Genomic DNA, 57,671 nt, shown 5'->3' with positions numbered 1-57,671 from the left:
GATTTTTTTATGCGCTTGCACGGCCCTACTAAAGCAACGACCCTTGGCATGGCAGGGGTATTGATTGCGGCTATGGTTTTTTTTAGCAGCACACAGGATGGGGTGAGTGTTAAAGAGTTATTGATCACCATCTTTTTATTAATAACGGCACCTATCAGCGGTTATATGCTAATAAAATCAGCAATACACCATAAGTTAAAAGCCAAAGACGGCACTAAAGGACTTGATAACGTTGAAGATGATTAAGTGATTGTGTTCATTTTTTTTACGAAACCCGCTGAGTTTATCTGAGTGGGTTTTTTGCTCACTATTGTTTAATACCCGTACTGAATAATACAACGCTATTAACTATGATAAATAATAAAAAACTGATGCTCGCTAGCTTACTTATTTTGTTGCCGCTAATTGACAGCCTATTTGTACCAACTGCCTTTGGCTTGCAATACCATAGTGAAAAGGCGATGTACTTATTAAGCGCCTATTTTATACCGGTAAAGTTAATTCTAGTGATAGCTGGGGGCTTAATACTGGCAAGCTTTGCTAAGTCACAAATAGAGTTTTCTGAGCCAGTCAAATGGTATGACAAATTGTATTCATTGATTCTATTTGGGTTAGCTTTAATTCAGTTTGCACTATTTTTAATTATTTGCACTTGGTATGTAGTTGTAGGCACGCAGGCGGGTGATTATCTACAACAAGGTCATATTAGTGTATACACATCAGATGTAGGCACTCTTGGTGAGGCTACACATTACTTTTCATACCAATGTACAGATCAAAATGGTTTCTATACTTTAACGCCTATTGTGACATTAGATTGGCTGGGGCATTTTAGCTTTAAGGTTAAAGAAAACACGCTAGTGATTAAGCATAATGATTATGCAGGTAAAGGTGAGCAAATAAAGCAGCTGGACTTAACAGAATATAGTTGTAAATAGACAAAGTACCAACATCCTTGTGAGTACTTTCTGATTTACGGTTTAGCTTTTATCGGTATCTAGCATGTCATCGTGTTTTGCCATGTCCCATGGAAGTTCTCCGGGGCTGTTATCTAAAAAGTGTAAGTAGTTTTCAAACTGATCGAGTATATCCTTAACAATATCATCTTCATTAAAGCCATAAATATCATAAGATAAACCTCCACGGCGTAAAAATACCTCGGCACGATAATAAAGCTCAGGGTCATTCTCAGTGTTTTTTAACTCAGCGTAAGCGAAGCTTGGTGTTGCGTGCTCTGTCAGCCTAATATCATACACAAAGTCTACATGCTCATGCCTTAACACGGTTAGAAAAGCACGGCCCATGACATCGTCGAATTCTACAACGGCTTGCCATTGACGCGTTTTTAACTCGGCTTGTACAGATTCCATCGCGTTTATAACGACTTGGCTGATAAAAGTATGCACGTCGTTCTTGTTAGGATAACTTACCATCGCAGCTAATCGTCGCTTCCAATGTGAAAGGTTTGGGTTTTTGTTGGTCAATGTATGTACTTGTAAGCTGGAATCTCTATGTCCTTCAATGCGTAGGGCGCGCCAAAGACCAACAGTTGCAAGTAACATGATCACAGCAAAGGGTAATGCACTGGCTATTGTCATTGTTTGTAGCGCACTTAAACCACCTGCAAGCAATAGCACGGATGCAACGGTGCCCTCTAATACTGCCCAAAAAACGCGTTGCCAAGCTGGCGTGTCGAGGCTCCCACCTGATGCAAGTGAATCAATCACCAATGATCCTGAATCGGATGAAGTAACAAAAAATGTAATAATCAAAATAACAGTCAGCAACGAGATAAAGAATGACCAAGGTAGGGCTTCAAATAGTTGAAATAGCGCGACAGCGTGATTCGCTTGTACATCAGCAATTAAGGTGTCAAATCCTTCATTCATAATAAGATTCAATGCTGTATCGCCAAACACAGAGAACCATAAAAAGGTAAAAATAGTTGGTACTAACATAACACCAACGACAAACTGTCTAATGGTGCGGCCACGGCTAATTTTAGCAATGAACATGCCTACAAAAGGTGCCCAGGCAATCGTCCAGCCAAATATAAATAATGTCCAATTGCCTATCCAGTCGCTGCGGCTATAGGCTTGTAAGTTAAATGTACGTTCAACAATACCGCTTAAGTAACTGCCGGTATTTTGCAAAAATGATTCTAAAATATGGATACTTGAACCGACAAAAAAGACAAAAGTCATTAACGTGATTGCTAACACCATGTTTAAAATCGAGAGGCGCTTTACGCCTTTATCCATACCTGCGACAACTGAAACTGTTGCAGCTGTAGTTATCAACGCGATAGCAATAATTTGGACCGTAGTATTAACAGGAATAGTGGGCCATAAATAATGTAACCCTGCATTAATTTGAGTGACCGACAAACCTAATGTGGTTGCTATGCCAAATAGAGTGCCTAAAATTGCAAACACATCCACCGTATGGCCAATAGGGCCGTGAATTTTGTCACCAATAAGTGGGTATAAAGCGGAACGAATAGATAGTGGTAGGCCATGGCGAAAAGCAAAGTAAGCAAGCACTAAACCGACAATGCCATATATAGCCCAGATATGAAAACCCCAATGAAAAAAGGCAATTTGCATTGCTTGTTTAGCTGCATCCACAGTCTCTGCTGCGCCACTTGGCGGGGATGCATAGTGTAAAACAGGTTCAGCAACACCAAAATAAAGTAATGCAACACCATAGCCCGCAGAGAACAGCATCGCAAACCACTCGGCAAAACTGTACTGGGGTTGTGCATGATCAGGGCCTAGTTTTATGTTGCCCCAACTTGATGCGGCAACAGAGACAATAAACACTAAAAATATAGCGACAGATAACATATAAAACCAACCAAAGGTTTCAGTTATCCAAGATAAAGTAACGCTGAATGCTTCTCCAGCCAGTTCAGGGTTACTAATAGTACCGAGTACTAAGCACAAAATGATTAACACTGCAGGTAAAAATACAGGCAGCAAAATAGTTGAGCGTAAGGTTTTTTTCGTCATATATTAATCCTTAATATTGAGAGCTAACTTTAAAGCATGCCTATTTACCTTATTACATCTGCTAAGTACTGGCTAATTTTATAGCTTGTTATCTTTACCCAAAATAGATAAAACGATAAGGCTTAGCCTTTTAACAATCCATAAATAACAGTACTCTATATAAATATTGATGCCTAAATGCTCAACATTAACTGGATTTAATAGCTATGAAAAAATTAATTAATCAATATGGTGAAGCCAAATTTGGGATGTTTGAACAAGGGATTGAGCAAATTAATTATCTGAATTTTGATTTGCGCAGTAGCATGGGCAAGCGAAAAAGCCTGCTTGCGAAAAAACTAAAGTTTAACCAGTTTCAATTTATAAGTTTTACTTGTGAAACACTTATTGTTGGTTTGGCGATTGTTGATTTAAAAATTGCCAGTAACTGCTTTATCTATCTATATCATCCAAACACTGGTGAATTTGAGGAGTTTAGCTTTACCAATTTATTTGCTATAGGTACTTACATTGATACTAAGCCAAACTCAGGCAAGGCGCATTTTCATAAAGGCGCGAATAGTGTCACGATCATTAATGAATCAGGTTTACGAAAAGTCACAGTCTATTTAAAAGCGGGTCTAAAAATTGAAGCTGTTATTGATGAGTCAGTACAATACAATCCGCTTGCAGTTTGTGTAAGGGCTGGCTTTACAGGCTTTCACTTTACCCAGAAAATTGCAGCACTTCCTTGCTCAGGCTCTATCGAATGGCGAGGCAAGCATATCAACCTTGAGCAAGTAAAAGCGCTAGCAAGTGTTGATTGGAGCGCAGGCTTTATGCGCCGAGAAACATTTTGGAACTGGGGGAGCTTAGCTTGCACCTTAGCCGATGGCAGACGTTTAGGTTTAAACCTTGCTGCTGGAGTGGTGGAAACAGGTTTTACTGAAAACGCGCTGTGGCTTGATGGCACTTTAATAAAAATCGATATGGTCGATTTTAAATTTAAACGTTATAGCGATAAAAGTGATTACAGACAATGGCAGTTGCGCTCAAATGACGGCATTATAAACCTCACCTTTGAGCCGGTAGGTAAACGCCAAGATAAAACTAATTTACTTATCATCGCCAGCAACTTCACTCAACACTTTGGCCGTTTTTATGGACAAATCACGCTCGAAAATGAAGTTATTACACTCAACGGAGAGTGGGGCTTTACCGAAGATCATTATGCTAAATGGTAAAGTGAGTATTTTTAGCCGTCAGCCGTCAGTTAAGTGATCTGACTGAGAAAAGTAAACATTTGGTTTTAAGTTATTAATTAGTATTGAGTGAAAATAAAATAGCTGGGAGTGATATCCTCAAACCCAGCTATTAACTCAAATCAGCTGATCGCTGACGACTGAAAGCTTACAGCTCTTAATCGTCTATCGATCTCAATAATGCGTTAATACCCACTTTTTTGCGGGTTTGTTGGTCTACTTTTTTCACGATGATTGCAGCGTATAAGCTGTGAGTGCCATCTTTTGATGGTAATGCACCAGGTACAACAACAGCACCTGCTGGAACACGGCCATAGTGAATTTCGCCGGTTTCACGGTCGTAGATACGCGTGCTTTGGCTGATGTAAACGCCCATTGAGATCACTGCACCTTCTTCAACAACCACACCTTCTACAATTTCAGAACGAGCGCCAATAAAACAGTTATCTTCGATAATAGTTGGATTAGCTTGTAATGGCTCTAAAACTCCACCTATGCCCACGCCACCCGATAGGTGAACGTTCTTACCTATTTGTGCGCATGAGCCTACAGTGGCCCATGTATCAACCATGGTACCGTCATCAACATAAGCACCAATGTTTACGTATGATGGCATTAGTACCACGTTTTTACCGACAAAGCTGCCTTTACGAGCGACAGCGTTTGGTACTACGCGCATACCACCTTGCTGAAATTGATCGGCCGTGTAATCACTGAATTTAAGCGGTACTTTATCGTAGAACTGGTTCACACCATCGTTCATCGGTTCGTTATCACGGATCCGAAATGACAGTAATACCGCTTTTTTCAACCATTGATGAACGACCCACTCACCACTGATTTTCTCAGCAACTCGTGCAGCACCGCTATCTAGTAATTCGAGCGCGTCAATAATAGCTTGCTTTACGTCGCTTGATACTGTGCTTGGGCTAATACTATCGCGGTTATCCCAGGCGTTTTCAATCATGGTTTTTAAATCTGACATAAGGTCCTCTTATTCGGTTTCTGCGTTGAGTTTTTTACGCAATGCTTGATGAATTTTTGCTTGCTCTTCGTCAGTAAGTGCTTGGTACTCGTTATTCGATACCACGAAGAAATCTTCTGCACGTTCACCTACGGTAGTGATACGTGCAGCATGTATATGTAATAAATGAGCTTGAAAAACTTCAGCTATTTTGGTCAATAAACCAGGAATATCTACTGCTTGAATTTCTATTAAACTGCGGTCTTTACGTGGGTGAGGACGTAAAATGATTTTAGGTTTAATATTAAAGTCTTTAAAGCGCTGCGAGCGATTCTTTTTAAAGCGTATTTTTTTACGTGGATCTGCTAATGCTTGATCAAGTCCGCGTTTTATCGATTGTGCGCGACCACTCGCAATTGGATCGCCATTAACTTCTAACACAACAAAGCTGAACAGCACATAACCGTCACGGGTTGTGAGTACTTGAGCATGTTGTACTTGTGCTTTTTTCGAGCCAATTACATTCACTAAACGCGCAAAAATAGCACCTGAATAGGGGCTATAAACAAACACTTGTGTGCCACCATGCATGGCTTTATTAGACACAATAACGCTAGGTTGAGTGAGATCTGACTTAATTAAATGTTCGCTGTGCCATGAGATTTGTTGCTCACTAAAGGCAGTGAAATAATTGGCTTTAAAACGGCTCCATATTAAATCGATTTTATCTTCAGTGAACCCGTGATTTAGTAATCGCTGTTTTGCTTGGCGCTTCTTATCACGAATTTGATCGCGTTGATCCATTGGGTTTTCAAGCCCTAAGCGCAGCGCTCGTTGAGTATGTAAATACAGCTCACGCAGTAAAGTGTTTTTCCAGTCATTCCATAAGTTATCATTGGTGGCGCGTATATCGGCAACGGTTAAACAGTATAAGTAATCAAGTTGGCGCTCAGTTTTGACCTTTGAAGCAAACTCTTTGATCACATCAGGGTCATTAATATCTTTACGTTGTGCCGTTACCGACATAAGTAGGTGATTAGCCACTAACCATGAGATAAGCTTGCCATCAGAATTTGTGAATCGATGTAGTTTAGCAAAAGCGATAGCATCCACAGAGCCAAGTTCAGAGTGATCGCCTCCACGGCCTTTGGCAATATCATGAAATATACCCGCTAAGTAGAGTAACTCAGGCTTGTCCATGCGAGTGACTATTTCACAGCATAATCGAAACTCAGAAGCGTTAGATTTATCAAAGTACTGATAAATATTATTAATTAGTTTATGGGTATGTTCATCAACCGTATACGCATGAAACAAGTCAAATTGCATTTGACCGAAAATATTACGCCACTGTGGCAAATAAGCTGCGAGCATGCCGTGTTTGTGCATTAGAGTAAATGCGCGCCCCATGCCGTTGGGATGCTTTATTATTCGTAAAAACGCTTCGCGACACGCTGCGTAATCTTGTAAGTCACCTAACAAGCGTCTACGAACTTGGCGAATGGTACGAATCGTACTTGGGTAAATATGTGTTATCGCAGGGTTATCAGCAATATGCTCAAACAGCACAAAGAGTTGGTCACGACGGAAAAATACCGAAGGATTCTTAACCCTAATTTGATGGCCAACGCGTTCAAAACTGCGGTCTAACTCAATAACGGGTTGCTCACTCGTTTCAGGCAAAATACTTTGCTCGAAATAAGATAACAACATTTGGTTAAGTTCACGAACTCGGCTCATTATTCTGAACAAGCGTTTCATCATTCGCTCAACAGAGGCCTTACCATCACTACCAAAACCGAGAATTTCTGCCGCCAGAGGTTGATGATCAAACAGTAAGCGGTTTTCTGAGCGTCCTGCAGCTAGGTGCAAGGCGAAGCGAATATTCCATAAGTTCTCTAAACACTCAGAAAGCTCTTGGTATTCTTCATGGGTTAAATAGCCATGACTAATTAGTTCTTGTAGGGTTTCTGCTCTAAAGTGCTTTTTAGCAACCCATATAATGGTTTGTAAGTCTCGCAGTCCACCAGGGTTTTCTTTAATGTTTGGTTCTAAGTTGTAGGCAGTACCATGACATTTCTTATGACGTAAATTTTGTTCTTGTACTTTTGCCAAAAAGAAGTCATCTGAGCGCCAAATAGGGGTGTCGAGAATATGATTTTTCAGTTTTTCATATTCGATGTGATTGCCAAATAATAAACGGCTTTCGAGTAAGCTGGTGGCAAACGTAACGTCTTCACGTTTTTGCTCAATCGCTTGATCTATGGTACGAACACTGTGACCTATTTCTAAACTCAGGTCCCATAGCATAGTGACAAACTGGCCTATTTTTTCACAAATAGCGTCACTAGGTTGCTCTGTAACCAGTAACAAAAAGTCGATGTCTGAGTAAGGGTGTAATTCACCACGGCCATAGCCGCCTACTGCAATAAGTGCTAAATCAGGCTCATGAGCTAAGTCATAAACATGAAAAAGTTTGATCAGTAAGCGGTCTATAAATTCAGCGCGGGCATTAATCAAATTACCAACGGGTTGTTTTGAAAACTCGTTTTGCAACCATTTATAAAAGTAAGCAGAACAGTCGCGGTAATCGGTTAGTTGCTCAGCATCGCTAAGCAACTTTTTTACTTTATTGGGTAATGCCACGTGGGCTGGCTCCTAATGTTCGATGATCCTGTCTATCGTATCATCTGATCGGAGCGTTAAAATTTCAACACCATTTTCAGTTACTAGTAGCGTGTGTTCCCACTGCGCTGACAAAGAACGGTCTTTTGTGACCACGGTCCAGTCATCTTTTAGTAATTTACATTGGCGTTTACCGGCATTGACCATAGGTTCAATTGTTAGGCACATGCCCGCTTTTAAAGCTTCTCCAGTGCCTGCACGGCCATAGTGCATGATTTGAGGTTCTTCGTGAAACTCAGCGCCAATACCGTGGCCACAATATTCACGAACGATAGAATAATTAAATCCTTCGGCATATTTTTGAATTGCTTCACCGATATCACCTAGGCGAACGCCTGGTTTTACCATTTTTATCGCCAAGTACAGACTTTCTTGGGTAATTTGTGCAAGACGTTTACCTTGAATGTTAGGTGTACCAACATGGAACATTTTTGAGGTGTCGCCATGGTAGCCATCTTTAATAACAGTGATATCGATATTGACACTGTCGCCGTCTTTTAATGGCTTATCATTTGGAATACCATGACAAATAACATGGTTTACAGACGTACATATCGATTTTGGAAAGCCATGGTAATTAAGTGGAGCAGGGATCGCTTTTTGTACATCGACAATATAATTATGACAAATTGTATTTAGTTCATCAGTGGTCACACCTGGCACTACATGTGGCTCAATCATTTCTAGCACTTCTGCCGCTAAGCGCCCAGCTACACGCATTTTCTCTATTTCTTCAGGGGTCTTGATCACAGCACTCATAGAGGCTCCATAGTCGAGTTTTAACACATTTATCGTCGCACAAATTTTGCACGCGACGTTGAATATTTGTTTTTTATATGGTATAAAGCGCGCCGTCTTTTTACAAATAAATTCTTAAATGATTTTTTGTATTTAAGGCAAACACAATTTTATTTTAACACACACACGTATCGTCACATACACTTGGGTGCATTTGAAGTTAATAAAACTTCGGTGTTGGTGCTATGGGATATGTGGAGGCCTAACCCTAAACTACATAGAGGATTTACAAAATGGCAAACGTTTCAATGCGCGATATGCTTCAAGCTGGTGTTCACTTTGGTCACCAAGCACGTTACTGGAACCCTAAGATGAAGCCTTTCATCTTCGGCGCTCGTAACCGTGTTCATATCATCAACCTTGAGCAAACTGTACCAATGTTTAACGACGCACTTAAATTTTTATCTGGTGCTGCAGCAAACAAAGGTAAAGTACTTTTCGTTGGTACAAAACGCGCAGCAAGCGAAGCAGTTAAAGACGCAGCTATCGCAAGCGATCAGTTTTACGTTAACCACCGTTGGTTAGGTGGTATGTTGACTAACTGGAAAACAGTTCGTCAATCAATCAAGCGTCTTAAAGACCTTGAAATCCAAAGCCAAGACGGTACTTTCGAGAAGTTAACTAAGAAAGAAACGTTAATGCTTAACCGTGAAATGGAAAAGCTTGAAAAGAGCCTTGGTGGTATCAAAAACATGGGCGGTCTTCCAGACGCGCTTTTCGTTATCGATGCTGACCACGAGCACATTGCAATCCGTGAAGCTAACAATCTAGGTATTCCAGTTGTTGCAATCGTTGATACTAACTCTAACCCAGACGGTGTTGATTACATCGTACCTGGTAACGATGATGCTATCCGTGCAATCAACCTTTACACTACCTCTGTTGCTGCTGCAATCACTGAAGGTCGTGAAAACAACATCGTTGCTCAAGCTGAGAAAGACGATTTCGTTGAAGCTGAGTAATTAGCTGTCATCAAGTCTTCATCTAAATTTAGATGAAGACTTGCTATTCTTGTAGAGCGGGTAACCCGCTTATCTAACCTGAATTCAGATTTGAGGATTTACTAATGGCTGTAACTACTGCCCTAGTTAAAGAATTACGCGAGCGTACTGGCGCTGGCATGATGGATTGTAAAAAAGCGTTAACTGAAACTGATGGCGACATCGAGTTAGCGATTGAAAACATGCGTAAGAGCGGTGCTGCAAAGGCTGCTAAAAAAGCAGGTAACATCGCTGCTGAAGGTACTATCATCATCAAGCAAAACGCGGGTGTTGCAGTACTTGTAGAAGTTAACTGTCAAACTGACTTCGTAGCTAAAGACGAAAGCTTCCTAGCATTTGCTAACAAAGTTGCTGACGCTGCTATCGCTGACACGACAACTATCGAAGACTTACAAGCTAAGTTCGAAGAAGATCGTGTTGAGCTTGTGACTAAGATTGGTGAAAACATCAATGTACGTCGTCTTCAGTACATCACTGGTGAGCAACTAGTTGAGTACCGTCACGGTGAGCGTATTGGTGTTGTTGTTGCGGGTGTTGCTGATGAAGAAACACTTAAGCACGTTGCTATGCACGTTGCTGCTTCAAACCCAGATTACCTAACGCCTGATGATGTACCTGCTGATGTTGTAGAAAAAGAAAAGCAAGTACAAATCGATATCGCGATGAACGAAGGCAAGCCTGCTGAAATCGCTGAGAAAATGGTTGTTGGTCGTATGAAGAAGTTCACTGGTGAGGTTTCTCTTACTGGTCAAGCGTTCATCATGGAACCGAAAAAATCTGTTGGCGAAATTCTTAAAGAGAAAAACGCGACAGTTACTAGCTTCGTACGTATGGAAGTTGGTGCAGGTATCGAGAAGAAAGAAGAAGATTTTGCTGCTGAAGTAGCTGCGCAAATTGCTGCTGCAAAAGGTGAGTAAGATTAACTATTTGTGATGCAAAAGGAAAATACATGAAATTAAAGTACTATTTGCTTTTGCGTCACGCATAGAAATTCTTTAAAATAACCGCGCTTTTATGTTTATCATAAGCGCGGTTATTTTTTATCCATAATTTAATAAAAGTTGGCCCCAATACTATGACTATCAATCGTAAACCTATTTTTAGACGTGTTCTTCTCAAATTAAGTGGTGAAGCCTTAATGGGAGACGAAGGCTTTGGCATCGATCCAAAAGTACTTGATCGCATGGCGCAAGAAATCAAAGAGCTAGTAGAACTCGACGTAGAAGTGGGTTTAGTTATCGGTGGTGGTAACTTCTTACGTGGTGGTTCACTTGCCGAAGCTGGAATGAATCGCGTAGTAGGCGATCACATGGGCATGCTTGCAACAGTGATGAATGGTCTTGCAATGCGTGATGCGCTTCATCGTGCATTTGTTAATTGTCGTTTGATGTCAGCAATCCCATTAAATGGTGTGTGTGATGCATACAATTGGGCTGAAGCAATTAGTTTATTAAAAACTGGCCGTGTTGTTATTTTTGCCGCGGGTACAGGTAACCCATTTTTTACTACTGATTCAGCAGCGTGTTTACGTGGTATTGAAATCGAAGCAGACACAGTGATAAAAGCAACTAAAGTAGATGGTGTATTTAGTGATGATCCGGTAAAAAATCCAGATGCAACACTTTACCGTCACTTAAGCTACAATGAAATCATTGATAAAGAATTAAAAGTAATGGATCTCGCTGCATTTACACTAGCACGTGATCATAATATGCCACTGAGCGTATTTAATATGAATAAATCAGGCGCGTTGAAGCGTGTTATTATGGGCGAAGAAGAAGGTACTCTTATCTCTTCACAAGCCTCAGATGAAGTAACTAACTAGATTAGGATTGAACCGTGATTAACGATATTCAAAAAGATGCTGCAGAACGTATGCAGAAAAGTGTAACGGCACTTGGCAGTCAATTATCTAAAATTCGTACAGGTCGTGCTCATCCGGCACTTTTAGATGGTATTATGGTGTCTTATTACGGTGCACCAACGCCGTTAAACCAAGTAGCCAACGTTACAATTGAAGACTCACGTACACTTGCACTAAGTGTATTTGATAAGTCTCTTGCACAAGCGGTAGAAAAAGCAATTATGGCATCTGATCTGGGCTTGAATCCTATGTCAGCGGGTGCAGTTATTCGTGTACCACTACCTCCACTAACTGAAGAACGTCGTAAAGATTTAATTAAAATCGTACGTGGTGAAGTAGAAAGTGGCCGTGTTGCAGTACGTAATATTCGTCGTGATGCTAATGGTGATGTAAAAAGCTTATTGAAAGATAAAGATATTTCAGAAGATGAAGCGCACCAAGCTGAAGATGCTATCCAAAAGCTAACAGATAAGTTCATCAAAGAGATGGATACTCAATTAACAGCGAAAGAAGCTGAGTTGATGGAAATCTAGGCAACTAAATTTATTAGTTTTGAAACGCCGTCTAGGGTATACTAGGCGGCGTTTTTTTATGGAATACTCGATATTTATGGTTCTTAACGCTGACAAAATTTCACAGCAATGTTTACCCAAGCATGTCGCTATAATCATGGACGGCAATGGGCGCTGGGCGCAGGCTAAAAACAGACCGCGTGTTTATGGACACAAAAAAGGTGTGGATGCCGTGCGTCAGTCTGTCCAATTTTGTACTAAATTGGGTGTAGAGTCGCTGACGTTATTCGCTTTCAGTAGTGAAAATTGGCAACGCCCAGAAGATGAAGTTAGTACGTTAATGGAATTATTTTTATTTGTCCTAAGCAAGGAAGTGAAAAAGCTTCATAAAAATAATGTAAAGTTAACGATTATTGGCGACTTATCTCGTTTCTCTGACACTCTTCGCAGCAAAGTGGATGCAGCGCATGCACTGACTGCAGATAACACAGGGCTTAAATTAAACGTGGCTGCAAATTATGGCGGCCGTTGGGATGTTGCTAATGCAGCTAAACAGTTAGGGAAACAGGTTGCTGCTGGACAATTAGATCCTAACGATATTACTGAGCAACTTATGGCTTCGCAAATGAGCATGCACGATCAGGCTGAACCTGATTTGCTGATCCGCACTGGTGGTGATTTGCGCATAAGTAACTTTTTATTATGGCAAGCAGCTTATGCTGAGCTTTATTTTACAGATACGCTTTGGCCAGACTTCAATGAAGCTGCTTTTGCTGACGCTATCGCCTGCTACGTTGCCAGAGAGCGACGATTCGGTTGTACCGGCGAACAAATAAAACAATTACTCGCCGAAACCTAATTAAAAGGGTAACACTTTGCTAAAACAACGAATTTTAACTTCTTTAGTGCTAGCGCCTTTGGCGCTGTTATTAGTTTTTTATACACCACTGACTTTATTTAGTTACATCGCTGGTGCCATTGTTTTATTAGGCGCGTGGGAATGGTCTGCATTTATGGGGCTTTGTAATAAAGTCAAACGAGTGGCATTTGTCGTTTTTATAGGTATATTTTTAGCCTTGCTGAATTGGCATTGGCCAATAGAATCACTCTGGGTTGATGGTCAGTTAGTGGGAGATGCAAACTATATATTTACTTTGTCATTCTCATGGTGGATTGTCGCAACTTACCTAGTATGGCGTTATCCCGCTATGGCTAAAGCATGGAATGATGGTTTAGTGATGCGTGCAATTGCCGGTATATTAACTTTAGTACCATTGTGGCTTGCATTGAATACACTACGAAGCGCTAACTACTTAGAGTCCACGCACTTTGGCTCAATGTTAATCCTTGTCGTATTGGGAATTGTGTGGAGTGCTGATATTGGCGCTTACTTTACCGGAAAGAATTTTGGTAAACATAAATTAATGCCTAAGGTCAGCCCCAATAAAACAATTGAAGGGCTCGCAGGTGGTGTTGTTGCAGCGGTCATCTTTGTTTTGGCGTTTTGCCATTTTACTGACGTAGATATGGCCGTATGGCCAATTTACGCTGTGATGACTATTTTTATCGCTTTGTTTTCAGCGATTGGTGACTTATTAGAAAGCATGTTTAAACGCGAAGCTGGCTTAAAAGACAGTGGTTCATGCTTGCCAGGTCACGGTGGTATTTTAGACAGACTTGATAGTTTAACCGCCGCCGCACCTATTTTTGTTTTATGTTATGCGTGGACACTTAGTTTATGAGTTGTAGACAGCAACTAGTTATACTGGGTGCAACAGGCTCGATTGGCATTAGTACATTAGATGTCATTGCCCGTAATCAAAGTCAGTTCGAAGTATTTGCCCTTACAGCAGGTGCTAATGCTAAATTAATGGCTCAGCTATGCGTTACGCATCAGCCTAAATTTGCTGTTATGGCAACAACTGAAGCAGCAGAGCAATTAATTCAGCACTTAGCCGGTACAGATTGTAAAACGATTGTCCGCAGTGGCTCTGATGCAATGAGTGAGATGAGTGCTCACCCAGATGTTGATGCCGTGATGTCTGCCATTGTCGGCGCCGCGGGTTTAATACCCACTTTAAGTGCGGTGACTGCAGGTAAAAAAGTACTCCTTGCAAACAAAGAATCTTTAGTGATGTCAGGGCAGTTATTTATTGATCAAGTACAACAGCATAAGGCTACGTTACTGCCAATAGACAGTGAGCATAACGCAATTTTTCAATGCCTACCTAGTGCATTACAGGGCTCGCAAGGTAATGCTAAAATAGCGCAGCATGGCGTGAGTAAAATTTTACTTACAGGTTCTGGTGGCCCATTTCTTACTCGTGATATAGACACCTTGGCTGCTGTGACGGTCGCTGAAGCGGTTGCCCACCCAAATTGGTCTATGGGACAAAAGATTTCTGTTGATTCAGCCACCATGATGAACAAAGGTTTAGAGTTTATTGAGGCCAAATGGTTATTTAATTGTTCAGCACAAGATATTGACGTGGTGATTCACCCACAAAGTATTATACATTCAATGGTACAGTACCAAGATGGCTCTGTACTGGCGCAAATGGGTAATCCTGATATGCGCACCCCAATTGCACACGCACTTGCATATCCGCAGCGTATTGACGCAGGAGTTAAACCATTAGACTTCTCACAAATTGCCGACTTTACGTTTACCAAACCTGATTTTACTCGATACCCTAATTTAGCCTTGGCAATAGCAGCGTGCGAAGCCGGGCAAGGCGCAACAACCACTGTTAATGCGGCTAACGAAATTGCAGTTGCTGCTTTTCTAAATGGTGATATCGCTTTTACAGATATATACCGCGTTAATGCACAAACACTTGAGGCAACAACCGATGTAAATGTGCATACGCTCGATGAAATCTTAGCGTGTGATCAATTAGCACGCGAACAAGCTACACAACAAATACGCAAGGTACAACGCTAATATGTTCGATTTTTTCTGGAATCTAGGTTCGTTCATTCTGGCATTAGGTATTTTAGTTACCGTGCATGAATATGGTCACTTTTGGGTGGCGAGAAAAGCGGGCGTAAAAGTACTGCGTTTTTCTATTGGCTTTGGTAAACCATTGTTAAAGTGGCACGACAAACAAGGCACTGAGTATGTAATCGCAGCAATCCCACTTGGCGGCTATGTTAAAATGCTTGACGAGCGAGTTGATGAAGTACCTGAATCTGAGCGTCACCTTTCATTTAATGCCAAGTCAGTTCAGGCGCGTATTGCTATCGTTGCTGCCGGGCCTATGGCAAATTTTACTTTTGCTATTTTTGCTTTAGCCGTTATGTACATGGTCGGCGTGCAGTCAATCAAGCCGGTAGTTGGTAGCGTTAATGAAGGCAGCCGAGCAGAACTGGCGGGTATTACTGCAAAGCAGCAAATTATCAAAATTGGTGATGACGAAATAGCAACCTGGCAAGATGCGACATTTTCATTTATGGCAAGCTTAGGGGATAGTAATGTTGCTGTAACAGTGCGCGATGAACAATATCAAGAACAAGTAAAAACCATAAATATTGATGGCTGGAAGTTAGACCAACAAGACGTGCCACCTCTAGCGTCATTGGGTATTGTGCCGTTTAGACCTAATGCAACTTTAGAGGTAGCAGCAATTACTGCAAACTCGGCAGCTGCTGAAGCAGATTTAAGAGTTGGCGATACAATTATTATGGTAGGTGATGAAACAATAAGCAGTTGGCAGCAATTAGTTAATCTTATTCAGCAATCAGCTAACAAATCATTACAATTTAGTGTAAAAAGACAAGATAGTATAAAGCAGTTGGTCGTTACGCCTAAAGCGCGTAATGGCGCAGACGGACAGCAACAAGGCTTTTTAGGTGTCGCACCTGTTGTTGAGCAGTGGCCAGCGGGGTATATAGAGACTAGACATTATGGTCCACTCGATAGTATTGTGCTGGGCATAACAGAAACATGGCGTTTAATTAGTTTAAGTTTTGACATGATCGGTAACTTAATTACAGGTCAAGTGTCAGTGAAAAATTTAAGTGGTCCAGTTGGTATTGCCGTTGGGGCTGGAACTAGCGTAAGCTATGGTTTTGTTGCCTTTTTAAGCTTTTTAGCATTAATTAGTGTTAACTTGGGTGTATTTAACTTATTACCCTTACCAGTGCTTGATGGTGGTCACTTAATGTATTACATAGTTGAACTTTTCCGTAAAAAGCCGGTCTCTGAAAAGACACAAGAATTTGGTTTTAAAGTGGGAGCCTTGCTACTCATTTTTCTAACATGTTTCGCTTTGTTCAATGATGTATCCCGTTTATAGAAAATAGCGACGGTCTCGAATTAGAACACGATTGTAAAACACCGTATGTTGGTGTTGAGCGGTAATACAGTTGTAAAGGATAAAGATAATAAAATGGCTATAAAAAAACATTTGGCAGTAACAAGTTTATTAGGGGCAAGTTTTGCAGCCCTTGGCCAAGACTCCTTTATTGTTGACGATTTAAAAGTTGAAGGTTTACAGCGTGTGGCACTCGGTGCTGCGTTAACGCATATCCCTATCAATGTCGGTGACAGTGTAGATGACTATACAATTTCAAAAACAATTAAGTCATTGTATGGCTCAGGTCACTTCGACAATATAAAAGCCTTGCGTGATGGCAATAATGTTATTTTTAGAGTAACTGAACGCCCGACTATCAGCGCAATAGAGTTTGATGGCAATAAAGATATTAAAGACGAGCAATTAAATCAGTCTTTAGAGCAACAAGATATTCGCCAAGGTGAGCCACTTGATAAAACCGTGGTTGATAATATTGAAAAAGGCTTAATTGAGTTCTTTCATAGTATTGGTAAGTACAACGCTAAAATAGATATCAGTATTATTAAATTACCGCGTAACCGAGTAAAACTTAAACTTGAATTTGACGAGGGCGACGCAGCTTCAATTCGTCAAATTAATCTAGTCGGTAATGAGTTGTTCTCGGATGAAGAGTTATTAGCACTGGCCGAATCACAACAAGATTTACCTTGGTGGCAGTTTATGGGGAGCGATCGTTACCAAAAGCAAACCATCGAAGGCGATCTCGAAAACATTCGTAGCTATTACCTCGACCGTGGTTACTTACGCTTTAATATTGACTCAACTCAGGTTTCAGTTAGCCCTGAGCGTGAATCAGTGTACGTAACGGCTAATATCAGTGAAGGTGTCAAATATAAAGTTAAAGGCTTTGACTTTATAGGGGACTTACTTGGCCGTGAAGAACTTATAAAAAGTGTTATCCCACTTCGAGCCGGTGAGCTTTATAATGGCTCAGTGGTTACATCCTCAGAAGAGTTTATTAAAAGTTATTTAGCTCGCTTTGGCTATGCAAATGCTGAAGTACGCACTATCCCTGAAATTGATGATGAAAATAAAGAAGTACAATTAACCTTATCAGTTAATCCAGGCAAGCGAGTTTACGTTCGTCGCATCATTGTTGGTGGTAACCAAAATACGGCTGATGAAGTACTGCGCCGTGAAATGACACAGCTAGAAGGTGCTTGGCTTTCTAATCAGAACTTAGAGCGTTCAAAGCTACAAATTCAGCGTTTGCCTTACATGGAAAGTGTTGATTTTAATGTTGTGCCTGTACCAGGAGTTGATGATCAGGTTGATGTTGATTTTACGGTAAAAGAGCAATCAGCGGGTAGCTTCAATGCAGGTCTTGCGTATGGTTCTTATCTGGGTCTGCAATTTAATATTGGAGTTACTGAGTCGAACTTCTTAGGCACGGGTAATCAAATTGGTTTTAATATCAATACTTCACGTGGTTCAGAGCGTGTAAGTCTATCATATACTGACCCGTACTTTACGCCAGATGGTGTATCGCAAGGTAGTAGCATATTTTATAGCAACTATGACGCCAGTAAATTTAGCTTGATTGACTATAAATCAAAAAGTTATGGTATCGGGACGAACATTGGTTTCCCTATTGATGCTGTAAACCGAGTTAACTTTGGTGTTCGTTGGATTCAAGAAGAATTGTCAGAGATTGCTGAATACGAACAAACCCGCGTATTGCGTGAAACATTCTTAGACCCTGAAAACCCAGATGCCGGTTTTGACTTTACTAAGTACGAGCTCAGTGTGGGTTGGTCACGTGTAACGGTAAACCGAGGTTTATTCCCAACTGCGGGTTCACGTCAAACACTTAATTTAACAGGTACAACGCCAAACTCGGATTTAACGTACTTTAAGCTAAATTATGACTCACGTTTTTACTGGCCAATCAGTGACAATCATCGTTGGGTATTCTCAACCCGTGCCGCATTAGGTTACGGTAACGGTTATGGTACTACTAACGGCTACGACCAAACATTGCCGTTCCAAGAGTATTTCCGTATCACTGAAATGGAACTACGTGGTTTTGATAGAAATACCATACTACCACGTGCTATTTCACGTACACCGCAATTAATTCCTGGTACACCGTCCAAAGATGGTACGCCAACAGGTAATATAGGCGGCGCATCAGAGTTTGATGTACTTACACCACAAGGGCGTATTGGTGGTAATGCCAAAGCCGTTGCGGGTATGGAACTTATTGTTCCAACTCCATTCTTAGATGAAGAGAATACAAGCTCTGTGCGTACCAGCTTCTTTGTTGATGCTGCTAACGTATGGGATACAGAATTTAACGTTGACCGTTATCAAAGTTTAGGACCGGATGAACGCGCAAAACTAGAGGATTATTCAGATCCGCTACGCTTTAGGGTTTCGACTGGTTTATCATTACAGTGGATCTCTCCGATGGGTCCAATGCTGATTAGTTTTGCGTATCCATTGCAACAAGAAGAAGATGACGATACGAAGACCATCAGTTTTAATATTAGTAACACTTTCTAAAGGAGTTTTTTGTGAAAAAATCATTTAAATTATCAGCAATTGCCATTTCAGCGACACTTATGATGGGTACATCAGTGAGTGCATTTGCTCACAAAGTAGGTATTGTAGATATGCAAGAAATCTACAAGCAAATTCCTCAAATGGCTAAAGTAGAACAAACTTTGCAATCTGAATTCGCTGAACGTCGTCAAGAGTTAGAAAAGCTACAAGGTGACATCCGTTTTGAAGCTGAGAAGTTCAAGCGTGAAGCTACCACGATGAGCCAAGCACAAAAAGATGCGCTACGTGAAAAAGTTGAAGGCATGCAAAAAAGTCTTGCAGAGAAAGGCCGTCCTTTAGAGCAAGAAATAAAAGCACGTCAAAACCAAGAGCTAGCAAAAGTACAAAAGCTAATTATTGATGCAATTCAAGATGTTGCTAAAGACGGTAAATTTGACGAAGTTAAAGTGAAAGACACAACAGTTTACTTTAACCCGAAAACTGTTTCTGACTTATCAGAGAAAGTTGTTGAAAAAGTAAGTAAGCAATAGAATACAAAGATGCAAAATTATACGCTTTCGCAGATTGCGGAACTTTTAGGCGCCGAGCTTGATGGTGACGGCGCTTTAGAAATATCAAAAATTGCTACTCTCGCAAATGCCCGCTCAGGGCATATTGCATTTTTAGCGAATAAGAAATATCGCTCGCAACTAGATGAAACAAACGCCAGTGCTGTTATTTTATCTGCCGCCGATGCTAAGTATTATCAAGGTAATAAGCTCATTGCAGCGAATCCTTACAATAGCTATGCACAACTTGCGCAAATAATGGATACTACCCCAGCCTCTGCAGCACCAGGGGTCCACCCCAGTGCAGTTGTTCACCCAGATGCGGATATCGCTAAAACAGCCTCTATTGGGGCTAATGCTGTGATTGAAGCGGGCGCGGTCATTGCAGATAAAGTGCAAGTGGGTGCCAATTGTTTTATTGGCCAAAATGCGAAAGTAGGGCGCAATACGAAGTTGTGGTCAAACGTATCTGTGTATCATAATGTTGAAATAGGTGAAAATTGTTTATTTCAATCAAGTGCAATCATTGGTAGTGACGGTTTTGGTTACGCAAATGATAAAGGTCAATGGATTAAAATACCGCAATTAGGCGCTGTAATCATCGGTGATAAAGTAGAAATTGGTGCGGGTGTTACAATCGACCGAGGTGCAATAGACGATACAATTATTAACAGTAACGTTATTATCGATGATCAAGTCCACATTGCTCATAACGTAGAAATTGGTTCAGGTACAGCCATTGCTGGGTGTACAGTGATCGCAGGTAGTACTACAATCGGTAAAAATTGTCAGATTGCGGGACTTGTTGGCATAAATGGTCACATTGATATATGTGATGGTGTTATACTTACAGGTATGAGCATGATCACCAAAGCAATAACACAACCTGGTATTTACTCATCAGGTATGCCGCACTCTACCAATAAAGAGTGGCGTCGTAATATTGCTCATTTACGTAATTTGCCAGAGATGAAAGGCCGCCTTAAAGCGCTAGAGACTCTGACTAAGTCATTAAACGTTGATAATTTATAAGGATGCTATTTTGGCAAACGAATTAAATAGCCTAGACATACAAGAAATTTTAAGCTTACTTCCGCATCGTTACCCAATGTTGTTGGTTGATCGTGTATTAGATTACACGCCGGGCGAGTCACTTCATGCAATTAAAAATGTGACTTTTAATGAACCGATTTTTACCGGTCATTTCCCTGATCAGCCTATTTTTCCGGGCGTACTTATTTTAGAAGCGATGGCACAAGCGACAGGCTTACTTGGTTTCAAAACAGTCGAAAACCGCAGCGAGAATGAACTATACTTATTTGCAGCCATAGATAACGCTCGCTTTAAGCATCCTGTTGTCCCTGGTGATACTATGCATTTACATGTAGAGTTTTTAAAAGAGCGCCGCAATATATGGAAATTTGCAGCAGAAGCGAAAGTTGATGGTAAGGTAGTGTGTACTGCTGAAATCATGTGTGCGAGAAGAGAGCTTTAATTGTGATCCATCCTACAGCGATAATCGAATCAGGTGCAAAACTAGGCGATAACGTCTCCGTTGGTCCTTACAGCTATATTGGTAACGATGTAGTTATTGGTGATAACTGTATTATTGAATCTCATGTTGTTGTGAAGGGGCCTTCTACTATTGGCTCTGGCAATCATATTTTTCAATTTGCGTCAGTTGGCGAAGCCTGCCAAGACAAAAAATACAACAATGAACCTACCACACTGATTATTGGCGATAATAATGTCATCCGTGAGTGCGCGACCATTCATCGCGGTACTATTCAAGATCAAGGTGTTACTAAGATTGGTAGCAACAACTTGTTTATGGCGTACACTCATGTTGCCCATGATGCGGTGATTGGTGACAACGTTATTTTTGCTAATAATGCCTCTGTTGCTGGCCATGTACATATTGGTGACTGGGTTATCCTTGCAGGTAACTCAGGCATCCATCAGTTTTGCAAAGTAGGGGCGCATGCATTTGTTGGTATGTACTCAGGCGTAAACAAAGATGTGCCACCGTTTGTAACAACGATAGGCACGCCGGCGGGCCCTGTTGCGATTAATACCGAAGGCATGAAGCGCCGTGGTTTTGAAAGTGATGAAGTCATGGCGACACGCCGAGCTTATAAAACACTTTACCGTAAGAGTTTAGGTGTTGATGAAGCAATTGCAGCACTGAGTGAAGATGCTGCTAAATATCCTGCAGTACAGCTTATGGTTGATTTTGTAAAGAGTTCAGAGCGCGGGATTATTCGATAATCTTACTGTTTTTTAAAAGCCACCGCTTAGCAATAATCGGTGGCTTTTTTGTATTTGTTTTTTAGCGATAATTCAGCCTTAGATCATTTAGTGTAAGTATACTAGGAACAACTTATCGTTGAGGGATAGCTTATTTTGTTCAGAGTGATCACAGCTAGTATTTTCATCAGTGTATTGCTTGGTTGCAGTAACGTACCATCATCGGGGTTAAGTGAGCAGGGTAAGGCAAGCTTTTATGCTGATATATACCAAGGTCGCCCTACAGCGAGTGGTGAGTTATTCAATCAACATGTAATCAGTGCCGCTCATAAAAACTGGCCTTTTGGTACTGCGGTGAAAGTAACAAACTTAGCCAATAATAAAACGGTTATTGTTAAAATTAACGACCGCGGCCCTTTCGTACGTGGGCGAGTGATTGATTTATCAAAACGCGCGTTTAGCCAAATAGCAACCCTAAACGATGGACTGATTGATGTCCGTATAGAAGTATTGAAATAGCAAGCACAGTAAACTAAAAACGGGTTACTAACGATATATAATCTGGTTCAGTTTTTAGTAATGACTGGTGAGAATTCACGGCTCTGACCTCACCATTTTCAAGCCATATTACTTGGTCCATGGTGCTCAAAAGTTGCGGATCATGGGTAATGGTAATAATAGTTTTGTCCGCCATGACATTCATAACAGTATCTATTACGGCATGTTTAGTTTGGTTATCTAAGCTTTCGGTTGGTTCATCAAGAACAACAATTGCGCTGTTTCGAAGTAATGCTTGTGCAATGGCTATTCGTCGTGCTTGGCCTTGCGAAACTGTACGTCCAGCTGTGCCTAAACGTGTTTTTAAACCATCAGGTAATTGTGCTAGCCATGACCCCAATTGAGCTTGTTCACAGGCTCGTATTAGTGCTTCATCGCTCGCTGTTGGCATTGCATACCTTAAATTCTGTGCTAATGTTCCATCAAATATATGGTGCTGCTGTGCAACGATAGTAAGTAGTTCATACCGATTATCAGTTGATAGCTGGTTAATATTGATTGAGCCTTGCTCACTAAGTAGCTCTATTTGACCATGTTGTACCGGCCACAAACCACTTAGTAGGTTTATTAACGTACTTTTACCGCTGCCACTTGGGCCAACTAAGGCAATCTTTTGTTTTGCTTTAATGGTTATATTTACTTTACTTAACGCTGAATTTTGGGTGTTATAGCAGTAATCAATATCGGTAAAATTAATACCGAGAGGTAGGTTTTTTACATCTACTGTCGGTTTATCAACGTCATCACTCAGTTTATCTTCAAGTTCAAAAATACGTGCGGCAGCACTGAGGGCGCTAGGTAATTGGATAAACGCATTAGGTAAGTTTAATACGGTTTCAAAGCTAGCTAATACAAATAGACTCATCATTGCCAGCTCTACGTTTGCTATCTCAGCACTGCTTACTAGCGGCACTAATATAATAATACTGCCCAGCATAGTCAGTTGGGTGATTAATAATGTAAAACCATCGCTATTGGCCAGTGCCCCGTGGCGCTTTTGAATATGTTGATTATAGAGCTCACTGGCTTTATTACATTGATTACGTTGTTGAGCTGATGCTTGATATAGTGCAAGTTCACGTGCACCTTTTAAAGAGTCAGATAATTGTGCTCGCAATAACGCTGATTGCACGCGTTCTTGTGCTGCTGTTTTATTAAACTTATGCCCTAAAAATGCAGGAACAACAACGCCGACAATCATTAAAGAGCTAAAGCATAAGAGTGCCACATTAGGGTTATAGGCACTCATAAACAACATGACAACCGGAATACTGATTAATGCAACGATAATTGGCAATAACACATTTAAGTAAAATGTATCCAACGCATCTACATCATCTTGCATTCGACTTACTAAATCAGCACTGCGGCTCATGGCTAAGTCTACATTATTGAGCTTACTTAACGTTGCAAATACACTCACGCGTATTTCACTCAATAACAAAAATGTCGCATTATGAGTAATTAATCGCTCGCCATAACGCGATGCGGTTCTAACAATAGCTAAAAACCGAATTACGCCTGCTGGAGTAAAGTAATTCATATGCACAGATGCAATGCCTGCTGCGGCCATAGCGGCTAAAAACCAGCCAGATATTGCCAGTAAGCCCACATTTGCAAGTACCGTTAGGGTTGATAAAAACGCGCCGAGTAGAAGCATTCCAGCGTGAGGCTTACATAACTTTAGTAAGCGAATAAAATTAGTCATGTTGCGCACCTGCATGGGCTAATTGCCACAGCTTTCCATGTTGCTGATAAAGTTGCTGGTAATTACCTTGTTCAATTATTTTTCCTTGTTCTAAAACATAAATGTTATCTGCATTTGTTATAGTGTTTAAGCGGTGCGCAATAACCAACACCAAATGATCTTTAGCGTAGTCAACAATTGCCGAGTTGATCAGTTTTTCAGTTTGGCTGTCAAGATGCGCACTGGGTTCGTCTAGCATGAGGATAGGCGCGTTTTTTAAAAAGGCGCGTGCTAGCGCGATGCGTTGCTTTTGCCCACCAGATAGTCCTTCACCGTGTTCACCCAAAAGTGTATCAAACCCTTGAGGTAGCGTTTGTATAAATTCAAGCGCACCGGCTTTGATGGCGGCTTGTTCTAATTGTGCTTGGGTAGCATCGGCTTTACCAAGGCGTAAGTTTTCTGCAACACTCATGTAAAACAGTGTAGGCTGTTGGGGGATCCAAGCTATATGTTGTTGCCAGCTCTGGCTGTCCAATTTACATAGGGGAGTATCATTAATGATTATTTGGCTATTAGCTTGCTGATGAAAACCCAATAGACAGTCAAATAATGTACTTTTACCCGCGCCGCTGTCGCCTATAAAAGCCACTAACCCTTTGACAGGGAAAGCTAGGTTTATATTACTTAAGCCTTCTTTGCTTTGCGGGTAATAAAAGCTGAGTTGTTTTGTACTTATACTTTGTATAGGTAATGATAGCTTTGTTTGTTGCGCTGGCGGTAATTCTTCATCGGCATTAATAATATCAATCATATCAGCGGCAGCGCTAATGCCCTCTAAGCGAGCATGATAATGAGTGCCCATTTGGCGAAGAGGTAAGTAAAATTCAGGGGCCAGTAGTAACACAACAAAGCCTGTCGCAAAGTCTAGGGTGCCAAAAAACAATCGAAAGCCGATGATCACCGCGACTAATGCGACACTTATGGTGGCAAAAAACTCTAAGGCGAATGCGGATAAAAACGCGATTTTTAACACACTCATGGTCGAAGTACGAAAATCATCAGAAATTTTAGCTATATTGGCAAGCTCACGACGCGTAGCATTAAAGAGCTTTAATTGGGTTAAGCCGTTTAATCTATCAAAAAAGTAATTACCTAATACAGATAGCTGTTGCCAACGTTGTTGATTGATCTCTTCAGCCTTATGGCCAACTAAAATCATGAAAAAAGGGATCAGTGGGGCAGTAAATAAAAAGATAAGCCCGGCTTTGTAATCAGTAGGAAATATAATAACTAAAATAGCTAAGGGTATTAATGCACTGTAAGCGACGCTGGGTAAGTAATTAGCATAATATTGATGTAGAGCCTCAACACCATTGTGTAAGGTATTTAACGTAGCACCGTGCCCTTTCTGCTCGCTATAAATCGGCCCAAGCCGATTGAGTTTAGCAAGCAAGGTTTTTCGCATCGTATTTTTTATTTTCTGTGCGGCAAAATGGCTAATACGCTCGCTGAGCGCTAAAAACACAGCACGTAGTAAAATTAATCCGGCCAAAGGCCATAGTAGGTACGTAATATCATCTAGTTGTTTATCGGCAAACATGACTAAATGGACTGCATTGGCGATTAAGTAGCACGAGGCTATCATTAGCAGCGCGTTTAATGTACCAAGTAATATGCTTACTTTTAACAGGCGAGAACCGCTGTGACTATATTGCTTTAAAAAAGCGCGCAGCTTAATTTGCTGCGCGCGATCAGGACGGGGTTTAGTTGTCATTTTGGCGTTTTAGTCTTTCATGCAACTCAAGCTCATCCTCTGCAATGCTATCTTTGTGTTGCTGAAACTCATACCACATAACATTAATAACGCCTAAAGTGCAAGCTAGTAGAACGCCTAGTATCCATGCGAAATACCACATAATTTATCTCCTTAGTAGCTACCATGAGTGTTATTTTCAATTTCATCTTTAGTGACTTTACGCCACATTTTCACATAACACCAAGTTGTGTAAATTAATATAATTGGCACAAGAATTATTGCCACAATGAACATGACATTAAGCGTCAGATGACTTGATACCGCATCCCACATAGTCAAACTAATATTGGGGTTATTACTTGATGGCATAACAAATGGGAACATAGCAGTCCCCGCAGTCATAATAACGCCAACTAACATCAAGCTAGTAGAAGCCAAACCTAAAGCGGGCTTATTTATTACTGAGAAAATAATAGCCATAGTTGCCATAACAAGTGCCAGTGCTGGGAATGCCATTGTTAAAGGCATTTTCGTGTAATTATCAAGCCATGCACCTGAACTTGTCGTGACTACTTTAGCTAATGGGTTGGCATAACTTTGGGTATCACTCATTGATACAACTTGATAACCATCCATATTTGCAACCCAGAAGCCAGCAGCGGCAAATAACACAATAAATAATATTAGTGCGTAACGGCCAAATTGGGCAGAGCGCTGTGCAACTTCAGCATCTGTTCTAAGTTGTAGCCACATACCAGCATGTCCCACAAGCATGGCGACACTTATTACACCTGCTACAAGAGCAAACGGATTGAGTAAGCCAAAGAACGAGCCTTGGTATGTTATACGCATAAAGTTATCAATATTAAAAGGTACACCTTGTAGTACATTACCAAAGGCAACACCAAATATTAATGCCGGAACTATGCTACCTACTAAGAGTGCCCAATCCCAATTATTACGCCACTTTGCAGACTCAAGTTTAGAGCGATAATCAAATGCGAGTGGACGTAAGAACAGTGCAAACAATACCAGCATCATCGCAAAGTAAAAGCCAGAGAATGCCGCAGCGTATACCATCGGCCAAGCAGCAAACAAAGCCCCCCCTGCGGTGATAAACCATACCTGATTACCATCCCAGTGTGCACCAATGGTATTGATCACAGTACGGCGTTCTATATCTGTTTTACCAACTAGGCGTAATAAAATTGCTACCCCCATGTCCATACCATCTGTGATAGCAAAGCCAATGAGCAACACACCAATTAACAGCCACCAAATGAACTTTAAGGTTTCGTAATCAAAAATCATGATTGTGCTCCTTGATTTAATTGTTTATCGGTTTTCTCAAGTTCAAAGTAGTATTTACCTGTATGCAGAGAACTGGGACCTTGCTTAACAAATTTTAGCATCAACCAGCCCTCTATAACGGCTAGAATAATGTAGAAAATAACAAAGCCAGTAATGCTTAATAATAAGTCATTGACGGTCAGTGACGAGGTCGCTAAGAATGTAGGCAGTACCTCTGAGATTGCCCAAGGCTGACGGCCATATTCGGCAACAATCCAACCGAACTCAATGGCTACCCATGGCAGTGGAATACTCCATAATGCTGCTTTGAGTAGCCAACGTTTTTGTTCAATAACGCGATGAGCGTTGTAGTAAAATGACAGGGCGAATACAACTAGCATTATCACGCCGCAACCAACCATGATCCTGAACGACCAAAACATAGGCCCAACCCGTGGGAAAGAATCTTTAACCGCTTGTTGAATTTGCTCTTCGGTTGCATCAACCACATTAGGGGTATAACGCTTTAATAATAAGCCATAACCAAGGTCATCTTTTAGAGTATCAAACTTTGCAATATTGGCGGGAGTATCCTCGCCGTTTCTAAGCTTCTCAAGGTACTTATACGCAATCATGCCATTTCGAATACGTACTTCGTGTTTTTTCTCCAGATCACTAATACCAGTTACTTGCTCATCAAGCGAGCGTGTTGCTATTAAGCCTAATGCGTAAGGAATTTTAACCGCAGCATGAGTAACTTGCTCATCTGAGTCAGGAATACCGATAGCGGTAAATGCAGCCGGAGCTTCTTCGGTGTGCCACTCTGCTTCAATGGTAGCGAGTTTAACTTTTTGTACTTCGCCTACTTCGTAGCCTGATTCATCGCCGAGTAAAATAACACATAATATGGAGGCTAAGCCAAAGCCTGATGCAACAGAAAATGAGCGTTTTGCAAAGGCTAAATCACGACCTTTTAAGATGTACCAGCTACTAATACCCAACACAAACATGGATGCAGCTACATAACCTGCAGAAACGGTATGAATAAACTTAACTTGTGCCACAGGGTTGAAAACGAGTTCAGCAAAACTAGTCATTTCCATTCGCATAGTTTGATAGTTAAATTCAGCGCCCACAGGGTTTTGCATCCACCCATTTGCTATCAGTATCCACAGTGCAGATAAGTTAGTACCAATGGCCATCAGGAATGTTGCACCTAAATGCTGGCGTTTGCTTAAGCGCTGCCAACCTAAAAAGAACATACCAACAAAGGTTGATTCTAAAAAGAAAGCCATTAAGCCTTCAATCGCCAAAGGAGCACCAAACACATCACCGACATAGTGAGAGTAATAAGACCAGTTGGTACCAAATTCAAATTCCATCGTTAAACCTGTGGCAACACCTACGGCAAAATTAATGCCGAAAAGCTTACCCCAGAACTTAGTCATATCGCGGTATATCTCGCGGCCTGTCATTACATAGACAGATTCCATGATCACCAAAATCCAAGTCATGCCGAGGGTTAACGGTACGAAAAGAAAGTGAAACAGGGCGGTGATTGCAAATTGCAATCGCGATAGATCCACAAAGGCTTCATCTATCATTATTAAGCTCCTTAAATTTGACGGTTAGCTACAGCATGTTTCAGAAATTACTGAAAGTTCGTTAATGTTAATCTTATATTAAGTTTAGTCAACTAAAAAATAGTATAAATAACACTAAGGTTCGTGCCTTTTTATTTATATTAGATAATCCTAATGTAATACTAGTAATAAAAGCAAAAGTATTCAATCGTTTATTTTTTTTTATAGTTTTCTCCACTTTTGTACCTAATATTTATCGAAGGCTGAGCAGAACCGACGTGGATGGTATTTTTATAATTAAATTATTTATTAACTCGATGACATTTATCCTATTGGCAAAACACGTTAAACTGACAGAAATAAATGCAACGCTAATTGCGAACAAAATAATCAATGAATAATCAAACTAAACCGTTACGTATCGCCATTGTGGTAGGTGAGTTATCAGGTGATATATTAGGTGAAGGCTTAATTAAAGCGCTGAAAAAACGTTATCCTGATGCCATATTCGAAGGCATCGCAGGGCCTAAAATGCAAGCTCAGGGCTGTAGTAGCCTTTTTGATATGGAAGAGCTGGCTGTAATGGGGCTGGTTGAAGTGTTAGGTCGTTTACCTCGATTATTAAAAATCCGCAAACAGTTGGTGCAACATTTAATTGATAACCCGCCCGATGTTTACATTGGCATAGATGCGCCTGACTTTAACTTACGTATCGAAAAGCCCTTAAAAGATGCGGGTATCAAAACAATTCAATATGTAAGCCCCTCCGTTTGGGCGTGGCGTGAAAAACGTATTCATAAAATCAGTGCCGCGACGAACTTAGTATTGGCCTTGTTACCGTTTGAAAAAGCCTTTTACGATAAACATAATGTACCTTGCACATTTGTTGGCCATACACTTGCTGATGACATTGCTCTTGAACATGACGACAGTGCGGCACGTTCACAGCTTGGCTTAAACCACGATGATAAAGTATTAGCGCTGTTACCGGGAAGTCGTGGCTCGGAGGTTGGGCTATTAAGTGAGACTTACATAAAAACAGCCGCTGGCTTACAAGCGAAAAACCCAGATTTAAAAATTGTTGTGCCCCTTGTTAATGACAAGCGTAAAGCACAATTTAGTGAAATTTTAGCAGCCACAGCACCCAATTTAAAAATACAACTGTTGGATGGCCAATCTGACATTGCCATGCAAGCGGCCGATGCTATTTTAATAGCATCAGGTACTGCCACCTTAGAAGGTATGCTGTACAAAAAGCCGATGGTTGTAGGCTACAAGATAAAAGCAATGAGCTACTGGATTTTCAAAAGTCTATTTACCTTTAATATTAAATATTTTTCATTACCTAATTTATTAGCCGATGAAGAGTTAGTCCCAGAGTTTATGCAAAAAGATTGTAACGTTGATAATCTAACAAATGCACTTGAACCCATGCTCAATAGCGATAACAGCGAGTTAAAGGCCCGATTTTTAGCAATTCATCAGCAAATACGTTTAAATGCCAGTGAGCAAGCAGCGGCAGCAGTAGCGGAGTTATTAAATGCAAATTGAACGACCAAACCTAACTTTTATTGCCGGTGTTGATGAAGTCGGCCGTGGGCCGCTTGTTGGTGACGTGGTTACTGCTGCGGTCATACTTGATTCAGCAAACCCGATTGCAGGTCTTGCAGATTCAAAAAAATTAACAGATAAAAAACGTCAAGCACTGGCTATCGAAATCAAAGAAAAAGCACTTTGTTGGTCAATTGGCCGATGTAGTCCAACAGAAATTGATGAGCTAAATATTCTACACGCTACTATGCTAGCCATGACTCGAGCGGTAGAGGGATTAACGACTACACCAGAATTTGTTTTTGTTGACGGAAATCGACTGCCTGCTTTAACAATGCCAGCACAAGCAGTCGTAAAAGGTGATAGCTTAGTAGCTGAAATTTCAGCAGCCTCTATTTTAGCGAAAGTTGCTCGTGACGATGAAATGATTGAATTAGATAAACGTTATCCGCAATATGGTTTTGCAGGGCATAAAGGTTACCCGACAAAAGCGCATTTTGCTGCACTTGAGCAATACGGCGCAATTGATGAACACCGCAAAAGCTTTAAACCAGTGCAACGTGTACTGGCTATGCAGGAGCAGTAATGGCAGCTCCTGATTTTGTACATTTACGAGTTCACTCTGATTTTTCGATGGTCGATGGTTTGGCTAAAACCAAGCCGATTGTTGCCAAAGCACAAGAGCTACAATTACCTGCGTTAGCAATTACCGATCAAATGAACTTGTGTGGTTTAGTGCGTTTTTACGATACAGCCCACAACGCCGGAATAAAACCAATCGTTGGGGCTGACTTTTGGTTACACAGTCCAGAGTTTCCCGAAGGGCCGTGTCGACTTGTTATTTTAGCCAAAGATAATACCGGCTATAAAAACCTAACACTGCTTATTTCAAAAGCATACCAGCGTGGGCATCTATTTCACCGCCCTGTAATAGACCGAGACTGGCTGGTGGAGCATAAAGAGGGCCTTATTTTGCTCTCTGGTGCAAAAGATGGTGATTTAGGTAAGGCACTCTTAAAAGGCAACGCGGGTATTATTGAATCAGTGGTCAGCTTTTATAAACAGCATTTTAGCGACCATTACTATATTGAGCTTATTCGCAGTTCACGTGCCCAAGAAGAAGAGTATTTACATTTAGCGGTTGAATTGGCAAGCGTGGAGCAGTTGCCCGTGGTTGCCACCAACGAAGTGGTGTTTTTAAAACCAGAAAACTTTGAAGCGCATGAAATTCGCGTTGCCATTTTTGACGGCTATACGCTTGATGACAAACGTCGGCCTAAACGCTTTTCACAAGAGCAGTACTTAAAAACGCCAGAGCAAATGGCTGAGTTGTTTAGCGATATCCCTGAAGCACTACAAAACAGCGTCGAAATAGCCAAGCGCTGTAATGTAACGGTACAGCTTGGTACTTACTTTTTGCCAGATTACCCCACAGGCTCGTTAAAAATTGAAGACTTCTTAGTTAAAGTCTCAGAAGATGGCCTTGAAGAGCGGTTGCAGTTTTTATTCCCTGATGAAAATGAGCGAAAAGAAAAACGCGTAGAATATGATGAGCGACTAAAAATAGAGCTCGACGTAATTAACCAAATGGGTTTCCCTGGTTACTTCTTGATCGTAATGGAGTTCATCCAATGGAGTAAAGATAACAATATTCCAGTAGGGCCAGGGCGTGGTTCTGGTGCGGGTTCCTTGGTGGCTTATGCACTTAAGATCACCGATCTTGATCCGCTTGAGTTTGACTTACTTTTCGAACGTTTCTTGAACCCTGAACGTATCTCAATGCCGGATTTCGACGTCGATTTCTGTATGGATAGGCGTGATGAAGTAATCGACCACGTATCAGCGCTGTATGGGCGGGACGCGGTATCGCAAATCATCACCTTTGGTACCATGGCAGCAAAAGCGGTTATTCGTGATGTTGGTCGTGTGCTTGGCCACCCTTATGGTTTTGTTGACCGTATTTCAAAATTGATACCTGGCGATCCGGGGATGACCTTAGCAAAAGCTTTTGACGTTGAGCCGCGCTTGCAAGAGGCTTACGATGGCGACTCAGAGGTTAAAGACTTAATTGATATGTGCCGCATCCTTGAGGGGTGTACACGTAATGCCGGTAAGCATGCGGGTGGTGTTGTTATATCACCCACCACCATCACTGACTTTGCAGCCCTTTATTGTGATGATGAAGGTAAATTCCCCGTTACTCAGTTTGACAAAAATGACGTTGAAACCGCGGGCTTGGTTAAATTTGACTTCTTGGGTCTTCGCACGCTGACAATCTTGCAGTGGGCAATTGATATGACCAACGAGCGCCTTGAGCGTGAAGGCAAAAAGCCGGTTGATATCAACGCAATTCCACTGGATGATAAAAAGAGTATAGAGCTATTATTACGCGCCGAAACAACCGCGGTATTCCAGCTCGAATCGCGGGGTATGAAAGATCTGATCAGGCGTCTTAAACCTGACTGCTTTGAAGATATGATAGCCTTGGTGGCCTTGTTTAGACCAGGCCCACTGCAATCGGGCATGGTAGATAACTTTATCGACCGTAAATTGGGCCGAGAAGACATCTCTTACCCAGATGCACAATATCAGCACGAAAGCTTACAGCCTATTCTTGAGCCTACTTACGGCATTATCTTGTATCAAGAACAGGTAATGCAAATTGCACAGGTCTTAGCGGGTTACACGCTAGGTGGCGCGGATATGCTGCGTCGTGCAATGGGTAAGAAAAAGCCAGAAGAAATGGCAAAACAACGTTCAACCTTTGAAGATGGGGCAAGAAATAACGGCATTGACGGCGAACTTGCAATTAAAATCTTCGACTTGGTAGAGAAGTTTGCGGGTTATGGTTTTAATAAATCTCACTCAGCAGCCTATGCGCTAGTATCATACCAAACCTTGTGGATGAAAACGCACTATCCGGCTGAGTTTATGGCTGCGGTAATGTCGGCAGATATGGATAACACCGATAAAATCGTAATTTTGGTGGATGAATGTGAAAACATGAAACTCACCTTATTACCGCCGGATGTAAACGCGGGTGAGTTTAAATTTGCTGTAAATCAGCAAGGCGAAATTGTTTACGGTATCGGCGCTATTAAAGGGGTTGGTGAAGCGCCTGTTGAAGCAATTTTAGAAGCGCGCAGTGAAGGCGGCCCGTTTAAAGATTTATTCGATTTTTGCGCCCGAGTGGACTTAAAGCGTTTAAATAAACGTGTCACGGAGAAACTTATTTACGCCGGTGCACTTGATCAACTTGGCCCAGATAAAACCCAACCAGGACGTGCCACGCTGCTAGCGAGCCTTAAAGATGCGATGCGCGCTGCTGATCAACACAATAAAGCAGAATCTCTTGGTCAAACTGATTTGTTTGGTTTACTTGCCACAGAGCCTGATGAAGTTGAACAAGCCTTTATAAAAGCTACACCATTAACAGATAACCAGTGGTTAGACGGTGAAAAAGAAACTCTAGGTCTTTATTTAACCGGTCACCCGATAAATCAATACCGTAGAGAGCTTAAACATTACACCACAGGCCGTTTAGTCGATTTACAGCCAACTAATCGTGATGTGCAATCAACCGCTGCAGGCCTTGTTATTGCAGCACGCACACTAATAAATAAGAAGGGAAATCGATGGGGGCTTATAACTTTAGATGACAAGAGTGCCCGTATTGATGTACGCTTATTCCCAGAACAGTTTGAAATGTACCAAGATATGCTGCAAATCAACAATATCTTGGTAATATCTGGACAGGTCAGCTTTGATAACTTCTCTGGTGGCATTACAATGACCGCCAGAGACATATGCACCATAGCGCAAGCGCGAGAAAAACGCATAAAAGCGATCAAAATGACGCTAAATATGGTGCAAATCGAGGCTAACTTCTTCGATAATTTACAAAAAGTACTCGAACCTTATAAGTTTGGTACATGTCCGATTAGGGTTTTCTATCAACGTCCAGATGCGTTGGCTGAGTTAACCTTAGGTACAGAATGGTGTGTTACGCCTAGTGATGACTTAATTCATAAGCTTTCACTAATGGCTGCACAAGATGTAGAACTAGAATTTAACTAATTAGGTAGTTTAGAGCATGAGCCTCAATTATCTTGATTTTGAGCTTCCAATCGCAGAATTAGAAGCAAAAATTGAAGAGTTACAAAATATAAGCCGCGCTGGCGAATTAGACCTTGAGTTAGAAGAGGAAGTCAGCCGATTAAAAGAAAAAAGCGCCCAACAAAAAGAGGAAATATTCTCTAAATTAGGTGCTTGGCAGGTTTCTCAGTTAGCCCGTCATCCGTTGCGTCCTTATACTCGAGATTATATCGAGCGCATTTTTACGGAGTTTGACGAGTTAGCGGGTGATCGTACTTTTGCAAATGATCCGGCTATTTTAGGTGGTGTAGCACGTTTTGAAGGTCAACCAGTAATGGTGATCGGTCAACAAAAAGGACGTGATACAGCTGAAAAAATTAAACGCAACTTTGGTATGCCAAAGCCAGAAGGTTACCGTAAAGCATTACGCTTAATGGAAATGGCTGAACGTTTTAAAATGCCAATTATGACTTTCATCGATACACCAGGTGCATACCCAGGTGTTGGTGCAGAAGAGCGTGGTCAATCTGAAGCTATCGCACGTAACTTAAAAGTAATGGCAGCACTCAAAGTGCCAACTATTTGTACAGTTATTGGTGAAGGTGGTTCAGGTGGTGCACTGGCAATTGGTGTTGGCGATCGCGTTAACATGTTGCAATACAGCACTTACTCAGTAATTTCGCCAGAAGGGTGCGCATCGATCCTTTGGAAAAGCGCTGATAAAGCACCGCTTGCTGCAGAAGCTATGGGTGTTACCGCTGCCCGCGTTAAAGAGCTTGATTTGATCAACAACCTAGTCGAAGAGCCTTTAGGTGGTGCACATCGTAACTACGATGCAATGGCACGTAACCTTAAAAATCAGCTTAAACGTGACCTTGCAGACTTACAAGCGCTGTCGCTTGATGAAATGCTTGATCAACGTTACAAACGATTAATGTCATTCGGTTATTGCTAAAAAATAGCTCGAATGCAGAAAAAAGCCGCTTTAGCGGCTTTTTTGTTTTAAAATGTTTGTAAGCTAGGAGCTATTCATTAATTATTTTGCGGTTTAATTCATGCACTCAACACCCTTGTACCAACAAGTAAAAAGCACCATTGTCCCGTTTGTCGATGATAATCAAACGTCATTTACAATCGCGCTCTCAGGTGGGGTGGATTCTGTGGTGTTATTGCATGTGATGAATGAAATGAAACGTGAAATACCAGCGCTACAACTGAGTGCGGTTTACGTTAATCATGGCTTGAGTAACTATGCTGATGACTGGCAAAGGTTTTGTGCTGATTTATGCCGACAATTAAATGTCGCATTTACGGCTGCGCCAGTATCCATCGAGCAACGTTCACGCACGAGTTTAGAAGAGCAAGCCCGTGATGCACGCTATTTAGCATTAGATGAGTATAGCGCTAATGGCAGTGTTATTTTATTGGGCCAGCATTTGAATGATCAGCTTGAGACTTTTTTACTACGCCTTAAACGCGGCTCAGGTTTGAAAGGCTTAGCATCTATGCGGCAAACCCGCAGACTTAGCAGTGGCCGTGTTTGCTTTAGACCGCTATTAAATGTTACACGCTGCGCAATAGAGTCATTCGCGAAAGTGTTTTCGCTTGCGCATATTACCGATGATTCCAACACAGATGAACGCTTTGATCGTAATTTTATCCGGCAAAAAGTGGTGCCAGTTTTATCGGATAAATTTACCGGTTTTGAAAAAAGCGCCTCACGTAGCATTAGTTTACTGCAGCAACAGCAAGATTTACTGCATGAATATAGCTTGCAAGATTTAGCTAAATGCCAAAATGAAACTCAAGGCTTAAGCTGCGGCGAGCTTGCAATGTACAGTGCTGCACGCCAAGCAAATGTATTACGTTGTTGGCTTGAGCAGTTTACTGCCTTAATGCCATCGCAAAAGCAAACTGAGCAAATCTTAGAGCAAGGGATTAATGCACAGGTTGACGCACAATTAAAAATACAATTAAAAGACGGAGACATCTGTCGTCATCAAAGTTTTTTGTATTTTGTAAAACACCAAACGCAAGAGCCTCTGGTTGTAACTGAGCGCTCTGATAATACTTTTATTCTAAATAACGGCGCTCATATTAGCGTAGTGCAAGGGAAGGGGGTTAGGCTTCCTCAAGCCGATGAGCATGTAACAGTGAGATTTGATTACCCTCAGGAAAAAATAAAACCTTTGAATAAACCCGGCCGTAATACCTTAAAGCACTGGTTTAAAGATGCAAAAGTAGCCCCTTGGTTACGAGCCAGTGTGCCACTTATTTTTTATAACGACGAATTAGTTCAAGTCGTCGGTTACTTCATCAGTGCAAATCATGTTAGCGATGAAGGAATTTTTTGGGAGTACCATACATGAACCAGCAGCCTCATGTCGGCTTATCACTTGTTAATAAAGCACCGCTTGGCTTGTTAGTAACAACATTGATTGCAATAGCAGCAGGTTTTTTATTTGAAATCGACTTACTAACTTTACTCTATGCGTTTATAGGTGGTCTAGCCTGTGGAATTATTTTAATCGCTTATTGGCTGGGTAAAGGGGGAGTTTATTTTATTGCTGGGGTGAGCGTGCCGTTATTATTGGTGGTCATGATGCCACTTGCCACTATGGCAGCGTTACTTTATTTAGTGAGTGGGTTCTTTTTTGGTTTTTGCTTAGCGTTACTAGGTTATAAGCTAATAAGTAAAGGTTAAGCGCCTTGGGGGCTAGGCGCTATCTATTTTGTTAATACGCTCTGGCGCAGTTTCTACCCGCGGCTTTAGCTTTGTATAAGCCTTTATCAGCGCGCGAAAATATCTCATCTTCACAATCATGGCTATTTACCAAAGTATAGCCAATACTCGTGGTGACTTGGTATTGTGCCATAACACTTGAGTCACCGACTAAACGCATTATGCGCTGCGCAATGACTTTATTAGTAATAAATTCAGGATCGTCGATTAAAATAGCAAACTCGTCGCCACCAAAGCGAAATACTGAGTCGGTGCCGCGAATACTGGTTTGTAATACTGTTGCAAACTCTTTTAATACGTCATCGCCAATTTTATGACCAAAGCTGTCATTAACTTGCTTAAAGTTATCTAAATCAAGCAACATCAAACTAAATGGACGATGCTGACGTCGACAGCGTTCCAGCTTTTCTAATAAAATGTCATTAAATTGGCTGCGGTTATTTAACCCCGTTAGCGTGTCTTTAGTGGCTAAACGTAACACGCGGTTATACATTAACGCATTTCTCAAGGGGTACACTAAGGCATTATGTAATCCCACTAGCTTAGCTTCAATACTCCCTGTTAGTGGATACTGACTAAAGTAAATCAATTGCCCTAAATGCTCATTGTTTATATCTAAATCAAACGAGTAGGGTGAATTGGTATTATCACTGTTATTAACTTGGGTCACACCTTGCGACGATTGAAACTGCATACCTGAAAAATTAATAACTTGCTTGGCATTTTCTGCGTAAATGCTGAGTATTTCCTCAATATTTAACGTAGTTTGTAGCTTTGCAACTAAACTATGAATAGCCGCAGGCTCATTATTTCGGTAATGCTCTGCCGAAAACGGCAGGAACTCGCCACGTGCCGAAATGCGTTGCGTCAAAATATGGACGTTTTCCACTGAAATCTCCCCCCAGGAGTGGTTATAACTTAAATAAAGCGATTTTTGTGCCACTATTTCAAACTGGCTGAAAAACAAATTGCCCCAGAAGTTAAAATCCTTTTGCGTACGAGAGACGACAGTGAGCTCGAATTACAACAAGTGCTGGGTGTACCAGAAGTAGTGCCAGAGACTCTTGAAGCCAGTTTAATATTGGTATCACATGTGTTGTATATGTCAGGTGTGCCAATGACCCGTATCGTTAGAAGAGAGAGTAAAGAACGTAGACATCGCTATAAGTATTTACATGGCTTTTTTGCTGGCGAAGAATTTAGCAAAGAGGATAATAATGCAGAGCGACTAGAGTACTTACATGCCATAGCATTACCTGAGGGGGCGTTTTCGGTTGATAAAAGTATTAGTGAGCTTAATTTAGAAAAGCGCAGAGTAACGGTAAGGGCTTTGCGCCGCCAAGGCCGTGAAATAGACTCGCCCTCACAACATACTATTTTACTCACCGGCGACATCTTAGTACTTCAAGGCAAGCCTAGGCGAGTAGAGCGTTACCTTATTGATGGCAGCGAATAATTTAATCTAGCTCTAAAAATGCCCTGATCTGTGGAAGTTTTTCTATACCATCTTTATAGCCTATTTCAATTAAATGTTGGGTATAGCGTTTTTCGAATAATAAGTAACTGGTTAAACTCGACTGAGAGCGTTTTTTTACACCAATCATACGCAAGAGCATTTTGATGGGCAGCGGCATATCATCATAATACTGAGCAGCAATGGCATTAAAGTTCTCTGATGGGTTTATCACACAGGTATCTATTTGTTTTAGCTCTTGGTGTTTATCACGTCCTGGCATGAGTCCCAATGTACGGTTTATTCGTTGTAAGCGCTCTAAGTCTGATTGCAAGGTATCGCTAAAAACACTATCAAGTAAATGACCCGCAATAGAAGACAACCCCGGGAAATGCGGCAAGTAGCCCGGTGGATGTAGCTCTTTTGGTTGATCAACCCCGATAATAAATATTTTTTCAGCGCCTAAATGCACACTCGGGCTAAGTGGTGACAGCTGATGAATTGAACCATCACCAAAATAGTGATTGTGTACATTAACACTTGGGAACACCATCGGAATTGCACTGGATGCCATTAAATGCTCAACATTTATTCGTGTCGCTTGCCCTTCACGCTTGGCTCGTTGCCAAGGTGATTGAGTGTTCGACTGGAAAAACGCCACAGAGTCACCCGTGGTATAACTAGACGCCGTAATTGACAATGCATCTAAATAATTACGGTGAAGGTTACGCTCAATGCTGGTTAAATCTAATATCTCGCTAAGTAACTTGCGAAGCGGCTGATTATTAAGCAAACTAGCTGGTGGATGGTTAATATGCTCAGACTGAAAACTGGTTAGCATATTTCGCGCTATATGGCCAAATACACTAATAAAGTCACTTTTATAAACCATTGAAGTAGAAAAGTTTTTCCAAACATGTTCGAGCTTTCGAGTGGCTAAATGGGCGCAAGATGCATAACACGCTAAAGCAGCTGAGTTAATTGCACCCGCTGACGTGCCATTAATAATGGTAAAAGGAAGCGGTGCTGTGCGAGGCATACTTTGCGCAAGTGCTTTTAATACCCCTACTTGATAAGCAGCCCGCGCGCCACCTCCAGTTAAGAGTAGAGCTACTTTAGGCTTATTTTTATCGACTTGTTTTATTTTCATGGTTGCGATTAAACTGTTGACCGTCTTTACTTTATTTATTGACTGTAAGTCTTTAAGCTAGAAGAATCAAAGGATACCTGAGCGAGAACACTTTTTTATCGCTTGATTGGGAATTTTACTCACTTAGTCGACTCTAAGTGTTTGAATAATGCATTTTAATTTTTATGGAGTTCGTATGTCAGATCAATCACCACAGCCAGATGTCGAAAAACGTCCACCAAACAACAATTTGTTATTTGCACTTGTTATACTGATTGTTATTGCATGTGCTGCCGCATTTGTTTTATTAAGCTCGGGTGAAGAGCCACAGCCCGTTGTTGAGCAAGCCCCTGTAGAGCAACCAATTCAAGAGTATAAAGCACCAGAGCCAAAGGAAACTGAGCCTGAACCAGAAGTATTACCAGAGCCTGAGGTTGTAGAGCGTCCACCAAGTAGAGATGCAGAGCCTGCTCTGGAAGTTAAATCGCTACCTAACTTAAATGAAAGTGATGAGGTGGTTGTTGCTAATATTGACGAATACCTAAGTGACCAAGTTATGGGATTATTGGTGACAGATGATGTTATTCGCCGCGGTGTTGTATTTATTGACAACCTAGCAAAAGGTAAAGTAGCTGCTAAGCATGCCCCAGTTGAACGCCCTGAAGAAAGTTTTAGCGTTATTGAAGGTGAAATACTCACGATTGACCCTAATAGCTACGAACGTTATACCCCGTACGTTAAAATATTTACTAGCATGAGCGCAGCGCAAATAGTGCGTTTATACGAAGAGTATAAGCCGCTTATTAACGATGCTTATACCGAGATTGGCTACCAAGGTGATGCGTTTAATCAAACCCTTGAAGAGGCTATTGAGTTACTACTTGATACACCTGAGCCAAAAGGTGATATGCCATTATTACGCGACTCAGTAACGTATCAATATGCTTACTCAGAGTGGGAACGTTTACCCGCAGCACAAAAACAGCTATTACGCATGGGTCTAGAGAACATGAAAAAAGTAAAAGCCGTGCTGCGTAACGTACAAGCAGAACTCGATAAGCAACAGTAAGTAATAATTAAAATCGTATAAAAAATAGTGCGATTGTGTGTTTAACATGCAATCGCACTTTCTTTTTTGATTTCCCCTTGAATAAGAGTGAAAAAGTAGAGATAATCCCTCCCGCGCCAAACAAGGCCCTCAATGGTAGTCTTATTGGTCCTCTCGCAACACTAGCAGGCGAACCTGGTCAGGCCCGGAAGGGAGCAGCCACAGTTTGTGACGTGTGTGCCGAGATGTGGCTGGTAAGACTGCCACCCAAATTCCTCATTTGGTGTTGTTTGAAGTATAAGTTGACATATTTGTACTAAAAGATGGCATAAATTGGAAGTATAAGGTGGCATAGTCTAGTATTTAACCAAATGGTTAGATGGTTGACTCACATGTACAGAAGAAAACTCAAACACTCCCGTGTTAAAAACCTCCATAAATTTGCTAGTCAAAAAAATAAATCTACCTGTTTAGTTGAATCCTCTTTAGAGTTTGATGCTTGTTTCCATTTTGAATTTTCACCATCAATAGCCGCATTTGAAGCACAACCACTCGGTTACGAATATCAGTTTGATAACCGTATTTGTCGTTACACGCCTGACTTTTTACTTATCCACACAGACGGCACGCAAAAATTTATCGAAGTAAAACCACAAAGCAAAATTGCCGATGAAGACTTTCGTGCACGTTTTATTGAAAAGCAAGCCATCGCTAAGCAAGATGGACGCGATTTAATACTGGTTACTGATAAGCAAATCCGTGTATACCCAACACTCAATAACTTAAAGCTTTTGCATCGCTACTCTGGTTTTCAGTCTTTAACAGAGCTGCAAGCATCGGTGCTAGAACTTGTTAAGCAATACGGCTCTATTAAAGTGGGCCAGTTAGTTAACTTTTTAAAAGTAACTGCCGGTGAGCTACTTGCTACGGTGCTACGCTTATTATCACTAGGGCAGTTATTTGCCGACTTAACTACAAATGAAATATCAATAGAAACAGCAATTTGGTCTAACAATGTTTAATGACGGTTTGTTTGATGATGAATTTAACCAGCCATTACCAAAAGCAGAAACCAAACTACCTCAAAATTACGCCAAAGATTTACAAGCCCTTCCTGAAAAAATTAAAACTACAACATTTGCTAAGCTTAAATATATTCAATGGCTTGAGGCTAATATTCAAGGCGGTTGGACACAAAAAAACCTTGAGCCTTTATTAAAAGTAATGCCCGAAGTTGAGGGAGAAAAGAAGCCTAGCTGGAGAACCGCTGCACGATGGTATAGCGCTTATACCAATGCAGATAAAAATATCATGGCGCTAATTCCAAGCCATCAAAAAAAGGGTAACAGGGAGCGCGATACAGCCACCGATAAGTTTTTTGAAAAAGCGCTTGAGCGTTACTTAGTAAAAGAAAAACCATCAGTGGCTTCTGCTTATAAGTATTATGCAGATTTAGTTATTATTGAAAACGACAGTGTTGTGGGCAGTGTTTTAAAGCCTTTAACATACAAAGCGTTTAAAAACAGAATAGATAACTTACCACAATACGAAGTAATGATTGCTCGTTATGGTAAGCGCCTTGCTGATATTGCTTTTAATAAAGTAGAAGGGCATACACGGCCTACCCGAGTACTCGAAAAAGTTGAAATTGACCATACACCGCTTGATCTTATTCTATTAGATGATGAGCTGCATATCCCACTTGGTCGGCCAACACTCACTATGTTAGTAGATGTGTATAGCCATTGTATTGTTGGCTATTACTTTAGTTTCAGCGAACCCAGCTATGATGCAGTAAGGCGAGCAATGCTAAATGCGATGAAACCTAAAAGTGAAGTGGCAAAACTATACCCAGATACGCTAAATGAGTGGAAGTGTGCTGGCAAAATTGAAACTCTCGTTGTTGATAATGGCGCTGAATTTTGGAGTAACAGCCTTGAACTTGCTTGTGAAGAGATAGGCATTAATACTCAATATAACCCTGTCGCAAAGCCTTGGTTAAAACCATTTGTAGAACGCATGTTCGGCACAATTAACACTGAATTATTAGACCCTGTTCCCGGTAAAACCTTTTCTAACATTTTACAAAAGCATGAATACAATCCCAAAAAAGATGCAATCATGCGCTTTACGACCTTTATGCAGTTATTTCATAAATGGGTAGTAGACGTTTACCATCAAGATGCCGACAGCCGATTTAAGTACATACCAAGCCAACAATGGGATCAAGGCTTTAATACGTTACCACCAACAGTGCTGAGTAATGATGATCTTCAACAACTGGATGTTGTGCTCAGTATTTCAAATCATAGGGTGCTTCGTAAAGGTGGGATACGGCTAGAAAACTTAAGCTACGACAGTACTGAACTGGCCAATTATAGAAAGCAATTTAGCCACAAGGTATCTCAAGAAGTTTTAATTAAATTAAACCCCGATGATATTTCTTATATATACGTTTACCTCGATAAGCTAGAGCATTACATAAAAGTGCCATGCATAGATCCAAACGGTTATACCCAAAATTTAAGTTTGAATCAGCATAAAATAAATATACGCATTCATCGCGATTTTATTTCGGGCTCTATCGATAATGTAGGCTTAGCAAAAGCGCGTATGTTTATTCATAACAAAATTCAAAGCGAGTTTGAAGGTTTAAAAAATGCGCCAAAACACTCAAAAGTAAAAGGGGGTAAAGCATTAGCTAAGCATCAAAATGTAAATAGTGACTCACAAAAATCAATCACGCAGAGCAAACACGTAGAGGTTAAAAAGGTTACACCTAAAGAGCAACCAGCTGATAGCTGGGATGACTTTATCTCAGACCTAGATGGATTTTAATTATGCTGACCGACAAACAAAAAGAAAAGCTTAATGAATTTCGCGATGTATTTATTGAATACCCAATAATAAGCACGGTATTTAACGACTTTGACAGATTAAGACTTGGTAAAGGGCTAACAGGTGAAAAGCCTTGCATGCTGTTAAATGGCGATACAGGCACAGGTAAAACAGCACTAATAAAACAGTATAAAGAACGTCACTTACCGCAATTTATTAATGGAGTGATGAATCACCCTGTATTAGTCAGCCGCATACCGAGCAATCCGACATTAGAATCTACTTTAGCCGAGCTTCTTAAAGACTTAGGGCAAGTAGGCAGCACAGAGCGTAAGCTACGAATAAACGGTACTCGGTTAACGACATCATTAATTGAAAATTTAAAAACGTGTGGTACTGAGCTTATAATTATTGATGAGTTCCAAGAGCTAATTGAGCACAACCAAGGTAAAAAGCGCCGCGAGATTGCTAACCGATTAAAGTATATTAACGACGAAGCGGGTGTATCAATTGTATTGGTAGGTATGCCGTGGGCAGAAAAAATAGCAGACGAACCTCAATGGTCATCGCGTTTATTAGTAAGGCGGCAGCTGCCATATTTTAAATTATCAGAAAACCCAAAGCATTTTGTGCAGTTAATAATTGGCCTAGCCAACCGTATGCCATTCACCGAAAAGCCAAATTTAAGTGAGCAAGCAACAGTGTTTGCTTTGTTCTCCTTATCAAAAGGTTGTTTTAGAACATTAAAATACTTTTTAGATGATGCCGTACTTTACGCATTAATAGACAACACAAAAACCCTCACGACTAAACACTTGGTCAAAGCATTTGATGTGCTCTTCCCTGATATACCAAACCTATTTACTTTGCCAGTTGCAAAAATTACAGCAAGTGAAGTCGAGCGCTATTCACTATATAAACCTGAAAGCGCCCAAGACGAAGACCCGTTTATAGCGACCAAGTTTACTGACCGAATGCCGATTAGTCAGTTGTTAAGGAAATAACCTTACTTATTCAGCTTAGATAAATAAGCTGTCTTAATTTGTTGAATTATGGTCGATTATCAATTAGATTGTAATCTGCGTAAGTGATTCACTTATTCACTGCATTTAAGGTTATTAAAAATTCTCAGCTGTGTTATGTATGCTACATACATAACGGTGACTATGTCATCTACGCTCAGGGCCCCACCACGCCTCCGGCTGGCGGAGGCAATAGCAAGCTATGGATCAGCCGTACCGAAGTTTAACCAGTGGTTGCTGAGATTTGACTTAAAGAATGTGATGGTTAACCTTTAGCCTAGAGAAACGGTATAAAAGCGCATGCTTGGTACGGCATCCAACCAAAATGGTATTATATGGAAATTAAGTATTACCGAGGCGACCCAATTAAAAAGCTTGAAAACTTTATATCTTTTCTAGATTTAGAAGATGATTATGAAGCTTTTATATCCTCAAATAGCTCTTCTAGATATCGTGAACCTGTTAAATCTGCATATAAAAGTGATGGTTCTAAGAGAAGAGTTTTATGTCCTAATAAATTGACCAGAAAATTTCAGAGAAGAATCAATAACCGCTTTTTCAAGCCTAAAATAATTTGGCCTGAGTTTGTATACGGTTCTATACCAAAGTTAATTAATGGAATTGAGGATAGCAGAGACCACATCAAATGTGCTGAAAAGCATTGTGGAGCAAAAAGCCTTTTAAAAATGGATATATCAGATTTCTTCGATAATATTCATAAAGAGCATATAAAAGATATTTTGGTTAATACTTTAGATCTTTCAAATGAAGTAGCCGATTTCATATGTGATGTTTGTTGCTTTGAAAATACATTGGTTCAAGGCGCATTGACCTCAAGCTATGTAGCTAACTTAATATTTTTTGACTTAGAACACTTACTGGTTAAACGATTAGAACGTAAGGGACTTACCTATACTAGGTTCATTGATGATATCTCCGTTTCTAGTAAAGCTTCTAATTTTAATTTCAACACTGCAAAAAAATTAATTGAAGACATGCTTCTGCAAAAAGATTTGCCAATAAATGAGCAAAAAGAAGAGGTGTCTTATAGCTCGATAAAGCCCTTGATGGTACACGGACTTAGAGTTGAGTTTGACCAGCCACGTTTACCTGCTAAAGAGATTGCAAAAATCAGAGCAGAAGTACATGCATTAACAAAGAAAGCTCAAGAAAATAACTTTAGGAAAAGCAGAAGTTATCGCAGATCTTTTGATAGATGTTTAGGTCGCATTCACAAGCTAGCAAGGGTCAAGCATCCAAAACACGGCTACTTTAAAAACGCTTTAAGTGATATTCAGCCATTGCCATCGGCAGTTGATATAAAACATTGTTTTTTTATAATTAAAAAGCTCGAAACCTACCCTGATAGTTATAGGGAGAAATACTGGTACAAAAAAAGATTTAACCTAGTTGTTTATATGAATGGAATTATAAAAAGATTATATAAAGATAAATACACCGAAATAAGTGAGCGACTTAAAGAAATTGAGCCAAAGGATCGAAAATATGACATTGGATAAATTTAAGAGCATATTTATCAATTTGAAAAAACATATTTCGGTGAATTACCTTTTAAGCGTTAGAACTAAAAGCTGGTTTGTATTCCTTTTTTTACTTTATATTTCCCTACAGTTGTTGCTAGTTATAGGCGTTGCAATTGAATTTATCAATGATGAGAACTTAACTTGGGGATTATGTTTAACCAATTCTTGTTTAAAACTTGTTAATGAACGGTTCATCTATTCCCTATCTTTCAGTAAAGAATTGACTGTTATATTTGGAACTATACTAGCTGGATTGGGTGTGTATATTGGGTGGAAAACGTATGCTTTATCATTAGAAAATAGCATAATGTCAAACCATAACAACAACTTAAGTAACTTTGCAGAATTCTGTTCAGCTCAAATTGAACGGGATCACTTGTTAAGTCCAGAACGTATTGATTTGTATACATATTATGCTTTAGTGTTCCCAGACTCTAGAAGTGGTAAATTTAACTTTTTTAGACTGTACGATCGAAAATTAAATGACGTAATAGCTGTAATTGAGGACTCAAACCAAAGATACAATGATGCTAAAGATACTAACTTAAGATATAAATATACAAACCATCAAACAAAGCTAATAGAAGTTTTGAAAGAATTTGGTATAACAATTGAGCACAGACACCGAACGAGCTTTGATGAAATTGAGCTCAGCCTTTATCAATATATTGACTCAGTTACAAAACAATTTACAACTAGTAAAATTCGATTGGCCGGCCTGAAAAAAGATTATCTTTAACTTTTCTAAAAACTAAAATATCCTTAGTACACTTATGGGTTGGATACTAAGAGAATCTTAGCAAGATATGTTTTATAGCTAAGGTTCACATGGAAACTCCAACACCTTCACGCCTAAAGTCTGCAAGAAAAGCAGCTGGCCTTACTCAGCAACAGCTAGGTATGGCATTAGGAATGGAGCCAAACACGGCTAGCGCTCGCATGAACCAATACGAAAAAGGCAAACATGCCCCTGATTTCTTAACGATGAAACGCATCGCTAAAGAGCTAGATGTACCAGTAGCTTACTTTTATTGTGAAGAAGATGTTTTATCTGAACTAATTTGCGCGCTTGGAAAATTGAGTAGCACTGATCAAAAAGAATTGTTAATGAAGCTTAAGGAAAAGTAAATGTCAAAAGATTGTATGTCTAATACTAAAGAGCTTAGTGACGAAAAACCGAGTAAATCAGATTTATGGGATATTATTAAACGCTATGATTCTTATATCGCTACAATTAATTTTAAAAGTGGCCTAATTACAACGTTTAACTTCGGTATTTTTGCAGGCTTACTGCTCAAAGCATCCGACTTGCTACCTGATTCAGGTTTTTATATGTGGGCGATTGCTATTAATTTAGTTTTAATAGCATTGTTTAGTTTACTTAGTGTTATTTTTGTAATGAATAGCATTAAACCTAAGCTAAAAAGCTCAGAAAAACTGAAGCCTACTTCTGTTATTTTCTTTGGCTCAGTAGCTGAATATGAAAGAGAAGACTACCTCAAAAAATTTGAAAGCATGGATGCGAATTCCTTTTTAGAAGATATTTCAGGGCAAGTTCATGAGGTAGCAAGAATAACAAAGAGTAAATTTAATAGCTTAGATAAAGCCACTACAAGCACAAAGGTAAACCTCTTTCTTTTATTAATCCTTTTCATATTAATTGTTTTCGATACATTAGGGGTTACATTATGTCAAAGCTAAAAGGAGCTTATGGGTCAATAGATGAAATTTTAAAACAAGGTTTTGATCGAGAGAGGCGTTCATCTGAGTTTTTTGAAAGTGTTCAAAAAGCAAAGAGCTTTTCATTAGACTCGTTGAGTGCTGAAAGCTATCAAGTTGGTCTAGAATCAGCTTCTTCAATTTTAAATGTTAACTCGGGCTTGCCTCAAGAACAAAACTTTGGGATACAAAAAAGTATTCGTAAAGCTTTTGGTAAACCGGGAATTAATGAGCCTAAGATTGGGGGACACCCTGATTTTGATTATTTAGCTGATACTAAAACATTGAAAAATGGTTTTAATGTGTCTTTATTTATAGATATTAAAGGTTCTACTAAATTAGGTGTTACTTACTCTGCGGAAACAGTTTTTTTAATCAAAAATGCAATTATCAGGGCTGCTATTGAGACAATACAGGCATTTGATGGGCATGTACATCGAATTATGGGGGATGCAGTACTTGCTTTTTTTAGAAGTGATAAAAAGGCAAGAAATGCAGCTATTGATGCCATTAATTGCGGTACTTATATAGTTCAAGTGATGAATGAAGTTGTAAAGCCTTACTTTACAGAGCAAGGTATTGAAGATGATGTTGGTATTCGAATTGGTATTGACTATGGTAAGAAAGAAGCTGTTATTTGGGGTATGTATGGTTACTCCGGTGCTTCTGAAGTTACAGCAACATCTTATTATGTTGATATTGCTGCAAAGTTACAGCAAAAAGCTCCTAAAAATAGAGTTTTATTAGGGCAGTCAATTAAAGAGCTATTAGATTTACCTGATAAAATATTGGAAACTAGATACGTCCAATCTAATGGCGAGAAAGTGAAAAAAGAGTTTGTCGAACCAAACTACTTAGACGCTTCCGGCAAGCCAATTAATTATAAGCAATATTTGCTTAATCATGAAAAATATATAGCCTTACTACCAAGCCCATCTATTAGCAATTCTTCAGGGAATATAGAAATCACAGCGCATTTAAAAGATGATAAAAACTCTCCATCAAAGATGATTTATTTTCCGTGTTCACAAGTGGTTAAAAAACGCTTAGGTATTGATTTTAAAGTTAAATTTGAATTACCCAAGCAAGATCTGAATAAAGATGTCCGTGTAAGATTTAGAGTTGAAAATACAGGTGCTGAAGCCAGAGAAGCTGCAGAGAACTCGGATAACCATGAGAATGTTGTTGAAGCACATATTTCCGATGATGGTTATTATAGAGCGAGCCAGTGGGCAGATACTGGTTATCTAGGACTTCATTTTATGCATGTATCAGTTTTAGATGAAAATAGAAGGACTTTATTGCAAGAGGAGTCTTTTGGGGTTTTTATTGGAGATCCTCTTTTAGAAATTAATTAGGTACTTAATTTTGACTATCTAATTTATTTAGCCTAAACCTAAACTAAGATTTTCTTAGTTTAGGCTGGCGATGCACTTTTTAGTTCAAACAAAACCTTACCCAGATGAGGCGCTTGAAAGCTATTTACTAAGGCTTGCAAGAGATAACTCATACGATGGTTATAGTGAGCTTGCTGATATTTTGTGGCAATGGCTTGCAGAGCAAGATCATGAGCTTGAAGGTGCGTTGCCGTTGGAGCTTAGTAAGGTTGATGTTTATCATGCTAGGCAAGCGAGCAGCTTTAGAATAAGAGCGCTAAAGTTGGTTGGTAAGTTAGCTGATGTAAACGCTGGTGACATTCTTGCGCTTGCATGGCGGCGCAGTAACTTTAAATTTGGCAACTTAGCAGCAGTAAGTCGAAATGAACTGACTATTCCCCTTGAGCTACTTCGCACTGATAGTATACCTGTTTGCATTAAATGCTTGTCTGAATCTTCATGTATTCCTTTTTATTGGCATTTAAAGCCCTATAAAGCGTGCCATAAGCATAAAGCACAATTAACTACACGTTGTAAAGAGTGCCATAACTTAATTGATTACAGAGCTTCTGAGGCGTTTTTAGAGTGTGGTTGTGGTTATAAACTAACCAATAGTGAAAAATTAAATGATGCAGACTTTAAAATTGCAATTGCTCTTGCAGGTAATAACAGCCAAAAAATAGTTGGGTTAATATCTTGGTTTGCGAAGGTTAAGCAACTTGATGTAAGTGATGTTGATTTTAACCGTGCTTTTGTTAATTACTTTAGTACTTGGCCTGAAAGCCTTACCGTTGAATTAAACTTACTCACAAATAATGCGCGTCTCAAGCAACTCAATCCTTTTAATAAAACTAAGTTCAACTCTGTTTATGGCGATTTAATCCGTGATGGTCAAATAGCTGCAACAAGTAACCGTAAAAACAAAGTTCTTGATGAGATTATTAATTACTTTGTCGAATTAGTTGATAGTAACCCTAAAGCTAAACATCCAAATATTGCAGATGTACTGCTTTGTACTTTTGATGCCGCAGTATTATTAAACACCACTACAGAGCAAGTTTACAGGCTTCATCAAGAAGGCTTTTTAAACTGTGCTTATCCACAAAAAAAGCACGAACAGCTCAGAGCTGATAGCCATGTTTTTTATTTACGCCAAGTAATTGAACTACAGCAAGCATTTGCAGCTGAAAAGCCTCAAATAAAAAAACAATTTATAGCGCCGTGGTAACTTATGAACTTACAAGATGCATTTGCAATTGAATCACTAAAAGAAAAAACCACAGCACTTAGAAAGTTGTTTGCTCCATACACGCCTCATGTTGCGGTAGATGGCCTTGAAGTACAAGCGCTGACTGTGCTCATTAACCTAGTTTATAAGCGAAGTGAAATTGATGCTTTAACAAGCACAAGAACCGCTAAAAGTGTATTACGCGATGAAGTGTTATTGAGTAAGTGCATTAACGAAGTGAAATGGTTTCATACTCATAATTTAAAATACCCTGATATACGAGTAAGCAATCAACGTTTAATTAGTGAAGTTGTAAGTGAAGATATTGCGGGTATTTGTAGCCGGTCATTACCTTTAAGTTTTGGCTGGTCGCACAACAGTGCTGAAATTAATCATGCAAAGTTATTTTTAACCTCATTTATTTGGCAGGGCGAAGTGACTTGTTTAGCAAAGTTATTAATAACTGAAGAGCCTGTTTGGATTAATTTAATAAAAGCATACGGGTTTACTAAAAAGGCGGTTTTTGACATCGCGGTTAAAATAAAACAACAGTTGCCAGTAGCAGAACTCCCATTAGAAGTAAGCTCTTTTTCACCACAATTACAAATGCCATTTCAGCAAAGTTACCTTGCGGTTACGCCTGTAGTAAGCCACGTAATGCTAGCTAAAATTCAGCAATTAACAACAGATCGTAAGTTAAACTTTGGTTTAGTTGAGCACTCAAGGCCAGCCAATGTAGGCGATTTAGCAAGCTCAGTAGGTGGCAATATAAGAGCCTTGCGTTACTTTCCTAAAACAAATTCAAAGGTTATTAACCGCTCTAAAGTAGCCAATGATGATATTGAAAAAGCATTTAAAATTCGTGCGCTATTAAGCAGTCAATTTCAACAGGCGCTTTTGGTGTTAGTGGGTATTAAGCAGTTTAATACGTTAAGGCAAAAGCGATTAGCGCGAGTAGCAGCTATTAGGCAGGTACGTGTTAGTTTGCAGTTATGGCTTGATAACATTCTTGAAGCTAAAAATAACGCGCAAGAGCAAGCTTATCCTGAGTGGGCTAAGCATTACTTAGATCAGAATATTACTAACTGTATTAGCCAATTTAGTAACATACTAAATGAGAGCCTAGGTACTTTAAGTAAGCTCAAACGCTTTGCATATCACCCTAATTTAATGGGGTTGTTTAAAACGCAGTTAAACTATGTGTTTACTCATTGTACAACTGAACAAGAAACATTAAATGATGAGCAAATAGTGTATGTACATTGCCAAGATATGCGAGTGTTTGATGCCGAGGCAATGGCTAACCCGTATATTCAAGGTATGCCGTCACTTACAGCTTTAAATGGGCTTGCTCATAACTTTGAGCGTAAGCTAAAAAACTTTATAGACCCTTCAATTAAGTGTATTGGCAGTGCTATTCACATTGAAAACTATCAACTACATACAGGTAAACCATTACCCGAGCCAAGTAAGTTAAAACAAGTTGCTGGCCATACTCATGTGATAAGTTCCGGTATTATCGATAAGCCTAAATGCGATATAACACTCGATTTAGTATTTAGGCTTTTTGTACCAAATATTGAGCTTTTAGATAAGTTGAATAGTCAGCTTATAAAGCCCGCACTACCATCTATGTTTGCGGGCGGGACTATGCATCCACCTTCGTTATATCAAAATATAGACTGGTGCCATTTACATACTAAACCAAGTGAGCTGTTTAAAAATATAAAGGCAAAATCGTTAAATGGCAGTTGGTTATACCCTTCGAAAAAAGTAGTTAAAAGTTTTGAACAATTGATTGATGCCCTTAACGGTAACTTTAATTTAAGACCTGCTGCAATTGGCTTTGCTGCGCTTGAAGAACCCGTAAAGCGAGATGCAGCATTACATGAATACCATTGTTATGCTGAGCCCGTAATTGGGCTTTTAGAGTGTGTTAGCAATACATCAGTAAAGTACGCAGGGGCTAAGCAGTTCTTTCATGACGCATTTTGGGTTATGGATGTTCAAAAAGAGTCTATGCTTATGAAAAAGTCTAAGTTTGAGTATGAATAATGCAATTACCTCGGCACTTAAGTTACACGCGTTCGCTCTCACCCAGTAAAGCGGTGTTTTTTTATAAAACACCAGAGTCTGACTTTGAACCGCTACAAATAGAGCAAAATAAATTAGTTGGGCAAAAGTCAGGGTTTGGCGATGCGTATCAAAAGCAAAATGTGGCTAAAAATTTAGCGCCACAAGATTTCGCTTTTGGTAACCCACAAACAATTGATGTGTGTTACGTGCCCCCAACAGTAAATGAGCTGTTTTGTCGTTTTTCACTCAGGGTTGAGGCCAATAGTATTGAGCCTCATGTTTGTGATGACCCTAAAGTTATTTATTGGTTAAAACGTTTTTTTGAAACCTATAAAAAGCACAATGGCCTTAATGAAGTTGCGACTCGCTATGCTAAAAATATACTGATGGGCAACTGGCTTTGGCGCAACCGCCAATCACCAAATGTTGATATTGAAATCCTCACAGAACATTTAGACCCAATAATCGTTGAGGGTGCACAAAAGCTAAAGTGGCAGGGCAATTGGAAAAATAATCAAACAGCACTAATAACACTATCAGAAGCTATTCAAGAAGGGCTTAGCAGCCCTCAAAATTATTGTTATTTAGATATAACCGCAAAGATTAAAAATGCATTTAGCCAGGAGGTTCACCCAAGTCAAAAGTTTGTAGATGCTGTTGAACAGGGCATGTCATCTAAACAACTTGCGTACACCCAAGTGGGCGATAAAAAAGCAGCAAGTTTAAACTCACAAAAAGTAGGGGCGGCTATCCAAACTATCGATGATTGGTACGAGGGAGGCTACAAACCTTTACGCACTCACGAGTATGGCGCAGATAAGCAAATATTAGTTGCACACAGAACACCTAAGAGCCATTCAGACTTTTATTCATTACTCCCGCGCATTGCTTTGCATATTAAACACATGGAAAAGCATGGTTTAGAGCAAGGTGAAGAATCAGACGCAGTTCACTTTATTGCGGCAGTGCTGATCAAAGGTGGCTTGTTTCAAAGGAGTAAAGGTTGAAGCGCTATTATTTTACTATTACTTATTTACCTAAAAATTGTGATGTAAGCCTTCTTGCTGGGCGTTGTATTGGTATTTTGCATGGGTTTATGAGTTCACGCGAAATAAGTAATATTGGTGTGTGCTTTCCTAAATGGAATGAGCAAACAATAGGTAATGAAGTAGCGTTTGTATCGACAGATAAGAAGCAATTAATCAATCTATCTCAGCAAAGCTATTTTGAGATGATGGCTCATGATAAGTTATTTGGCTTATCAAAAATACTCGAAGTACCAGTAAACCAAAGCGAAGTCATGTTTGTTCGCAACCAATCAGTAGCCAAAGCATTTGTTGGCGAAAAGCAAAGACGGTTAAAGCGCGCTAAAAAACGAGCTGAAGCCAGAGGCGAGGTTTACAATCCTGAATATAAATTTGAGGCAAAGGACATAGGCCACTTTCATTCAATACCCGTATCAAGCAAAGGCAGTGGCCAAAGTTATGTTCTGCATATACAAAAAATTGAAAAAGCTGAACCCATAAATAATCATTTTAACAATTATGGCTTTGCTACAAATCAAACATTTCAAGGCACGGTTGCTTCTTTAAAGGCCCTTTAAAAGTAGTTATAAAATATTCATAGTTTTTTCAATAGCTTAAACTTATAGGTAAAAGTAAGTGTAGATCATATAAAAATCACTTAACAGTTTGGTATTTAAGGTAATACGTACTATTATTTATAGTGAACTGCCGAGTAGGCAGCTGGAAATTTTTGAATGTGGTCTGGTCGTTCATTACGATGGTGAACTGCCGAGTAGGCAGCTGGAAATTCTAAGTTAACTAATGCTTCTTTACGCAAATCGTGAACTGCCGAGTAGGCAGCTGAAGTTAGGCCGGGAAGTAAACAACCACAAATTGTAACTTTTAACTGCCGAAAAGGCAGAGGGTAAATAAAAAGACCTCAGCAAACGCTGGGGTCTTTTTAAGCGTTATAACCGTGTTTAAGGCTATTAACAACGTTCCTAATTAACCTTCTACCCGCAATTGTATTTACAAATGTTAAAGGTGTTTTAGAGCTAAATTGTAAGGAGCATGTATTTAGCCATTTATTCCATCGTTCAATATTTTCAAAGTAATCAATACAAGTTGATGCTAAATGAGCCAACTCAAAGGTATTTTCGCTCAAAGTTGCATTTAAACGTTTATGCTCTTTTTTATGACGTTCGAAAATTCTAGTATTTGTACCAATTGCTTTAGCAAAGGATTGAATATCCCAACGTAACTCAAGCCTAAATTTCTCAACACTTTTTATATCTAAACCACGCTGAATTAATTCAATTTCATCTAAAGGGTTTGAGCTTAAATTAACTTTTCCATTGCTAAGTATATCTACAAATTTATGATTAGCACTAAGTTGAATATCACTAGGCATAGATACCTCAAAGCCAGAAAAGGTTATATTTAATAATAGCACCTCTACTATCCAGCTGATAGTCGGGTTAGAGCGAGAAGCAGACGGTCGGTTAAGCTCGTTTTTGGACAGAAACGTGTCAGGGACTTTTCTAAATTAGCAACGCACAGATAGCAATACGTACGGCTGTGTTTATCAGACCTGTTTATTCAATAACTTTATCGAGTCCGTTCAAAAGTACCGTTCACATCACGCGTGTAACTTTCCCGTGTGCAATTCGTTATTAGCGCTTACATGGCAAGGCCTCTAGGTTAATACGACAGTGTAACCTAGAGTGCCGCCGCACCTGTTTTTAATGTGAAATGGTAGATACACCGGCAATTATTTTAATAAATACTCACCTTTTGCTTATTCGTAAAAGTGCTATGCGTTAAATTATGATTAAGCGGAACTAAGGCGACAGGTTAATTTTTTCAGCGCCGCAGATAGTTAAAAAATTTTGTTAGTATCAAAGAAACATAAAAAATGAAGGTAACCAGGCACGAGGCCTGGTTGAAAATCAACGATAGTAAAATGGCATGGATGCCACGTTCTAACCGCCAATCTTTTACGGCAATTTAAGATTACACTGCGGTTGGGGCACTATCAATATTAATGAGCACGCGAATGAAAATAGATATTCATTATAAAGTGAAAGTAGAAGGAAGGTTTTCTATTAATTTAATTTCCCTAATTTCTGTAGCCCAATTGGTTATAAGTTTAATAGGTTAATTGTTAGGTAGGGGGTATTGCAGGTCAAAGTGTGATACCCCATTATTTTAGCCGCTAAAATTAAAGTTTCACCGGTGAAACTCAGTTGTTGGATGAAGGTCTTGTGTTTGATTTTCTGCTATCAGTTAACAAATATAAAAATTAATTATTTATCATTATGTTTTCATTTTTTGACAATGCTAAAGGCGTGAACTATGAATACCTTTCAATTGATATTAAAAGGGAAATTCAAGGACTATGAAAATAAATTTAATTAATTGCCTGCTATCTGTAGTCATAGCAACTGGTGTAAGTAATATGAGTTATGCTGAGGAAGTTCCGCGCAGTCAACAAGTAATTACCTCCCTTCCTGTACTCACTAGTCAGAATGCTCCAGCTCCTGCCGAAATCAAAAACATCCGCATGGAGTCTGAATTAATGGCTCGAGCATCAGCTCCGCCGCTATCTTCAATGTGGGTATATGCTGTTGGTTCAACTGATTGTGGGTGGGAGTCCACTGTTGGTATGACAACAACTGCATGTGATCATGGGGGAGAGCAGCTGCGTACTGCTGTTTTAGAAATTGGTTATGGTTATAATCATATTGCTTGGATGAACGGTGGGTTACTTCCGAGTTCCACAATGTACTCAAGTACGCCTGTTTGTGTGACTGGTAGTAATTACACATGGCCTTGTACCGCTGGGCAAACTGTCGTGGGTTTCCTCAATGAATACAATGTCGATGGTCATCAAAACGGATTATTCAAATACCAAAATACTTCGACTAATTCGCCATGGAATACTATGTCAGTCCAGATCAGTATTCTTTGATTTATTAATGATGTAGGCCAGACATTCTGGCCTTTTTATATTTCTAAATACGAATGTTAACACCAGTACTTTTGTCTTGCATGATAGACATAGCTGATTCTAACATCTTCAAAGTAGTCTCGTCATTGCGTGACAGTGCGCCTTGGATGCCATCACGCGTTTTTTGAATGAAGTTATATCGTGTTTCATCACTGTGTGCACCTGCCAGTTCGCCTCCATTTACGGGTATTTTCATAGTCATAGCCATGAAAGGCCTGCCGTCATCGAGAGACATTTCTCCATTGCGGATTTGAGTGTTGGCCCAGTCCCGCATTTCTTGCCGGGTCATACTAGTGAAATCCGCCTGTTTTGTGCTGCTGTCAGTCTTATCATTGTCTGTTTGTGCTGCTGTTAATGCAGCCGAAAATGACGTTGAGGCCTCTGTTGAAGGCTTGGTACGCTGGTTCCCATTAAAATAATGTACGTTTGCATCAACTCGCATAGGTTCTTTTCCTTAGTATGATCGTATGAGTGATATTAACTGCAAAACCTGCGCCATAATTATACACTTATAGTCTTTTGAAAACGCCTTTAAAAAGTTTATTTAAATTAAGTTGTTGAAGGTAATTCATCGTAAAGTGAAAAGCTTAATACAGAGGTGTTGGACGGCAAAGGCTTTCCGGTAACTGGAATATTTACTAATAGGCTTGGCTCATAGGCCTTAAATTATTCAGGATAAAGCCTAATAAAAGAAGGTTTTGAAATAAGCAATATTAAAGTGAAATATTGGGATCGAGATTGATACAAAGATGAGGGATATAGAAATCAATATCCATTTCAATTTTTTGATTTCTTTTAAGTGATTTGCATTTTTAAGCGATTCATTTAGCCGCTGAATATTTAGTTCAACTTCGTGTACAGTCTCCTGAGAGACGAGCGCTAAATCTTTAATACTATCAACAGAGCTTTTTAAGTTTTTCTCTGTTGCTAGTATATGAGTATCAACGCTCTTAATTTCCAGTGATTTCTTCACATATTCAGATAAAGAAATACCTTCCTTTTGCGCCTCACTACTTAAAGACTCTTTTAATTTATCGTCAATTCGGATGCTTAGAATAGCCATTCTAAAATACCTCTGATGTATACGGGTGTAAACAAAGCGTATACGCCTATTTTTAAAGGCGCAACAGGTTATTTTAGATGAAAACTGTGTATGACAAAATGAGATAATAGGCACGCTGTCGAATGTATACAAATGAATCGCCCCGAGTTCATCGGAGACCAGTT

Annotated in this window: 51 protein-coding genes, 1 other RNA gene and 1 pseudogene (1 of these 53 running past the window's edge); 39 read left to right on the top strand and 14 right to left on the bottom strand. The window is 40.0% G+C overall.

The features are described from left to right. Positions 1–246, top strand: partial view of a Na+/H+ antiporter subunit G gene (locus B5G52_RS00270; protein WP_087530709.1) — the 3' portion only. 87 nt of this gene lie to the left of the window's left edge; only the last 246 of its 333 coding nucleotides appear in the window; its start codon lies beyond the left edge, outside the window; its stop codon occupies positions 244–246. 104 nt (positions 247–350) lie between these two features. Beyond that, positions 351–938, top strand: a complete 588-nt coding sequence (locus tag B5G52_RS00265) for a hypothetical protein (protein ID WP_087530708.1) — start codon at positions 351–353, stop codon at positions 936–938. Between the two features lie 42 nt (positions 939–980). Here B5G52_RS00265 and B5G52_RS00260 read toward each other — a convergent pair whose 3' ends face one another. Further along, a complete protein-coding gene (locus B5G52_RS00260) occupies positions 981–3,011 on the bottom strand; it encodes a BCCT family transporter (RefSeq protein WP_087530707.1) in 2,031 nt (676 codons plus the stop codon). A 206-nt stretch (positions 3,012–3,217) separates the two neighbouring features. On the opposite strand from B5G52_RS00260, the gene B5G52_RS00255 reads away from it, so the two are divergent. Further along, entirely contained in the window at positions 3,218–4,234 is a 1,017-nt protein-coding gene (locus B5G52_RS00255) for a DUF2804 domain-containing protein (protein WP_087530706.1), read from the top strand. 175 nt (positions 4,235–4,409) lie between these two features. On the opposite strand, the gene dapD is transcribed toward B5G52_RS00255, so the two are convergent. The 3 genes from dapD to map are packed head-to-tail and all read right to left on the bottom strand — an operon-like array spanning position 4,410 to position 8,687. Further along, entirely contained in the window at positions 4,410–5,237 is an 828-nt protein-coding gene (dapD, locus tag B5G52_RS00250) for a 2,3,4,5-tetrahydropyridine-2,6-dicarboxylate N-succinyltransferase (protein ID WP_087530705.1), read from the bottom strand. A gap of 9 nt (positions 5,238–5,246) precedes the next feature. Continuing rightward, positions 5,247–7,862, bottom strand: a complete 2,616-nt coding sequence (glnD, locus tag B5G52_RS00245) for a [protein-PII] uridylyltransferase (protein ID WP_087530704.1) — start codon at positions 7,860–7,862, stop codon at positions 5,247–5,249. Between the two features lie 12 nt (positions 7,863–7,874). After that, on the bottom strand, positions 7,875–8,687 hold the full coding sequence (gene map / locus B5G52_RS00240; protein WP_254911125.1) for a type I methionyl aminopeptidase: 813 nt from the start codon (positions 8,685–8,687) through the stop codon (positions 7,875–7,877). Positions 8,688–8,932: 245 nt separating this feature from the next. Here map and rpsB point away from each other — a divergent pair, with 245 nt between their 5' ends. The 14 genes from rpsB to B5G52_RS00165 all read left to right on the top strand — a co-directional run bounded on the left by rpsB (position 8,933) and on the right by B5G52_RS00165 (position 22,253). Next, entirely contained in the window at positions 8,933–9,661 is a 729-nt protein-coding gene (rpsB, locus tag B5G52_RS00235) for a 30S ribosomal protein S2 (RefSeq protein WP_087530702.1), read from the top strand. A gap of 104 nt (positions 9,662–9,765) precedes the next feature. Further along, on the top strand, positions 9,766–10,617 hold the full coding sequence (tsf, locus tag B5G52_RS00230; protein ID WP_087530701.1) for a translation elongation factor Ts: 852 nt from the start codon (positions 9,766–9,768) through the stop codon (positions 10,615–10,617). Positions 10,618–10,775: 158 nt separating this feature from the next. Further along, positions 10,776–11,525, top strand: a complete 750-nt coding sequence (gene pyrH / locus B5G52_RS00220; protein WP_087530699.1) for a UMP kinase — start codon at positions 10,776–10,778, stop codon at positions 11,523–11,525. Positions 11,526–11,539: 14 nt separating this feature from the next. Beyond that, positions 11,540–12,097: a ribosome recycling factor gene (gene frr / locus B5G52_RS00215; protein WP_087530698.1), complete on the top strand. Its 558-nt coding sequence runs from the start codon at positions 11,540–11,542 to the stop codon at positions 12,095–12,097. Between the two features lie 58 nt (positions 12,098–12,155). Next, positions 12,156–12,935 carry an isoprenyl transferase gene (locus B5G52_RS00210; protein ID WP_087530697.1) on the top strand — a complete coding sequence of 260 codons (780 nt, stop codon included), beginning with the start codon at positions 12,156–12,158 and terminating at the stop codon, positions 12,933–12,935. A gap of 16 nt (positions 12,936–12,951) precedes the next feature. Next, positions 12,952–13,818, top strand: coding sequence for a phosphatidate cytidylyltransferase (locus B5G52_RS00205; RefSeq protein WP_087530696.1), 867 nt, complete (start codon positions 12,952–12,954; stop codon positions 13,816–13,818). Further along, on the top strand, positions 13,815–15,020 hold the full coding sequence (ispC, locus tag B5G52_RS00200; RefSeq protein ID WP_087530695.1) for a 1-deoxy-D-xylulose-5-phosphate reductoisomerase: 1,206 nt from the start codon (positions 13,815–13,817) through the stop codon (positions 15,018–15,020). Before B5G52_RS00205 ends, ispC begins: the two co-directional genes overlap by 4 nt. A gap of 1 nt (position 15,021) precedes the next feature. Then, on the top strand, positions 15,022–16,374 hold the full coding sequence (gene rseP / locus B5G52_RS00195; RefSeq protein WP_087530694.1) for a sigma E protease regulator RseP: 1,353 nt from the start codon (positions 15,022–15,024) through the stop codon (positions 16,372–16,374). A 93-nt stretch (positions 16,375–16,467) separates the two neighbouring features. Beyond that, positions 16,468–18,939: an outer membrane protein assembly factor BamA gene (bamA, locus tag B5G52_RS00190; protein WP_087530932.1), complete on the top strand. Its 2,472-nt coding sequence runs from the start codon at positions 16,468–16,470 to the stop codon at positions 18,937–18,939. Between the two features lie 11 nt (positions 18,940–18,950). Next, on the top strand, positions 18,951–19,469 hold the full coding sequence (locus tag B5G52_RS00185) for an OmpH family outer membrane protein (RefSeq protein WP_087530693.1): 519 nt from the start codon (positions 18,951–18,953) through the stop codon (positions 19,467–19,469). 9 nt (positions 19,470–19,478) lie between these two features. Beyond that, on the top strand, positions 19,479–20,519 hold the full coding sequence (gene lpxD, locus B5G52_RS00180) for a UDP-3-O-(3-hydroxymyristoyl)glucosamine N-acyltransferase (protein WP_087530692.1): 1,041 nt from the start codon (positions 19,479–19,481) through the stop codon (positions 20,517–20,519). A gap of 10 nt (positions 20,520–20,529) precedes the next feature. Continuing rightward, positions 20,530–20,982, top strand: a complete 453-nt coding sequence (gene fabZ, locus B5G52_RS00175) for a 3-hydroxyacyl-ACP dehydratase FabZ (RefSeq protein ID WP_087530691.1) — start codon at positions 20,530–20,532, stop codon at positions 20,980–20,982. A 2-nt stretch (positions 20,983–20,984) separates the two neighbouring features. Continuing rightward, positions 20,985–21,755 (top strand): acyl-ACP--UDP-N-acetylglucosamine O-acyltransferase, encoded by a 771-nt coding sequence (gene lpxA, locus B5G52_RS00170; RefSeq protein ID WP_087530690.1) that lies wholly within the window; start codon positions 20,985–20,987, stop codon positions 21,753–21,755. A 144-nt stretch (positions 21,756–21,899) separates the two neighbouring features. Next, entirely contained in the window at positions 21,900–22,253 is a 354-nt protein-coding gene (locus B5G52_RS00165; protein WP_254911127.1) for a septal ring lytic transglycosylase RlpA family protein, read from the top strand. A gap of 13 nt (positions 22,254–22,266) precedes the next feature. Here the strand turns inward: B5G52_RS00165 and cydC are convergent, their stop codons facing one another. From cydC to B5G52_RS00140, 5 genes are read right to left on the bottom strand one after another with little or no spacing between them, the layout of a single operon-like run. Then, entirely contained in the window at positions 22,267–24,000 is a 1,734-nt protein-coding gene (gene cydC, locus B5G52_RS00160) for a thiol reductant ABC exporter subunit CydC (RefSeq protein WP_087530688.1), read from the bottom strand. Further along, positions 23,993–25,753: a thiol reductant ABC exporter subunit CydD gene (gene cydD, locus B5G52_RS00155; protein WP_087530687.1), complete on the bottom strand. Its 1,761-nt coding sequence runs from the start codon at positions 25,751–25,753 to the stop codon at positions 23,993–23,995. The genes cydC and cydD overlap by 8 nt, the downstream gene beginning before the upstream one ends. Then, on the bottom strand, positions 25,743–25,895 hold the full coding sequence (cydX, locus tag B5G52_RS00150) for a cytochrome bd-I oxidase subunit CydX (RefSeq protein ID WP_087530686.1): 153 nt from the start codon (positions 25,893–25,895) through the stop codon (positions 25,743–25,745). Before cydX ends, cydD begins: the two co-directional genes overlap by 11 nt. Before the next feature lie 11 nt (positions 25,896–25,906). Then, positions 25,907–27,046 carry a cytochrome d ubiquinol oxidase subunit II gene (gene cydB / locus B5G52_RS00145; RefSeq protein WP_087530685.1) on the bottom strand — a complete coding sequence of 380 codons (1,140 nt, stop codon included), beginning with the start codon at positions 27,044–27,046 and terminating at the stop codon, positions 25,907–25,909. After that, entirely contained in the window at positions 27,043–28,629 is a 1,587-nt protein-coding gene (locus B5G52_RS00140) for a cytochrome ubiquinol oxidase subunit I (RefSeq protein WP_087530684.1), read from the bottom strand. Before B5G52_RS00140 ends, cydB begins: the two co-directional genes overlap by 4 nt. 372 nt (positions 28,630–29,001) lie before the next feature. Here B5G52_RS00140 and lpxB point away from each other — a divergent pair, with 372 nt between their 5' ends. The 6 genes from lpxB (at position 29,002) to B5G52_RS00110 (ending at position 36,958) form a co-directional block, all read left to right on the top strand. Further along, the gene (lpxB, locus tag B5G52_RS00135) at positions 29,002–30,159 is read left to right on the top strand and encodes a lipid-A-disaccharide synthase (protein WP_087530683.1); all 1,158 of its coding nucleotides are present in this window, start codon (positions 29,002–29,004) and stop codon (positions 30,157–30,159) included. Then, positions 30,149–30,745, top strand: a complete 597-nt coding sequence (rnhB, locus tag B5G52_RS00130) for a ribonuclease HII (RefSeq protein WP_087530682.1) — start codon at positions 30,149–30,151, stop codon at positions 30,743–30,745. Before lpxB ends, rnhB begins: the two co-directional genes overlap by 11 nt. Then, positions 30,745–34,236, top strand: coding sequence for a DNA polymerase III subunit alpha (gene dnaE, locus B5G52_RS00125; protein WP_087530681.1), 3,492 nt, complete (start codon positions 30,745–30,747; stop codon positions 34,234–34,236). Before rnhB ends, dnaE begins: the two co-directional genes overlap by 1 nt. 16 nt (positions 34,237–34,252) lie before the next feature. Then, positions 34,253–35,209 carry an acetyl-CoA carboxylase carboxyl transferase subunit alpha gene (gene accA, locus B5G52_RS00120; RefSeq protein ID WP_087530680.1) on the top strand — a complete coding sequence of 319 codons (957 nt, stop codon included), beginning with the start codon at positions 34,253–34,255 and terminating at the stop codon, positions 35,207–35,209. Between the two features lie 100 nt (positions 35,210–35,309). Further along, positions 35,310–36,623 (top strand): tRNA lysidine(34) synthetase TilS, encoded by a 1,314-nt coding sequence (gene tilS / locus B5G52_RS00115; RefSeq protein WP_087530679.1) that lies wholly within the window; start codon positions 35,310–35,312, stop codon positions 36,621–36,623. Further along, on the top strand, positions 36,620–36,958 hold the full coding sequence (locus tag B5G52_RS00110) for a hypothetical protein (RefSeq protein ID WP_087530678.1): 339 nt from the start codon (positions 36,620–36,622) through the stop codon (positions 36,956–36,958). The genes tilS and B5G52_RS00110 overlap by 4 nt, the downstream gene beginning before the upstream one ends. Positions 36,959–36,989: 31 nt before the next feature. On the opposite strand, the gene B5G52_RS00105 is transcribed toward B5G52_RS00110, so the two are convergent. Further along, on the bottom strand, positions 36,990–37,886 hold the full coding sequence (locus B5G52_RS00105; RefSeq protein WP_087530677.1) for a GGDEF domain-containing protein: 897 nt from the start codon (positions 37,884–37,886) through the stop codon (positions 36,990–36,992). 66 nt (positions 37,887–37,952) lie between these two features. Here B5G52_RS00105 and B5G52_RS00100 point away from each other — a divergent pair. Continuing rightward, a pseudogene (locus B5G52_RS00100) lies at positions 37,953–38,453 on the top strand (TrkA C-terminal domain-containing protein); the annotation flags it as partial. A 1-nt stretch (position 38,454) separates the two neighbouring features. Here the strand turns inward: B5G52_RS00100 and B5G52_RS00095 are convergent. Then, positions 38,455–39,600, bottom strand: a complete 1,146-nt coding sequence (locus tag B5G52_RS00095; RefSeq protein WP_087530675.1) for a patatin-like phospholipase family protein — start codon at positions 39,598–39,600, stop codon at positions 38,455–38,457. Between the two features lie 175 nt (positions 39,601–39,775). Here B5G52_RS00095 and B5G52_RS00090 point away from each other — a divergent pair, with 175 nt between their 5' ends. The 14 genes from B5G52_RS00090 (at position 39,776) to cas6f (ending at position 54,033) form a co-directional block, all read left to right on the top strand. Next, a complete protein-coding gene (locus tag B5G52_RS00090) occupies positions 39,776–40,648 on the top strand; it encodes a DUF3014 domain-containing protein (RefSeq protein ID WP_087530674.1) in 873 nt (290 codons plus the stop codon). A gap of 142 nt (positions 40,649–40,790) precedes the next feature. Continuing rightward, positions 40,791–40,887: signal recognition particle sRNA small type (ffs, locus tag B5G52_RS00085), an RNA gene on the top strand. A 132-nt stretch (positions 40,888–41,019) separates the two neighbouring features. Next, on the top strand, positions 41,020–41,649 hold the full coding sequence (locus B5G52_RS00080) for a TnsA endonuclease N-terminal domain-containing protein (protein ID WP_087530673.1): 630 nt from the start codon (positions 41,020–41,022) through the stop codon (positions 41,647–41,649). Then, complete coding sequence (locus B5G52_RS00075; RefSeq protein WP_087530672.1) at positions 41,642–43,465, top strand: Mu transposase C-terminal domain-containing protein; 1,824 nt, start codon at positions 41,642–41,644, stop codon at positions 43,463–43,465. The genes B5G52_RS00080 and B5G52_RS00075 overlap by 8 nt, the downstream gene beginning before the upstream one ends. A gap of 2 nt (positions 43,466–43,467) precedes the next feature. Continuing rightward, entirely contained in the window at positions 43,468–44,469 is a 1,002-nt protein-coding gene (locus tag B5G52_RS00070) for a TniB family NTP-binding protein (protein WP_087530671.1), read from the top strand. Between the two features lie 353 nt (positions 44,470–44,822). Next, complete coding sequence (locus B5G52_RS00065) at positions 44,823–46,007, top strand: reverse transcriptase family protein (protein ID WP_087530670.1); 1,185 nt, start codon at positions 44,823–44,825, stop codon at positions 46,005–46,007. Next, entirely contained in the window at positions 45,994–46,770 is a 777-nt protein-coding gene (locus tag B5G52_RS00060) for a retron Ec48 family effector membrane protein (protein WP_087530669.1), read from the top strand. Before B5G52_RS00065 ends, B5G52_RS00060 begins: the two co-directional genes overlap by 14 nt. Positions 46,771–46,859: 89 nt before the next feature. Then, positions 46,860–47,159, top strand: coding sequence for a helix-turn-helix domain-containing protein (locus tag B5G52_RS00055; RefSeq protein WP_087530668.1), 300 nt, complete (start codon positions 46,860–46,862; stop codon positions 47,157–47,159). Then, positions 47,160–47,732: a Pycsar system effector family protein gene (locus B5G52_RS00050; protein ID WP_087530667.1), complete on the top strand. Its 573-nt coding sequence runs from the start codon at positions 47,160–47,162 to the stop codon at positions 47,730–47,732. Then, positions 47,720–49,108, top strand: a complete 1,389-nt coding sequence (locus tag B5G52_RS00045; RefSeq protein WP_087530666.1) for an adenylate/guanylate cyclase domain-containing protein — start codon at positions 47,720–47,722, stop codon at positions 49,106–49,108. Before B5G52_RS00050 ends, B5G52_RS00045 begins: the two co-directional genes overlap by 13 nt. 70 nt (positions 49,109–49,178) lie before the next feature. Beyond that, on the top strand, positions 49,179–50,354 hold the full coding sequence (locus B5G52_RS00040) for a TniQ family protein (protein ID WP_087530665.1): 1,176 nt from the start codon (positions 49,179–49,181) through the stop codon (positions 50,352–50,354). A gap of 3 nt (positions 50,355–50,357) precedes the next feature. Beyond that, complete coding sequence (locus tag B5G52_RS00035) at positions 50,358–52,409, top strand: type I-F CRISPR-associated protein Csy2 (RefSeq protein WP_087530664.1); 2,052 nt, start codon at positions 50,358–50,360, stop codon at positions 52,407–52,409. Continuing rightward, a complete protein-coding gene (gene csy3 / locus B5G52_RS00030; RefSeq protein WP_087530663.1) occupies positions 52,409–53,437 on the top strand; it encodes a type I-F CRISPR-associated protein Csy3 in 1,029 nt (342 codons plus the stop codon). Before B5G52_RS00035 ends, csy3 begins: the two co-directional genes overlap by 1 nt. After that, positions 53,434–54,033, top strand: coding sequence for a type I-F CRISPR-associated endoribonuclease Cas6/Csy4 (cas6f, locus tag B5G52_RS00025; RefSeq protein WP_087530662.1), 600 nt, complete (start codon positions 53,434–53,436; stop codon positions 54,031–54,033). Before csy3 ends, cas6f begins: the two co-directional genes overlap by 4 nt. Before the next feature lie 362 nt (positions 54,034–54,395). On the opposite strand, the gene B5G52_RS00020 is transcribed toward cas6f, so the two are convergent. After that, complete coding sequence (locus tag B5G52_RS00020) at positions 54,396–54,845, bottom strand: antitoxin Xre/MbcA/ParS toxin-binding domain-containing protein (RefSeq protein WP_087530931.1); 450 nt, start codon at positions 54,843–54,845, stop codon at positions 54,396–54,398. Between the two features lie 1,167 nt (positions 54,846–56,012). Here B5G52_RS00020 and B5G52_RS00015 point away from each other — a divergent pair. Then, complete coding sequence (locus tag B5G52_RS00015; RefSeq protein WP_199524511.1) at positions 56,013–56,405, top strand: YolA family protein; 393 nt, start codon at positions 56,013–56,015, stop codon at positions 56,403–56,405. A 43-nt stretch (positions 56,406–56,448) separates the two neighbouring features. Here B5G52_RS00015 and B5G52_RS00010 read toward each other — a convergent pair whose 3' ends face one another. Next, positions 56,449–56,886 (bottom strand): hypothetical protein, encoded by a 438-nt coding sequence (locus B5G52_RS00010; RefSeq protein WP_013463093.1) that lies wholly within the window; start codon positions 56,884–56,886, stop codon positions 56,449–56,451. 240 nt (positions 56,887–57,126) lie between these two features. Beyond that, a partial coding sequence (locus B5G52_RS00005) for a hypothetical protein (RefSeq protein ID WP_217896153.1) occupies positions 57,127–57,671 on the bottom strand: 545 nt, incomplete at its 5' end.

Origin of the sequence: Pseudoalteromonas sp. A601, assembly GCF_002165575.1 — a bacterium.
Lineage (GTDB): Bacteria > Pseudomonadota > Gammaproteobacteria > Enterobacterales > Alteromonadaceae > Pseudoalteromonas.
This window is presented reverse-complemented; position numbering and strand designations above follow the sequence as displayed.

Bases quoted from the DNA above. Each gene is read 5' to 3' on its own strand.
- B5G52_RS00265 (WP_087530708.1), top strand. From the start codon at position 351: ATGATAAATAATAAAAAACTGATGCTCGCTAGCTTACTTATTTTGTTG.
- B5G52_RS00260 (WP_087530707.1), bottom strand. From the start codon at position 3,011: ATGACGAAAAAAACCTTACGCTCAACTATTTTGCTGCCTGTATTTTTA.
- B5G52_RS00255 (WP_087530706.1), top strand. From the start codon at position 3,218: ATGAAAAAATTAATTAATCAATATGGTGAAGCCAAATTTGGGATGTTT.
- dapD (WP_087530705.1), bottom strand. From the start codon at position 5,237: ATGTCAGATTTAAAAACCATGATTGAAAACGCCTGGGATAACCGCGAT.
- rpsB (WP_087530702.1), top strand. From the start codon at position 8,933: ATGGCAAACGTTTCAATGCGCGATATGCTTCAAGCTGGTGTTCACTTT.
- tsf (WP_087530701.1), top strand. From the start codon at position 9,766: ATGGCTGTAACTACTGCCCTAGTTAAAGAATTACGCGAGCGTACTGGC.
- pyrH (WP_087530699.1), top strand. From the start codon at position 10,776: ATGACTATCAATCGTAAACCTATTTTTAGACGTGTTCTTCTCAAATTA.
- B5G52_RS00210 (WP_087530697.1), top strand. From the start codon at position 12,156: ATGGAATACTCGATATTTATGGTTCTTAACGCTGACAAAATTTCACAG.
- ispC (WP_087530695.1), top strand. From the start codon at position 13,815: ATGAGTTGTAGACAGCAACTAGTTATACTGGGTGCAACAGGCTCGATT.
- rseP (WP_087530694.1), top strand. From the start codon at position 15,022: ATGTTCGATTTTTTCTGGAATCTAGGTTCGTTCATTCTGGCATTAGGT.
- bamA (WP_087530932.1), top strand. From the start codon at position 16,468: ATGGCTATAAAAAAACATTTGGCAGTAACAAGTTTATTAGGGGCAAGT.
- lpxD (WP_087530692.1), top strand. From the start codon at position 19,479: ATGCAAAATTATACGCTTTCGCAGATTGCGGAACTTTTAGGCGCCGAG.
- cydC (WP_087530688.1), bottom strand. From the start codon at position 24,000: ATGACTAATTTTATTCGCTTACTAAAGTTATGTAAGCCTCACGCTGGA.
- cydD (WP_087530687.1), bottom strand. From the start codon at position 25,753: ATGACAACTAAACCCCGTCCTGATCGCGCGCAGCAAATTAAGCTGCGC.
- cydX (WP_087530686.1), bottom strand. From the start codon at position 25,895: ATGTGGTATTTCGCATGGATACTAGGCGTTCTACTAGCTTGCACTTTA.
- cydB (WP_087530685.1), bottom strand. From the start codon at position 27,046: ATGATTTTTGATTACGAAACCTTAAAGTTCATTTGGTGGCTGTTAATT.
- B5G52_RS00140 (WP_087530684.1), bottom strand. From the start codon at position 28,629: ATGATAGATGAAGCCTTTGTGGATCTATCGCGATTGCAATTTGCAATC.
- lpxB (WP_087530683.1), top strand. From the start codon at position 29,002: ATGAATAATCAAACTAAACCGTTACGTATCGCCATTGTGGTAGGTGAG.
- rnhB (WP_087530682.1), top strand. From the start codon at position 30,149: ATGCAAATTGAACGACCAAACCTAACTTTTATTGCCGGTGTTGATGAA.
- dnaE (WP_087530681.1), top strand. From the start codon at position 30,745: ATGGCAGCTCCTGATTTTGTACATTTACGAGTTCACTCTGATTTTTCG.
- accA (WP_087530680.1), top strand. From the start codon at position 34,253: ATGAGCCTCAATTATCTTGATTTTGAGCTTCCAATCGCAGAATTAGAA.
- tilS (WP_087530679.1), top strand. From the start codon at position 35,310: ATGCACTCAACACCCTTGTACCAACAAGTAAAAAGCACCATTGTCCCG.
- B5G52_RS00110 (WP_087530678.1), top strand. From the start codon at position 36,620: ATGAACCAGCAGCCTCATGTCGGCTTATCACTTGTTAATAAAGCACCG.
- B5G52_RS00095 (WP_087530675.1), bottom strand. From the start codon at position 39,600: ATGAAAATAAAACAAGTCGATAAAAATAAGCCTAAAGTAGCTCTACTC.
- B5G52_RS00090 (WP_087530674.1), top strand. From the start codon at position 39,776: ATGTCAGATCAATCACCACAGCCAGATGTCGAAAAACGTCCACCAAAC.
- B5G52_RS00080 (WP_087530673.1), top strand. From the start codon at position 41,020: ATGTACAGAAGAAAACTCAAACACTCCCGTGTTAAAAACCTCCATAAA.
- B5G52_RS00075 (WP_087530672.1), top strand. From the start codon at position 41,642: ATGTTTAATGACGGTTTGTTTGATGATGAATTTAACCAGCCATTACCA.
- B5G52_RS00070 (WP_087530671.1), top strand. From the start codon at position 43,468: ATGCTGACCGACAAACAAAAAGAAAAGCTTAATGAATTTCGCGATGTA.
- B5G52_RS00065 (WP_087530670.1), top strand. From the start codon at position 44,823: ATGGAAATTAAGTATTACCGAGGCGACCCAATTAAAAAGCTTGAAAAC.
- B5G52_RS00060 (WP_087530669.1), top strand. From the start codon at position 45,994: ATGACATTGGATAAATTTAAGAGCATATTTATCAATTTGAAAAAACAT.
- B5G52_RS00055 (WP_087530668.1), top strand. From the start codon at position 46,860: ATGGAAACTCCAACACCTTCACGCCTAAAGTCTGCAAGAAAAGCAGCT.
- B5G52_RS00050 (WP_087530667.1), top strand. From the start codon at position 47,160: ATGTCAAAAGATTGTATGTCTAATACTAAAGAGCTTAGTGACGAAAAA.
- B5G52_RS00045 (WP_087530666.1), top strand. From the start codon at position 47,720: ATGTCAAAGCTAAAAGGAGCTTATGGGTCAATAGATGAAATTTTAAAA.
- B5G52_RS00040 (WP_087530665.1), top strand. From the start codon at position 49,179: ATGCACTTTTTAGTTCAAACAAAACCTTACCCAGATGAGGCGCTTGAA.
- B5G52_RS00035 (WP_087530664.1), top strand. From the start codon at position 50,358: ATGAACTTACAAGATGCATTTGCAATTGAATCACTAAAAGAAAAAACC.
- csy3 (WP_087530663.1), top strand. From the start codon at position 52,409: ATGCAATTACCTCGGCACTTAAGTTACACGCGTTCGCTCTCACCCAGT.
- B5G52_RS00020 (WP_087530931.1), bottom strand. From the start codon at position 54,845: ATGCCTAGTGATATTCAACTTAGTGCTAATCATAAATTTGTAGATATA.
- B5G52_RS00015 (WP_199524511.1), top strand. From the start codon at position 56,013: ATGGCTCGAGCATCAGCTCCGCCGCTATCTTCAATGTGGGTATATGCT.
- B5G52_RS00010 (WP_013463093.1), bottom strand. From the start codon at position 56,886: ATGCGAGTTGATGCAAACGTACATTATTTTAATGGGAACCAGCGTACC.